The organism is Altererythrobacter sp. Root672, from assembly GCF_001427865.1.
Taxonomy (GTDB): domain Bacteria; phylum Pseudomonadota; class Alphaproteobacteria; order Sphingomonadales; family Sphingomonadaceae; genus Croceibacterium_A.
On record NZ_LMHH01000001.1, the window covers coordinates 2304355 to 2360932 of the forward strand.

The following is a 56578-nucleotide window of genomic DNA, read 5'->3' on the forward strand; positions in this document are numbered from 1 at the left end:
GCTGTCGGCGATGCCCAGCGCTTCAAGGAGGCGCTAGCCGATCTCTACGGCGTCGATGTCGACACAGCCCAGCCCGGCAAATGCGACAGCTCCAACGACACATCCGTCACCCTGACCGACGACTGCGCGACCCGCGAACGCATTCTGGCCGCGCTCGACGGGCAAATCGCCGCGCTCAAACCGGGCGACACGCTGCTGTTCTACTTCGCGGGCCACGGATCGCAGTATCGCGATGACGAGGCGTTCGATCAGGACTCCGGCTACAACGGCACGATCCTGCCGACCGACGCACGCAATCCCGACGGCTCGCCGGGGGACATTTTCGACGTCGAACTGAAGGAGCGGAAGGACAAGGCGACCGCGGCCGGGATCTACTTCGTGTCGATCTTCGATTCCTGCAATTCGGCCACAGCCACCCGCGATGGTGCCGCCGGCCAATCGCGCAGTGTCCCGCCGTTGACCGGTGCCGCCCTCCCCGCCGCCGACACCCCGGCGCCGACCGGACCGGGCGGTGGCTATTGGGTCCATCTCGCCGCGGCCCAGGACGGCGAGGAAGCTCAGGAGACCGCTAGCGGCGCCGTCGGCGAGCGGGCCGGGGTGTTCACCAACGCCTTGATCGACACGCTACGCATGCCCGGCATGCGCGATGGAACCTTCGGCGACATCATCAAGGAAGTACGCCTGCGCGTCGCCAAGCGCGGCCATATCGCCCAGACGCCATCGGCGGAAGGAGAACTGACGGCAGCCATGGGATCGCGCTCGCGCTCGCCGATGCTGTTCGAGGGCTCGGCGAGCGGCGAGACGGTCACGCTCAATGGCGGTGCGCTCAGCGGGATCACTTCGGGGTCGCGGTTCGCGCTCTATGCCAACCAGGCCGATGCCGTGGCCGGACGCGCTCGGCTGGCGACCGCGACGGTCGTCGGCCTCGATGACGGCGCGGCCGAGCTCAAACTGGATGCGCCAGCAGCCTCCACTCTACCCGACAGCGTGGTGGCCGAGGAGATCGCCCACTTCTTCCCAGCAGACTTGATCGAGGTCAGCAACGGCTTGCCCGCCGGCCCCGAGCGCGATGCGGCCGACGCGGCGCTCGCTGGAATCCAGTTTGTCAGGGCGACCCCGGACGGAGCCACGCATCTCGTGCTCGTCGAGGGTTCCTCTACCCAAGTGGCGCTGCGAGCCGACGACGGCACTCTGCTGACCGACACGCTCGGCGAGGCGACCGACCCCGCCTTTGGCGAACGCCTGGCCGCCGAACTGCAGAAAGTCGCGCGGGTCGCGCAATTGCTCTCGATCCGCACGACCGGTGAGCGCGACGGATCGCGCGCGCAAATGCCGGTCGACGTGTGCATCGACGCCGACGGATACCGCGCGACCTCCTGCCCGCCCCCGCAAGCTGGCGGCGTGCGGCGGATCGGCCTCGACAAGACGATTACCGCCACTGTGATCAATCGCGGGACCAAGCCGATCTATCTTTATCTGCTGGCTATCGACCCGCGCAACGCGGTGGACCTGATCCTCCCCAAGCCGGGCGAGTTCGACCAGATGCTGCAGCCCAACCAGCCTTACCGCCGTTCGCAAATGGCGTTCGACGCGGCCGGACCCTACCGCTTCCTGACCATTGCGACCGACCGGCCGATCCGCGCCGAAGCCTTTCAGCAAAGCGGCAACGGAGCCCGCGATCTAGCCGCATGCGTCTCTCCGCTGGAGCGGCTGCTGTGCTCGAGCAGCCAGGGCGCTCGCGACACGGGGGTCACGGCGGTCGGCGACTGGTCAGCGCAGGTCACTACGGCCCTCGTCACTGAGAAGGGATTCAGCGAATGAACCTTCGGTTTGCCCAAGCGGTGTTGCCCGCGGTCTTGCTCAGTGGCGCGCTGGCCGGTTGCGAGAAGGCGCCCGAACCCGCCGCGCCCAAGGCCGTGGCGAACGCGGACCTGAAGGAGACCTGCGACGCGCGCCGCGCCAAGGCCGAAGGCGGCGGGCGCATCGTTGGCGGAGAGCCCGCCAAGCCCGGCTCGGCGCCGTGGCAAGCCGAGATCCTCTCCTCGCCCAAATATACCGCCGCCGACCGGGCCTATGATGAAAAGCTCGCCGATGGTGACGAATGCAAGATCTACCTCAAGGAGCGGCAGGGCTACGAACTCTCGCACAAGTGCGGCGGGTCCTACATCGGTGACGGCTTCGTGATCACGGCCGCCCATTGCGTCGACAATATCCCGAGTTTCGACGGCAAGCCCGGCAACGTCCTGACCGATCGCAACGTCCGCCTGGGCACCCAGAACCTGTCGGTCAGCGACGGGATCTTCCCGATCGATTCCGTGGTGATCCACCAGGGCTACACCAAACAGACCATGCTCGATGACATCGCCCTCATCAAACTGAAGGACGACAAGCGCCTGGCAGCATTCCAGGATGCCGGGCGGCTCGCTCCGGTCAGCCTGATGCAGCCCACCTCACGCGACTTCGACAAGCTGGAACTACTGCGCGTGACGGGCTGGGGCTGGATGGGGCAGCGAGGCGAGAAGGACACCGTAGGCCGCCTCGACAGCAGCGGCCGCTTGCAACGCAACCCGGCCGACCTGCAGCAAGTCTCGCTCAATTACCTAACCGACGCGCCTTGCAAGGAAGAATACGGCGCCTCCTTCGGCCCTGGCTCGCTTTGTGCGGGCAGCCTGGGGCCGGACGGAAAGGTGATGGCCGGCAAGGACAGCTGCCAGGGCGACAGCGGCGGGCCGCTGACCCGGCAAGAAGATGGCGGCAAGCGCAGCCTCGTCGGCATCGTGTCAGCCGGAAAAGGCTGCGGCGCGGGCAAGCCGGCGCTCTACACGCGCGTGTCGCACTACGCCGACTGGATCGCCGAAGCGAAGCGAGCGGCCAAGCCCGGGCAGGTCGTCAGGCTGCCGGGATCGGCTAGTTAGCTTCTGACTACTGCTCGGTTGGCGCGGACCGTTCGACCGTGCCTGTCTGCTCCTGAGGACCAGTCCGTTCCACTGTTCCGGTCTGCTCTTGCGGGCCGGTTCGTTCCACCGTTCCAGTTTGCTCCTGCGGGCCGGTGCGTTCGACGGTTCCAGTCTGCTCCTGGGGCCCCGTCCGCTCGACTGTGCCGGTCTGTGCCTCGGGCGTTTCGGTCGCCGCCGCGTCGACTGTCTCGTCCTGGTTTTGGCAGGCCGCCAGGCTGCCAGCCAAGCCGAGTACCAGTAGGGATGTCAGGATATGCCTCATGAGGTCTCCCCTTCGTTGCCAAACATAACTTATGTGAAGCCAACCTGCTTGGCCAGCGCGCGATAGCCGTCGGTTTCGCGCAGCGGGTCGAGCATCGGATCACTGTACATCAGCATGATCCCGCCGTCGCGCAGTTCCCAGGCCTTTTGCAGAGCCGCGAGCGCACGGGGCCGGTCGCCCCATTGGGCGTAGACTTGCGCGTATTGGTAGTGGCTCTTGTCGCCATATTCCTTGATCAAGTCGTTGAGCGCAGCCTCGGCCCCAGCCCGATCGCCGCGCCGGTCCGCGATGATTGCGTAGCCCGGCAGGCGGCGCACGCTGCTCTCCTCTTTCGAGAACGAAGCATGGGCATCGTCGAGGCGGCCCAGCATGAACTGGGCAAAGCCGAGCGAGGAATGGCCGCCGGCCAGCGTGGGATTGAGCGAGATCGCCCGTTCGAAGGCAGGTATCGCGCCAGCGAAATCGCGCCCGGCGTAACTGATGTCGCCCGTCGACCAGAACGTCCGCGCGTTTAGCGGATCGAGCTTGGAAGCCTGGGCGATCACGCTCTTCGCGCGATCATTGTCGCGCAGGTTCGAACGGAACGTAGCGTAGCGGCTGAGGATGTCGGCACTGCCGCGGCCCAGTTCGTACGACCGTTCAAACGGTTCGCGTGCGCCGCGCATATCGAGCTTCCCGGTCGCCAGCGCGAAGCCCAGTGCCGAAAAGCCTTCGGCGAACTTGGGCGCGAGCTCAGTGGCCTTGCGCGCAGCGACCACGCCGGCATCGTAGAGGCGGACGCGCTCTGCATCGTCGGCGTAAAGGTTGCCAATAATTGCCAAGGCGCGGGAGCGGGCGGCGTGGGCGCCCGCGTAACGGGGGTCGAGCGCGATCGCCCGATCGAAATAGCTCAGCGCCTGCCGATCGCTCGTTTCATCGATACCCGCTTCATAGAGATCGCGACCGCGCAGATAGGCATCGAACGCCGCCACGTTGTCGGTTCCGCCTTCGTCGGCGCCAGCCGATTTGCCTTCACCCTCTTCGATGGCCACCGACAGGGCGCTCGCAACCGCCGCGCCAATCTCCGCCTGGACGGCAAAAATGTCCGTCAGAGGACGCTCGTAACTCTGCGCCCATTTGCTGAGGCCGCTCGATCCATCGGTCAGCTCTGCATCGACTTTGACCCGATCGCCGGCCTTCTGCACCTGGCCGTCGAGGAGAAACGCCACGCCCAGTTCGCGCGCGATGCTCTTGGCGTCGCGGTTCTCCGTGCTCGCACTTTCGGAAGAGGTCTGGCCGACAATCTCGAGCAACGCGTTGCGCGACAATTGCGCGCGAATTTCAGAAGTCAGCCCATCGGAGAAATAACGCTGGTTCGGGTCGCCGCTCAAATTCGCGAAGGGCAGAACCGCTACGCTTCGCCCGCTTCCGGCACCACCGAACAGGCCGCTTCCCTTCCAAAACAACAATCCACCGGCACCGGCCAACAAGAGCGCTCCAGTGCCGACCAGGAGCTGCCTACGGGGCAGCGCGACGCCTTGCTTCACCTGGAGTGGCGGTGCCGGCCGGTCATGAAGCGCGGCAACAGCGCGCAGCAGCTTGCGCATCGGCTCGCTGTTGGGCTTGTTCGCCACACCCGAGACGTCAATGGCCTGGAACTGCCCGAAACCCAGTGGCGGCAGGCTTCCATCGAGCGAGATCGGGATCAGGCGACCGGTGTCCCGGCCGCGCGTCGCTTCGTCCTGCACCCAATGCGAGGCCGCCGAAGACTTCGACCACAGCACCACCACGACACGAGCGCTATCGAGCGCCGCTTCGGTCGCCTCCGAAAAGCGCTCGCCGCCCTCGATCATCCCATCCCACCAGACCCGAAAGTCAGCGCCCTCCAACGCTTGTACGATCAGTTGGGCCTGCTTCTTGTCGGCGTGAGAATAGCTCAGGAAGACAGTGTTGGGCGCTCCGCCTTCCTCGATCGGATCGTCGGAGGAAGAGCCCTGCGTCATCAGGCGCGCAACGCCTCGACATTGGCCAGCATGCCAGCAGTCACTTGCGAGATAGCCGCAAAGCGTTCGAAATCGCTGCCCAGGAAGGTGAATGTCCCCGATAAGTTCGTCGACCATTCATGCGGGATCCAATGCAATGCTGCGCCGCCTTTAAGCATCAGATAGCTCAAGACCGAAACCACGGCGAGCTTGAACAGGAGGAATTGCACAAGGCAGCCCAACGACGTGTGCGTGCGCGCGCCCTGCATTCGGCAATCGAACGACAGGGCCAAGAAGAAAGGCCGGCCCTTTTGGGGCCGGCCTTGTTTGAGTTGGCGTTTCAGGTCTTGCCTGACGTTACCATTTAAAGCGGACGCCGACGCGACCACCGACGCTGTAGTTGTCGCCGGGGTTCTTGAGGCTGGTGTTGGCGTTGGCGCCACCTTTGACGTTGAGCACGCTGCCGTTGGTCATGGTGAGCGTCGACGCGCCAGTCGCGCTCAATCCGGTCACACGCGTGCTGGCCAATGACTCCGCGGTGACGATTGCATTGTCGAGGTTGACGGTGGCACGATTTAGCGCCTGCACCGCAATGCCTCCGGCCGCAGTCACGCTACCGTGGCCAAGGAAGACCTCGGTACCGCGTAGATTGAGCTCCGAATTGAGTCCCGCTGCGGTACCGACAACGGATTCGAGCGCCGAAGAATACTTGGCGCTGCCACCGACCATGGTGAGATTGCCGCCATTACTGGCATTCACAAGCCCTGAAATAGGACTCGTCTTGGTCGACGTAACATGAACATCATTAGCAGTTAAGCGTGCGCCAATATTCGATGAAAGTCCAGCATTCATGGCGTTGCCATAGATATTACCGGAGTTGATGGTTATATCACTTCGAGTAGTAGCCTGAACGCCAGAGGCATTGGCACCAGGCGCGCCGCCATTTGTTGCTTCGATATCAAGATTGTCTATTACTATGGTAGAATTTTCATCAAGCGCCTGAACACCGATTTTATTTCCAAGATCTCCGACGGCCACAATATTGATGTCAATATCACGCCCGACGACGTCACCACCTTGACCTGCGAGGATACCGGCACTGCCAACCCTATTCATCGTGGTGGTCGTAAAGACCGTCACATTGTTGAGCTCGGCCTTGCTTCCCTCGCCGGCAACCAAAATTGCCTGCGGCCCACGTTCGCTAACGGTTTGCGCACCACCCAAGGCGGTGACGGTGGAGTCGGTGAGCCGAAGGGTGCCGCCAAAAGCCGCCTCTGCCGCACTGAAGCCGGAGGTGCCCGCAGATGAGGCGGTGATCGTAGCGTCCGTCAAGTCGACAAGGCTGCCATTTCCTGTCGCCAACACGGTCGACAGGCTGTCGACGCTTGCTTGATTCTGACTGTCGATCTCGAGCGTTCCACCCGTGCCGTCGAGCCTGATCTGCCCGCCAGACTCAGCAACGATGGCCCGTGAATTCTGCGCATTCAGGTCGATGCTGTTGGCACCGTTGGTGATCACCCCGCCATTGAGCGCATGCAACCCATAGCCCGCGGCGCCTGTCACCGCCGTATCGATCTGCACGGGTTGATCCAGCGATACCGTGACGCCGTTCGCCTGTTGCGGCGTGGTGACCTGAGCCTGGGCCTCACCGGAGAACGGCCCCCAACCAAGGACCACTGCAGAGAACAGGGCCGATGAGTTTAGAAGGTTCCTCTTCGTGAAGAATCCCCGACCCGGCGCAGTCGCGACAGCGAGCGTCGCACGCGCCGATGACGGACGCTCGACGTCAACAGTACGCCGACGGTCAACCCGCACGTAATCACCATCCTTAACAAGCAAAACCATTACTTACATCCTAAAAATATCTACACCCCTGAACATCTTTAAAGACGCAGAAGATGATGATGTTATTTTCAAATAGATAAATGTAATCAAGACGAACGTGAGTGTCATTTATTGACGACGCTGCTTTTAATTTCATCTTGAACGGCGATGCACGCGGGCATAGCCAATTTTAACCAGACTAAGCCTGGTACATATCACGACGGATTGGGGATATACGTAACTTCCCGTATAGTCTGCCGTGCGGATCTCTTGAAAAAATCAATGATCGCAAACGTTTATGCATCACAATATAGTTAATGCCAATTTATGTAAGATGAATGAGAGTTCAATTTACGTTAAATTTCTTGAATATTTGCATTCATCTCAATGGCATACTCTTCTATCAGAATACTACCTTATATTGTCCGTCAAATATGGTCATATACATTTGGCGTTTTTGCTTGTTATTTCAAATATTCTCTCAAGCAGTTCTCATCGTCCGTTTCGGCGATTGACGTCGGTCTTTGAAAGACAGGCTCCGGCACGCGACCATCCAGCACTCGAACAGGCACAGCCCTGCGGCGAACTGTTGCTCTGGGGATCGACCAGGTGGGGTTCCTGGAATTGTGTATGTGCTGGGCTCGACCGAGGCAGACGTCGGTAGCGATTTCACTCACCTGAAGCGCACGAGGCCGGTCACCTTGAGAGTCAGGCTGGAATAACGGAAAGCGCCAGCGGGCTTCCTGGAGCTCAGCGAGTGTCGCCGTGCCCCGTATTTGCTGTTACCACTTCACTCTGAGGCCGAGGCGGCCGCTGAGCTGGTAGCTGTCGATGGGGTTATCGAGGCTCGTGTCGAGGTTGAGCGCGTGAAGGTTATAGCCTGCTGCACCGGTAGCGGTCGTGCTGATGCTCACCGGCTGATCCAGCAATATGGTCGTGCCATTCGCCTGCTGCGGCGTGACCACCTGGGCAGTGGCGGTACTTGGAAGGGAAGCCTGAACGCCAATTGCAACGAGGAGCGCCGTCGAACTCAGAAGCGACCGGCGGCGCAGCCCTTTCCTGGCGGTTCGGACCATATCGGCCGATAAGTTTCGAAGTAATGGGCGCATCCAACACCCTTCAACCTCGGGACGTGCAAGCATGTCGCCGGTTTCAAAAAGCACACCCATTTCGCATTCCAGGTGCAAAAAATGCAGTGGCCAAGAAGCTATGCGCCTTCCTGAGTGAAGTTTGCACCGGGGGAAACCCGTATTGATGTTTGAGGATTTCACCTCACTGGACTGACAGCGTGGTCCCCTGACGGTCGTGACTTTAGCTTCGCGAGTAGTTCGTCTCGCCTCCCCTCAGAGACACCTTTCGCGGTGAACTGTTAGTCCGAGCGGCTTGCGATGGCTCAACCCTTGAAAGGGCCGGAACGGTCCCGGCCCTTCCTCAAGTTATGCCGACAGCCCCGAAAGCATCGGCAATCGCCTGCTTACGTACCGCGAGCGTCAATGGGTCCGACGCATGATAGACGCCAACGACGTTTTCCAGGGTTCGCCTACTGTCACCGAACTCCGACGTGGGCGTAAGTCTTGTGAGCGTGAGATACAGGAGCAGCATTAGCTCCTCGATCGGAAAGGCCGCGTCACCGGTCGGGGTTTGCGCCGTCATCAACAAGTGGATGGCTCGGTTGTGGATCCCGCTGTAGATATGGACCCCGCCTTGATCGAAACTGATCGGCAAGACCTGATATTGGTTCATGTGGTCAGGTTGGCCCGCCGCAGCAGGATTTGCGAAGTCGCGCATCGCGCCGCCACCTGGGCCGAGGCCCACGCCCATTTGCCAGGTCCAAGTAGAGACTGGATTGGGAGCGCCAGGCCACCAGTTGGCAATCGCGATCCCGAATATGTCGCTGTATGACTCATTCAGCGCTCCCGAAAGTCGCCGGTAAATGAGTTTCGAAGACGTTTCGGTCACCCCGTGCGTGAGTTCATGGGCGATGATGTCGAGATACTTCGCGAAGCTCTGGCCATTTTCTTGGCCGTACCACATCTTGCCCTTCCACCAGGCTGCGTTTCCCCAGTCAGGTTGTGGGCTGCCTCCGCTGCTCGCCCAGACATTGACGACTGACACAAGCGCCATGCCCTTGTCATCGATGCCATCGCGTTTCAGCACGTTGTTATAGAAATCATAGACGACCTGCGCATGATAATGCGCTGCGACGGCGTCTGGCCGGGTATTGCCGAAGTTGTTCGTGGGGTGGCTAATGGCCTGACTGGGGAAGGGAGCCGGCGGCACTAAATCGAGGTCGGCATTCCCGTAGTCGTAGGTCGCGATGTTTCGCAGGGGGTCCACCAGGAAAAAGGTGGCTGCGTTGCTCAAGCCGAAGAAGTCGCGATCATGGTTTTGGTAATCGAGACCCTTCATTGGCACCGGGATATCGGCCGTCGGCGCGCTCGAGAAATAGAAGCGCACCGAGCCGTCCTTTGCATCCACGAAATAGTCGTAGAGCGCCGGGCGAGCGCCGTCGCGGACACAGCACAGACCTTCCGGAATGGCGAACGGAAGACCGGCTGGGATTGGTTCCTGGGGCACGGGCAACGGCACGGACCGGAAGTGATAGACTAGCGCCCAAGCATCCGTGTCCTCGTCGAGGTGCCAGGTCAGCGATGGCGGCTCGGTTGGTAAGCCCGTGAGAACCTCGCCATACCCTTGCGCCCAGGTCTGCAGGTGCGACCAGGCGTCGGCCGGGCTCAATGTCGCGACCGGGTTCTCGGTCGGCATAGGGGAGAGCTTGCCATTTATCGCCACTAACGATTTCTCGTCCGCATCGATGTCGACAACGACACGGCCTCCAAAGATGGGGACGGACGAAGCGGACTGCTGATAGGAGATGCTGCGAGCGTTAAGGTCGGGCGTGTTGGAACTCGTCACAAGCTGCATGTCAGGCACGAGTTCCGGACGATCCGGCGCCGTGATTTCTCGAAGAACTTCGCTGCCCGCGTCTTCAAGGTAGGTCTGAAGGACTGCACGACTGGCGGCCTCGTCGTTTGAAGCCGCCTGGCGCGCTTGAATGTTCGCGATCTCCGGCCCTGGAGGTGGCGCACCTCGGGAGACTGCTTCGGTCTGAAAACGACTGAGGTTTCTGAGCCGCTGCTGTCCCACGCCTAGCAGGTCGGCCGCTCCGTTGACATTGATGTCGCGAAACTGCGGCACGGCAATTCTCCTTTCGCGTTGCTTGCGCTAAATTGCGGCAGCAAAAGGCTGCTGTTCGGAGTTAAGCTTGACCGGGCGCGATCGTTGCGATGCTCAACCATCCCTGAAGGAATGGAAGGAATAGGCACAGCGGTGATCGCGATCGTCACTGATGTCATTAACGCATGAGCGACTCGATGCTAAATATTTGCATCTATAGTAAATAAATGTCTAGTTTTTTGTTCATTTGAACATTGGCATTGGCGCAGATGCGATAAATGACTTTATTAAGAGGCTATTGCCCCTGCCTAACGCATTATACAGGGAACCAGAACGACAGGATCGAATAGGACATCCCCCTGGTCGTCCCGTCTACTCTTCATCATCAATCAGAATGCGATGGGCGGCACCGTCAAGGTCGTCGAACTGACCGCTTCTTAGCGCCAGAAAGAATGCGGCTAGCCCGCATAGCCCCATGAACAAGGCGATTGGGAGAAGGATGGCGAGCCCCGTCATCGCGCGGCCCTGACCAACCGCAGCGAATTCGCTATCACGACGAGCGAACTGGTCGACATGGCGACCGCCGCCAGCAGCGGGGTCACCAAACCTGCCATGGCGAGCGGGACGGCCAGGACATTGTACCCGATCGCTAGCGCGAAGTTCTGCTTTACCACCCGCGTCGTCGCTCGTGCCGCCCTGACCGCTTGCGGGATCGAAAGTAGCGAATCCCGAGTGTAAACCAGATCGGCCGCCTGGAAGCCCACGTCGCTTGCCGAACCCGGTGCGAGCGAGGCATCGGCAGCGGCGAGCGCGGGGCCATCGTTAAGGCCATCCCCGACCATCAGCACGCGCCGGCCCGCCGCTTGCAGCCTCCCGATCAGGGCCTGCTTGTCTCCCGGCGAGGCGTTGGCCTGAGCGCTAAGCCCTGTCATCCGAGCAACCTCTGCCACGGCCGCAACATTGTCGCCGGACACGATCGAGGCTTCGACGCCAAGATCGCGCAACTCGGCCAGCGCCTGGGCATAATCCGGCCGCAAGTGATAGTCGTAAGGGATCAACCAGGGCGGCCTGCCTTCGATGTGAAGGCTCACCGCGATGCCATTCGCAGCCTCAGGGCGGCGGAGCGCAACGTCGAGCCCCAGCCACCGGGCGAAAACGCCGTCGCCCGGCCGCTCCTCCACCGTATCGATTTCCGCGGCACGATGTCCGGCAGCGGTGAGCGCCGCCGCCAGCGCACGCGAGAGGGGATGCCCACTATGCGACGCCAGAGCCAAGGCAACCGACGCCGCCACGGGATCGAAGGAAGCCAGCACCTTCGGATCGGGCTCTGGCCGGCTCATCGTCAGGGTGCCGGTCTTGTCGAAAAGAGCCCTGTCGACCAACGCGATCCGTTCGAGCGCCGAGCCGTCCTTGACCATGATCCCCGCCCGCATCAGGGCGCCGCAGGACACGACCTGCGCCACCGGAACCGCCAGGCCCAAGGCGCAAGGACACGTGATGATCAGCACGGCCACGCCGATCACCAGCGCCTGGTAGAGGCTTGCCCCGCCAATCAACCAGCCCACGACCGACAGCGCCGCCAGCGTGTGGACGGCGGGCGCGTAGAGCCGCGACGCCCGGTCCGCCAGGCGGACGTAGCGCGACCTGTTCTGTGTACTCGCCTCCATCAGGCGCACGATCTCGGCCAGTGTCGTATCGTGGCCGGTGTGGCTTACCCGCACGTCGACGGGACCGGTGAGATTGAGGGTACCGGCAAGGACTTGATCGCCCGCGCGGGCCGCGATCGGGCGGCTCTCGCCGGTCAGCAGCGACTGGTCGAACTGGCTCGTCCCGCTGACGATCTCACCGTCTGCGGCAAGGCGCTCGCCAGCTACGACGCGCAGGACCATTCCCGGACGCAGGGCATCGGTGGCCTGCCAGGTGAGGGTTCCGTCTTCACCGATCACGGTCGCGCCCTGCGGCGCCTGGCTGATCAGGGCATCGACGCCGGCCCGCGCCCGGTCGCGCATCATCGCGTCGAGCGCCCGGCCAGCCAGCAGGAAGGTCAGCAGCATCAGCGCGCCGTCGAACCAGGCGTGCCTGCCATGAACCATCGTTTCGTAAAGGCTCAGGCCGGTGGCGATGAGGACACCCAGGCTGATCGGCACGTTCATGTTGGTGCGGCCCTTGCGCAGCGCTCCCCAAGCGGACCGGAAGAACGGCTGCCCGGCATAGGCAATCGCGGGAACGCCGATCAGGGCGCTGAGCCAGTGGAACAGGTCGCGAGTCGAACCATCGGCGCCCGACCACACGCTGACAGACAGCAGCATGACGTTCATCGCTGCGAAGCCGGCCACTGCCAGCGGCGCCAGGAATTGCCTCACCGCGGAGTCCGCGCGTGCCGGGCCATCGACGCGGGCCTGGGCCTCGAAACCGAGGTCCGCCAGCGCTTGCACCAGCCCGCGCCGATCCAGCCCCGCTTCATGGTTGACCGAGACCATGCGGGCCGAAAGGTTGACCCGCGCCCCGGTAACCCCAGGAAGCGCGGCTAGGCCCCGCTCGATCTTGCTCATGCACCCGGCGCAATGGGCACCGGGGACGGCCAGCGTCGTCCGTCCTGTCGAAGGGTGTGCAAGCGCAACGGCGGTCATTGCACCGTCTCCTCGCGTCGCCACACCTGGCCATTCTGGACCAGTTCGAGCCTCAGGATCCAGCGGCCCTCGGGCAAAGCCTCACGCGAAAGGAAGCGCCGTTCCCCGATACCGCCGAATGCGATGGGAATGTCGGCTACGCGCCCTAGCGGATGGCGGGCGACACCGGTGAGCTTGGTGCCCGCAGGAGCGCCAGTCACCGCCACCGCCAGCCGCCCGTCGGGCCGCCATGTGGTTACAGCGTTCCAGCCCAGAGCCTCCTGCGCTTTCGCGGCATCGAGCCAGCCATTGAACTTCTGGCTGGCGACGTAGGAGTTCTCGACCACGATGCCGCCGAAGGTCGACGAGGCATAGCGCGCCATCGTGAAGTTGACCGCGATCACTATGCCGAAGAAGGCCACGAGGATCGTAGCCATGTGCCACCCGGTGAATTGCCTGCTCATCGTTCGTTCTCCGGCGCTTCGAACCTGGTTTCGCTGGCCGCCCGCTCAGGTCGCTCGCCCTGCGTCGTGGCGGCGAAGCCAAAGGCCTGGGGTGGGCTGCCGGGCGGCGCGATGACGTAGACCCGCAGCGGCAGCGTGGTGTCGGGCGGTATCTCGCGGACGATCTTCCGGGCGGCTTCCTGCCGGGGCATGTCGTCAGTCCACATCTCGGCTGCGGGAATACCCTCAAGCTCAAGCTGCAGCGCGCGGGGCCGGCTCTGCATGTTGCGCAGCTTGACGGTGTAGGCGTTCCGCACGCTACCGTCGCTGAGCAGCATGAACGAGGGGTTCCGGTCGGGCTCGACCGAGATCCCCAGATGCGTGCGCGTGCCCAGGGCGAACAGCAGGGCGAGCCCGATACCCGCCCAGATCGTGAAGTAGATCACCGTCCGCGGCCGCAGCAGCGTGCGCCAGGCCGGGCGGGGTTGGCCACCTGCCGCCTCGTGGCGGCAATCCTCGAGTGTGGCGTAGTCGATCAGCCCGCGCGGCCGGCCGACCTCCTTCATCACCCGGTCGCAAGCGTCGATGCACAGCGAGCAGGTTATGCAGGCGACGTCCGGCCCCTTGCGGATGTCGTAGCCGGTCGGACAGACCGCCACGCACAAGTTGCAGTCGATGCAGTCGCCGAAAGCGCCGGGATCCTTCTCGGCCTTCTTGACGCTGCCGCGGGGCTCTCCGCGCCAATCCTTGTAGGTGACGATCAGCGACTTCTCGTCGATCAGCGCGCCCTGGATGCGCGGCCAGGGGCACATGTAGATGCACACCTGTTCACGCATGAAACCGCCGAGCCAGAAGGTCGTGGCGGTCAGTACCGCAACCGTCCCATAAGCCACAGAAGCTGCGTCGCCGTTCCAGAAGTCGCGCGTCAGCGTCGGCGCGTCGGCGAAGTACATGATCCACGCGCCGCCGGTCCAAAAGGCGATGACAAGGTAGATCGTCCACTTGAACGCCCGCCGGGCCGCCTTGCCGGCGCTCCACGGCGCGGCATCGAGCCGCATGCGGGCGTTGCGGTCTCCGTCGACGAAGCGGTCGACGTGCTGGAACAGATCGGTCCACACCGTCTGCGGGCACGAATAGCCGCACCACGCGCGCCCGACGGCGCTGGTGACCAGGAACAGGCCGATCCCGGCCATGATCAAAAGGCCAGCAACGAAGTAGAATTCGTGCGGCCAGATCTCGATGCCGAACATGTAGAAGCGCTGGTTGGCGAGGTCGATCAACACCGCCTGGTCCGGCGCATAGGGACCGCGATCCCAGCGCAGCCACGGGGTGCCGTAGTAGATCGCCAGGGTGACGAACATCACCAGCCACTTGAAGCGGCGGAACGGTCCGTCGATCCGCCGGGGATGGACGGACTGTCGCTTGGCGAAGAGCTTGGTGGGCCTTTCGGGAGCTATCTGCTCAACGCTGCTCATCGGCCTGATCTGCCGCGTTCGCGGCAACCTCCACGAATTGCTCACCGCCCCCCAGCGAATGGACGTAGGCCGCCAGCATGCGGATGGTCACCGGATCGAGGCGGTGCTGCCAGGCGGGCATCACACCGTGGCGCGGCTGACGGATCTGCTGGGCGATGCTCTCGCTAGTGCCGCCGTAAAGCCAGATCGCATCCGCCAGGTTAGGCGCACCGAGCTCGCGATTGCCGGTGCCCGCGGGGCCGTGACAGGCGGCGCAGTTATCCGCGAACAACTGCGCGCCCGCGGCGTTGTCCTTGGCCTTGCCTGAAAAGCTCAGGACGTGATCGGCCACTTGCCCGATCTGCTCCGAACTGAGCGCACCGCCGAAAGCCGGCATGAGGCTGGTTCGCGTCGTGTCCTCGCCCGGTTGGCGAATGCCGTGGAGAAGCGTGTATTCGATGGTCTTGAGGTCCCCGCCCCACAACCAGTCATCGTCGTTGAGATTGGGATAGCCAGCCGAACCCGCGGCGCCCGATCCATGGCACTGGACGCAGTTCACCTTGAACGCCGCGCGGCCGCCAGCGACCGCGGCCCGCATAAGCTCGGGATCGTCGGCCAGGCGTTCGATCGGCGTGGCTGTGAGCTGCGCCATCAACGCCGCACGGCCATCGCGTTCGTGCTGCATCTCGCGGGCGAACTCGCCGCGGCTGGTCCACCCGAGCACACCTTCCGTGCCCTTCTCGACCAGCGGCCAGGCCGGATAGGCAATGGCGTAGCCGACTGCGAAAACCACTGTCGCGAAGAAGGTCCACAACCACCAGCGCGGCATCGGCGTATCGAGCTCCTCGATGCCGTCCCATTCGTGACCGACGGTCTCGGTACCGGTCGCTTCGTCGAGGCGCCTATTCGCCATCGTGGTCATCCTTGAAAATCAGGTTCGCCGCATCGTGGTTGCGTCGCCCGGCACCGGGGCGGAACGGCCAGAGCGCCAGCGCCAGGAACACCAGCAGCATCGCCAAGAGGCCCCAGCTGTCAGCGAGGTGGCGCAGCATGTCGTAAGTCGAATGCGCGCTCACCGCCCGGTCTCCTGCGCCAGTTCCTCTTGCGCGGCAGCGGCGTTCACATCGACCAGGGTGCCGAGCATCTGCAGGTAGGCCACCAGCGCATCCATCTCGGTCAGGCGCGTGGGATCGCCATCGAAGTCGCGGATCTGCGCTTTCGGGTAACGGGTCGCGAGATCGCCTGCATCGGCCTCGGGGTCGGCTTGCGCGGTGATATCGGCGATCGCCCTCTCAAGGTCGCGGTCGGTGTACGGCACCCCAACCCGCCGCAGCGCCCGCAGCCGCGCTTCGGGATCGCCAACGTCGAGGGCGGTATCGGCCAGGAAGCCGTACCGGGGCATCACCGTTTCCGGCACCATGCTTTGCGGGTTTTTCAGGTGCTGGACATGCCACTCGTCGGAATAGCGCCCCCCGACGCGCGCAAGGTCCGGCCCTGTGCGCTTGGAGCCCCACTGGAACGGGTGGTCGAACATCGATTCCGCCGCCAGGCTGTAGTGGCCATAGCGCTCGGCCTCGTCGCGGAACGGGCGGATCATCTGGCTGTGGCAGGCGTAGCAGCCTTCGCGAATGTAGATGTCGCGGCCCGCCTGTTCGAGCGGAGTGTAGGGCCGCATGCCGTCCACTTTCTCGATCGTGTTGTCGATCCAGAACAGCGGCGCGATCTCGACGATGCCACCGATCGCGACGGTGACGAACGCGCCAAGGGCAAGCAGCGTCACGTTGCGTTCGAGCTTCTTATGGCGCTGGGCCAAACCGGTCATGATGTGATTTCCTATTCGGCCGGGACTGCGACGATCGGGCGATCCTTGGCGGGATCGAAGGCGGCGTCGCTCATCGGAGCCTCGGTCCGCAGACGGCCGAGGATCGTGGCCCACACATTCCACACCATGACCAGGCCGCCCGCGAGGTACAGCGCCCCGCCCACCGCCCGCAGCGCGTACATCGGATGAAGCGCCGCAACGGTATCGGCGAAGCTGTTGACGAGGTAGCCGTCAGCCCCGAACTCACGCCACATCAGGCCCTGGGTGATCCCGGCCACCCACATGCTCCCGGCGTAGAAGACGATCCCCATGGTCGCGAGCCAGAAGTGCCAGTTGACCATGCGCAGGCTGTAAAGCCGCTCACGCCCCCACAGCCGCGGCACCAGGTAATAGACCGCAGCGAAGGTAATCAGGCCGTTCCAGCCGAGCGCGCCCGAATGCACGTGGCCGATGGTCCAGTCGGTGTAGTGCGACAACGAGTTGACGCTCTTGATCGACATCAGCGGCCCTTCGAACGTGCTCATGCCGTAGAAGGCCAGCGACATCACCATCATGCGGATGATCGGATCGGTGCGGATCTTGTCCCACGCGCCGTTGAGCGTCATCAGTCCGTTGATCATGCCGCCCCAGCTCGGCATCCACAGCATGATCGAGAACACCATGCCCAGCGTCTGCGCCCAGTCGGGCAGCGCGGTGTAGTGCAGGTGGTGCGGACCGGCCCAGATGTAGAGGAAGATCAGGCTCCAGAAGTGGATGATCGACAGGCGATAGCTGTAGATCGGCCGCTCGGCCTGCTTGGGCACGAAGTAGTACATCATCGCCAGGAACCCGGCGGTGAGGAAGAAGCCGACCGCATTGTGGCCGTACCACCACTGCACCAGCGCGCCCTGCACGCCGGCAAACAACGGATAGCTCTTCGACCCCAGCAGGCTCACCGGCATGTCGAGATTGTTCACGACATGCAGCATCGCCACCGTGATGATGAACGCGAGATAGAACCAGTTGGCGACGTAGATGTGCGGTTCCGACCGCTTGATGATCGTGCCGACGAACACCGCCAGATAGGCGAGCCAGACGATCGTCAGCCACCAGTCGACGTACCATTCGGGCTCGGCGTATTCCTTCGATTGCGTGACGCCGAGCAAATAACCGCTCGCGGCGAGCACGATGAACAACTGGTATCCCCAGAACACGAACCGGGCGAGCTGCGGGAACGCCAGCCGCGCACGGCAGGTGCGCTGCACGACGTAGAAACTGGTCGCGATCAGGGCATTGCCGCCAAACGCGAAGATCACCGCCGAGGTGTGCAACGGACGGACGCGCCCGAAGTTGAGGTAGGGTTCGAAGTTCAGCTGCGGATAGGCGAGCTGCAGGGCGATGAAGACCCCGGCGAGGAAGCCGACGATACCCCAGAACACCGTGGCGATAACGCCCCAGCGGATCGGATCGTCGTCATAGCGCGAAGGATCAGCCGGAACGCGCAGGATGCCATTGGCGACGGCAGTGTAGTCGACGTTGGTCATGCTCACGACCAGACACACGCCCGCCGCCAGCGCGACGATGGTCATGTGCGCGGCGTATCCGGCGTCCTGCGAGAGCGCCACGGCGACGATAGCTAGAAGGATGACCACGAACCAGAACCCGGTTCGCGCTACGACAGTATCCATGTCTTGCTCGATTTCCTGCGGAGAATTCCCCCTAGGTCTCCGGGGCGGGCAAGACTTTGACTTTGGTCAAAGGAAGGCGGGCGTTGGCCCGACAGGACCTTTCAACCGACGATGCTGAATACCTCATCATCGGCCTGAGCTTCACAAAATCCACTACCGATATTCTCGCTTGGGCCGGCCCCCGTCGGTGACGGCGCGCTGATCGTAAGCGTCGCGGATCGATTGATCAGTGTCGCACCCTCCAACTCGATGGGTCGATCATCCTTTAGCAGCGGGACTAGACTGACAGAAAAATGAAACCGATGAGTTCGTTCCGCAATCGGCACGACAAAGATTCCCACGTGTGAAATTCCGCCCTCGAAGGGAGGAATTGGCACCTTGAGCGCGACCGGAATCTTGGCAGACACCTCGCCCTCAGGCCAACCGTTTAACCCCACGATGCGGAGGTTGATCTGTTCTTGAACGGGGAAAGTCTGCAGCGCGAGAAGCGTCTTAGCTCCGTTTGGGCGGTTGATTGCGCATATGTACGTTGTTGTTTCCGCCCAGAGGCTTTCGATGGTCCCAATTCGCGCACCCGCTTGGCTCGTAGGCGCCGCGGTAGTGCTTGCCGCCATCACCAATAAATGAAAAAGCATCGACTTTCCCCCAATTATAGCGTTCGCGCTCAGAAGATCCTCAATCTGACCAATCTAGCACAAGCAATACGATTGCTGCTCCTCGTGGAAACCGCGGATTGACTTAAGCCATAGCGACGGTCAGCGCTTTCGGAGGCACGATTCATTAAAGGGCCGCGGGAACAAGTCGCGGGCGAGCTCTGAGGACTCGATACTAAATCGCAAGGCTACCCACTCAATTTCGTCGCTTTACCGGGCGAAAGTGTCACATTGGCGGGCAGGATGTTTCGAAGTCACTCCGGAACGGTCGAGGCGTGATCTGAATATTTCTCGGCCAGTGCGACAGCTCGATCAACGTAGTCCTTGGTTATGTAGGGCACAAACCCAAGCCTGTTGCCGGCCGCAAAGCTCGCCTGATAATATTTGAGCCTTGGGACATTGCCCAAAATGGCCAAGGCTGCGAGGTGGCGGATAGGCCTGTTCCCGGGCGCGTTAGTCGGAAGCTCTGCATGCTCTTGAAGCGCCTTGTCCAGATCCTGCGCGCTTGCCCATGCGATCGCTTCGTTTGAAGCTTGACGAACGTGCTCTTCGAGAATTTCTGGCGCACGAATATCAATACCACTCCGCGCAACCACAAGTGGGCACGCCCCATTACTATCCCCATGTATATAAACACACGTATAAGAAAAAATGTCAGTATAAACAGAAAGTGATGATTCAATCTTTTGATAATTACTTGTATTTTTGATGCCGTATATAAAATTGATATTTCTATCAATCAATTTTATAGTAGCATACCGATCTCCAACTTCATCAGTTAATGCCAGCCATCCGAGCTCTTTTAAAATTTTCGTGACGTCTTTATTTGTCATTTTCCTAATCCTGGAAACGCCTGTTCGTAAATTGGGATGCCATTTGGATAGCCCTGATCTTTGAGGGGAATGTCTGGAACTAGATCAAAATCTTTAGCGACCTGACCCCTTGGAATAGAGTCACCGTCTCTAATCTGAGGAAAAATCTCGCTCTGTCGGATGCTTAACTCGGCGTCGCCAGTCTTTACCTCGATAATGGCCACCTTGCCATTAGGTGCTACGTAAACGATGTCCGGTCGACACCGCCCCGCTCCGCAAGAATCGCCAAACGAAATTTCCTTGTCCGAGACTTGATAGCCAAGATCTTTGAGCTGCGTTTTCAGGTCAGCAACAATGGCCTGGTGATGCTCATTGTGGTCGCGGATCGTGAGCTTTGGTGGTAAGTTTGGCGCCTCGACATCCGGCACCGCCTTGCTCGCACCCTTGCTGAGCGCTGCTTCGGCCGCCGCTGTTGCCGCTGTTGCCGCAGCGTGGCCAGCGGCGGTTGCCTGGGTGCGGATGTCGGCATTGGCGAGGTGGACGGCCCCGTCCCGCACCTGCTCGAGATAGGTCCCCATGCTGGTCTCATCGCGAAGCGCAGCATCGAAGCCGTTGATCGCACCTTTGACGCTCGGCCTCGAGCCGCGCTCTTTCACGCACGAGCAGATCTTCGGTTTGCGCGGCAGCCGAGGAGGCCAGAGCAGCAAGACCCACGGCGAAGCCAGTGGTGATCCGACGCACGGATCGCGCGGTCGGAATCGTCGTCCGCAAGCCTTGCTGTGAACCGGCTTCCGGACGCAACTGAACCCCCCGATTCTTTAAAATACAATGACTTGAATGAGGTGTGACCGCAGGATCGGTGCATCAATACGTAACACTACGGAAGGGGAGCTCGCGGTCGGCCGCCGGCATAGGCCGGGCCCGGCCAGCGCTGAGTGGGGAAGAGCTCTTTCCAGCGCGGTCAGTCCGCCAAACCACGCAGGACCCCGCGGTTTGGCGCCAGGCCCCAGCGATCTCGAGGAGTGGCTAGCCGGGCGATGTGTCAGCCCAATGCTAACCGATCTCCATTGGAAGCCTGGACTCGCGCTCCGACTACGGCGCCTGACAGAACCACCGGCACTCTTCCCTTGGCAACTTCAACTGCAGCAGATGTGACGCTGATCACTTCGTCAGGAGCGAGCGAGAAGAACTCGCCCGTGCCGCCCGCCGCAAACAGGCCGGCCAGTTCCTGCTCGAGCATGGAGGCGCAATGCGCACGATAGGCCCCTTCGGCGAAGCGACCTCCGTCATCGAAATGGGTTACGGGAAAGGACAGCAGCCCCTTGCCCAACTGTTGCGCCATCGCCGCGGGGTTCAAGTTCGACATCGCGTTGCTTCTCTTTCCAGACAGATCCCGAGCGAGCGATAAGTTCAGCGGGCGGAAGGGTCCAAGCCAAAGGCGCGTTCAATCATTGCACGGCTTAGCTGGATGGCCTGAACCGATCGAAAGGGTGCTGTCAGTCCAATGCGAACGCGTCTACATTAGACGCGGTCGAACTTGATCGACGTGGTTGCATCCTGCGAGCCAGGAACTCAGGTACCAAGCCCGCCGATCAATCCGTATTTCAGTTCAAGGTACTCATCCATCCCGTGTCGCGAACCTTCGCGACCGAGACCCGATTCCTTGATGCCGCCGAAAGGCGCGACCTCGGTGCCAAGCAGGCCCTCGTTCACGGCCACCATCCCGTACTCCAGCTCGCGCATCACGCGGGCCACGCGACCGATATCACGGGTGTAGAAGTAAGACGCCAAGCCGTAGCGCGTATCATTGGCGAGACGCAGCGCCTCATCTTCGCTCTGGAAGGACGTTATCGAGGCAACCGGGCCGAATATTTCCTGCCGCGCGATATCCATGTCCGGCGCTACGCCGGTCAGGACCGTGGGCGTGTAAAACTGTGCGCCGGCATTGTGGTGGCTCCCCCCCCATGCGAGCGAAGCGCCTTGCGAGAGCGCGAGGTCGGTCAGCGACTCCACCTTCTTGAAGGCCGTGTCGGTAATCAGTGGGCCGATCTGCGCGCCTTCTTCGAGGCCGTTTGCGACCTTAAGGGCGCTGACGCGTGCCACGAACTTCTCCACGAAGAGATCGTGCACGTCTCGCTGCACCAGCATGCGGTTGGCGCCGATGCACGACTGCCCGGCATTGCGGAACTTGGCGATCATCGCACCATCCACCGCGGCATCGACGTCGGCATCCCCAAACACGATGAAGGGCGCGTTACCGCCAAGTTCCATGCTGACGCGCTTTACCGTGCTGCCCGCCTGTTCCAGCAGAAGCTTGCCGATTGCGGTGGAACCGGTGAAGCTGATCTTGCGGACGGTAGGGTGCGTGCAGAACAGCTTCCCGACCATGGGCGCGTCGTCGCTTGGCACGATCCTGAGGACATCGGTCGGGATGCCCGCCTTCACCGCCAGCGCTTCGAGCGCCAGCGCGGACAGCGGCGTCGCCTCGGACGGCTTGATCACTATCGCGCATCCTGCAGCAAGCGCCGGAGCGGATTTGCGAGTGATCATGGCGAGCGGAAAGTTCCACGGCGTGATGGCCGCGCACGTCCCGACCGGTTCCTTGGTCACGACAATACTCTTGCCGACGGCAAAGCTGGGGATGGTCTCCCCGTAGGCGCGTTTGGCCTCCTCCGAATACCATTCGACGAAGCTGGCGGCGTAGTCGACTTCGGTGCGCGCTTCAGCCAGGGGCTTGCCGCATTCGCGCGTGCAGATTTCGGCCAGTTCCTCGCGATGGAGGATGATGAGGTCGAACCAGGCCCGCAGTATGGCTGAACGCTCCTTGGCGGTAACCGCGGCCCAGTCATGGCGAGCGGCGTCCGCCTTGCGGATGATCTCATCGATCTCGGTTTCGGAATAGGTTCGCACGGACGCCACCACGTCCCCGTTGGCGGGGTTCAGCACTGGCATGCCCGCTTTATCGTCGAGACCTTGCGGTAAAAGGTTGGAGAGCCAGCCTGACATAGTTTCGCCTCTCGCATTGCGGAGCTGAACGAACCGCACACCCGTTGACAGTCGATGTGCCTGTTCGACCTTCGTTTGCCAAGCGTTGGATAGGGACCTATCGTGCTTCCGCAGCCGGAGCGACCGATCGACGTGCAAGCGCTTTACGCATTACCGGACCACGAAGTTGTCGCAGGCCTGATCCCCGGTATCGTCGAGAAACGCCTTCGCACGGACGAGGCAATCGAACGCATCCGCGCAACTCCCGGAATGGTGCCTGTCGCCATCGACCCCGAGAGCAAGCCAGGGGGCGGCGCGGTGCTATGGGCGGATATTGGTGACCATCCGTTTCGCGAATGGCAGTTCATGTACACGATCGAGAAGCTGGCCCAGAGTGGCCAGATCGGCGATGCCTTCTCGACGGATTTCGCGATCCTCCAGGATGATCGCATCCTCGCGGACCCCATCGAGCCGGACGGCTTCCTGTTTCACATCTCGCGATGCGGATCGACGCTGGCGGCAAAAGCCCTTGCGCGTTCTCCACGGCACGTGGTGATCAACCAAGGCGGTCCGCTGCAGCGCGGCTTCTGGGCCACGATCACACGTGACTGGACGCAGCCGGCCGAGGCGAGCCCGGAGAACCTCAAGGCGTTCCGCAACCTGGTGCTGGCGATGACCCGCCGCCGAAGGCCGGAGCAGGTTCACGCCTTCGTCAAGTTCATCAGCTGGAACACGCTCTACCTGGATTTCGCCATGCGAGCTTTTCCGGACGTACCGGCGCTGTTCCTCTATCGCGACCCGGCGGAAGTCATCGTCTCCGTCCTCCGCGAGACCAGCGCGGTGCTCTGGGCAAAGGGACGCAGGCAGGCGGGTTTCCTGATGGGGGGCGATTGGCGCGCGACGCAGGACATGGGCGATGTCGAGTATCTTGCCCACTGCTTTGCCCACTACCTCGACGTAGCGGAGCAGGCCCCGGGTCGTATCGTGCACGTCAATTACAAGGATATCGATCCCGCCAGTTTTCCCACGATCCTGGAGCGGGGTTTGAACTTCAAGCCAGACGGTGCGGAGCTGGCGCTGATGCTGGAGCAGTTCAGGTTCCACTCCAAGGACGATAGCGACAAGCAGCAGTTTCAGCTCGATAGCGCCGAGAAGCGCGCTTCCATGGCCGACGAGCAAAAGCGGCTAGTGAGCCAAATCTGTGGGGAACTTGTCGCACGGCTGGACCGCTCTGCATCCAACCTGTTTGCGCGGGAAGCGAAAGACCTGTAGCTACACAGTCACCCCATATGTTCGACTTACATGGGGTGCTGTCGGAACCGGATCGTTGCGGACTCCCGGCAGGTTAATCTGGCGCAGCGCTCAAGGAGTCCGGCTTGGACGACCTCGCAAATGATGCCGTGCTCAGTGTGGTCATCCCCAACCACAACTATGGGGAATTCATAGGTGCGGCGATCGCATCGATCAATGCGCAGACCTATGGCCCAATCGAACTGATCGTCGTTGATGACGCCAGCACGGACAATTCCGTCGAGGTAATCGAGGAAGCGTTGGCCGCTGCAGGCAACGTCCGTTCCAAGCGACTGATCGTTCTGGAGCGGAACGTCGGCAAGCTAGGCGCGCTCAACCGCGCCTTGGAGCATGTCACCGGCCGCTATTTCATCATCCTCGACAGCGATGACATTCTCCTGCCGGATTATGCAGCGCGGACCATTGCCGAGCTGGAGCGGGCGCGAGAGGACGACGAGACAATCGCGTTTATCTACACCGATTGCATGCTGATCTCGCGGACGGGCCAGGAACTCGATCGCGGCAAGTCCACCGCCTGGGACAAGGCATTGCTGGAGCGATATTCGTTCGTCCCCGAACCCGCGACTTGCCTTGCCGCTCCGGTCTTTGAAGCAGCGCCTTACGACTCTGCAATCCGCAAGGGCACCAAGCACCACAAGTGGAAGAAGATCGTCGCCGATGGCTGGAACGGTCGTCATCTGGCCGAGCCGTTGTTCTGCTACCGCATGCATCAGGGCAATCTGTCCGGCATCGGCAAGCGCGTGATCGATGAGGTCGAACGCGGCGAACGGGGCGAACGCATCCTTTCCGGCTACTGGCCGCTTCAATCGACAGGACACTGACAGTCTATGGCCCAGCCTCTCATCGAACAAGTTCACGAAGAGCAGGTACCGGCCACTTTCCCGCTGAAGCTGGAAGATGCGCGCGTCGGTGTGGTGGGCCTCGGCTATGTCGGCCTTCCAATCGCCGTCGCTCTCGGACAGCAATTCCCGACCATCGGCATCGATATCAACACGTCGCGTGTCGATAAGCTCAAGCTCGGGCACGACGCGACGAGGGAGACGAGTGCAGAGGAACTAGGGGCCGCGACCCATCTGACATTCACGGCCGATTGGGCCGAAGTCGCGGCCTGCAACATCTATGTCGTCACCGTACCGACGCCGCTCGACAACCATAACCACCCGGACCTTTGCCCGCTGGAAGGCGCCACTCGCGCTATCGGCCACGTTCTCAAGCGCGGCGACGTCGTGATCTACGAGAGCACTGTCTATCCCGGTTGCACCGAAGAGTTCTGCGTGCCGATCCTCGAGGACATTTCAGGCCTGACCTTCAACAGCGATTTCTTCTGCGGCTACAGCCCGGAGCGGATCAATCCCGGGGACAAGACGCACAAGGTCGGCGACATCATGAAGATCACCTCCGGCTCCACGCCCGAGGCTGCAGACTTTGTCGATCGGCTCTATCGTCGCATCATTACGGCGGGCACGCATCGGGCGAGTTCGATCCGCGTGGCAGAGGCGGCCAAGGTGATGGAAAACACCCAGCGCGATCTCAATATCGCACTGGCAAACGAACTGGCGATGATCTGCAACGCGCTTGGCATCGATACCATCGAGGTGCTCGAAGCTGCCGGCACGAAATGGAACTTCATGCCTGTGAGGCCTGGCCTGGTGGGCGGGCACTGCATTGGCGTCGACCCCTATTACCTCACCTACAAGGCTGAAGAGATCGCTTACCATCCCGAGGTGATCCTGGCCGGTCGGCGGATCAACGATCGGGTTGGAAAGTACGTTGCAAACCAGTTCGTGCGGTTGATGGGGCGCAAGGGCTTGCTCGGAGGAAGTCCGCGCGTCCTGGTGCTGGGCTTCGCTTTCAAGGAAGGTTGTCCGGATCACCGCAACACCAAAGTCGCCAATATCGTCAGTCATTTGCGGGAATTCGATCTTGCGGTGGACGTCTACGACCCCTGGGTCGATGCGGGCCAATGTGCCGAAGAATACGGCATTCGTCCTGTGACCGTTCTCGAAACCGGCAAGTACGATGGCATTATCCTGGCTGTGGCGCATGAGGAATTCCTGGCCATGGGAGAAAACGGAATCCGTGCGCTCGGTAAGCCCGGTGCAGCCCTTTACGACGTGAAGTCAGTGCTGCCGAAGGGCGCAAGCGATCAACGCCTCTAGACCAGTGCATCGGATCGAGCGGAAACCCCAGGAAGTCTTTGGCGACTGGATTGCCGGTGTCGCCGACGACTGGCCGCAGGACGCGCGCGAATGGGCGCATCGAGAGTTCATCGACACGATCGCCGTCATGGTGCCCGGCGCGGTCGATCCCCTGGCGGACAAGATCTTTGCGACGGTTGAGGCCTGGGGGCACGGCCCATGCACCGTTTTCGGCAAGCAGCAGAAGTTGGCCGCGCCTTGGGCCGCGCTGGTCAACGGCGCGATCGCCCACGTGCTGGACTTCGACGACAACTTCGATCCTCCCAAGGCGCATCCCAGCGCCGTGCTGGTGCCGGCGATCATGGCGGTGGCGGAAGAGGAGAAGCTTTCCGGACCTGCGGTGATCGATGCCTATATCGTTGGACTGCAGATACTCGGCCGGATCGGTCAAGGGCTCAACCCCACGCATCGCAATCGCGGCTGGCATGCGACCGCCACCGTGGGGGTAATGGGGGCGACCGCTGCGTGCGCGCGGCTTCTTAAGCTGGATGCGGAAACCTGCGCCCGAGCTCTCTCCATCGCCACCAGCATGTCCGGGGGCTTCATGTCGCAGTTCGGCACGGAGATGAAACCGATCCACGCGGGCCTGGCGGCGAAGGGCGGCATCATGGCTGCGAGGTTTGCGCAGGCAGGCGTCACGGCGGGGGCATTGACGCTCGATGGTGCCACCGGGATGAATCGGCTGATGGTCGGCCCGGACTATGAACAGCTGCGCGATGCCATGACCCACGTCGAGCATGGGCAGACCTTGCGTTACTCGCTCGAAAACGTGGGCGAACCGTTGCTGATTACCGAACACAAGTTCCGCGTGAAACGCTTCCCCACCTGCGGAGCGATCCATCGCGCGATGGACGGGCTTCTCGATCTCAAGGAGCAGTACGACTTCACCGCCGCCGATGTTGTCTCGGTCGATCTCCTGATGCCGCAAGTACACTTCAACAATGTGTTCTACACGGACCCGCAGAATCCCCTGGAGGCCAAGTTTTCCGCTGAATATGCCGTGGGCTGCATTCTCGCTCGCGGAGACTGCACCCTGGCGGACTTCACGCCGGAGAAGGTGATGTCCGAGGATGTCCGGGCCCTGTTCCCGATCATCCACCGGCATCCGGTCGACAAGGCCGAAAGCGAATTCCCGACCGAGGTCCACGTCGAGTTGAAGGACGGTCGCAAGGTGAAGGCGGTTATCGCCTGGCCTCGAGGAAGCAAGGCGGCACCTTTCACCGATGCCGAGTACTGGAGCAAATTCGACAAGTGCTGCGCTGGGGTGCTGGACGATGACGCCCGTGCCCACTTGCGCGATGCATTGGAACGGTTGCCCGATCTGTCCCACGCAGGCGAGATCATGGCCAGAGCCACTTTCCCGTCTTCTCAAGCGACCAGGCAGCAAGGACAACGAAGAGTCTATGACAACGCCAACTGACTCGTCGCCGGACCGAACCGGTCCGAGGGCTTCGGTACTCGTCATGGCGGCCAGCCGTCGTGGCGAGGACGATCCCGTGGCAAAGCTGCAGCAGAAGTCGCACAAGTGCCTGGTCGAGATTGACGGACAGGTGATGCTGGAACGCGTGCTTGAAGCGCTGCTCGACAGTGGCTGCTTCGATCGGGCTCACGTCTCCGTCGATCGTCCTGACATACTCACCGCAACTCCGAAAATGTCGGCTTGGGTCGACGAGGGCCGCGTGGTCTACATACAGTCACACGGCAATCTCGCAGACAGCGTGCTGAAGGCGGTCGAACAGATCGACAAGGCACTGCCCTTGGTCATCACGACTGGCGACAACGCACTTCATACGCCCGAGATCGTGCGCGACTTCGTACGCGATTTTCATGCGAGCGATGCCGATGCCCTGGTCGGTCTCACCAAGGAAGACGTGGTGCTACGCGAATATGCAAATTCGGGGCTGGCCTTCCATCGCCTCAAGGACGGCGGCTTTTCCTCGTGCAATCTCTACGGCCTGAAGAATGAAAACGCGTTGAATTCAGTCAAGGTCTTCGAGAGTGGCGGCCAGTTCGGCAAGCGGCACATCCGCATCCTTAAGGCCTTCGGCCTTTGGCCTTTCATTGTTTACAAGCTTAAGCTTGCCGACGTTTCGGGTCTCCTGAACGTCATCGGACGCAGGCTTGGCGCCAACATTGAAATTTCCTGGCTGGATTATCCCTGGGGTCCGATCGACGTAGACCATAAGCACAGTTTCGATTTGGCAGAGGCCACGCTGATCGAACGCGCCCTTGCCACTCAACCGCAGGCGGTCGAGCAACGTCCTTCATAATCCCATCAATCGATGAGAAAGCCGTCGCGGCGGATGCAAACCCGATCACGATCATGACGTGACTTTCCTCAGGCCGAGAAATTGCAGGCGACTGACTGGCGGTGCTGTCAGCCTAACGCCAACTCGGCTCCACTGGCGCTGATCTCGGGGCAGATGTCGATGCCGTGTTCGGAGAGCAGTTCCTCGACGTTCCTTAGCGACCACGAGAACTGCACATACATCATCCCCACGAGGCGGATCACCTCGGGTGAGGAGTTGAAATAGCGGAACGGGTTGGCTGGTTTCCTAGATCGGGGCATGCGCTGTCGTGCCTCAAGTCGGCCAAGGCGCCATCCGGTGCGTTTGCTCTGACACCGCCCCCTTTGGAAATATTCGAACCGCATGTTATAGTCATTGCGGGGTCGGCGGTAAGGATCGCGTCTCGAAAGAACGCGCGGCAATTTGAGGCGAAGCGTTGCGATTGGCGTCAGTCCTAGATTGAGCTTCTTCGCGCTGATTCAAATCATCCGATGCATCGGTTATTGCTATAAGCCAAACCTGTCCGGCCCTACCGTTTCCGTTCGCAGCAACAAGGGGTGACGGGGATGAGCACTGGCGGTTTCGCAGCCACCGTTTCGATCCATCAGCGTCTGTTCCAGCTCCTGTTGCGCGCCACCTACAATGCCGGACTAGCGACGCCGCAGCTGGTGATGAGCAATCCCGGGGCGAGCGCGCGCATCTTCTTCGCGCTGCCCCAGGTCAGGATCGGTGGCTTTCCCGATGCCGGCGGCATGTTCTTCGATCTCGAAGGATGGGGCCCGTTTACCCTCGGCCCGCTCGCGCGCAAGGTTAAGATGCGGATGACGATGAGGGCCCTGGCCATGGTCGAGGTCGTTGCCGGCGAGCTATCGGTCAACGTGGATATCGCCACGCTCGAATTCACGAATCTCTCGATCGACCCCTACAGCGGAGGCCTGTTCTCCCAGCCGGAACTTGATCTCCTTGCGTCCGATCCGTTTCGCGCGGCCCTGCTCCAGGCCATGCGTGGACTTTTCGTCACCATCAACGCGGTCTTGAAGCCTTTCTCACTCGAATTCATCGGGAGCCTTGCGGCAGAACCGAGCCTCACGGCGCGTGCCGCCTATGCGCCGGAGACCCTGCTTGTCGGTCTCGACGTGGACAATGACGAGATTTCGACCAGCGGCACCGGCCCTCTCACTGACGAGACCCGCGGCCACGAGATCGGCATCTGGGTCTCCCCGCGCGCGCTGCCGTCGGCCTTCGGCCTGATACGCACCAAGATCGAGGATGGTGTCGCCGAACAGGGCGCAGTGCTCGAGGCTCTCTCGATCGTCCCGTATGATGGCTACATCGAAATCATCGGCCGAGCCTCCAAATCGGGCGGCAGCGTGAACTTCTCGGTCAAGGCGCGGCCGCGCCTCAAGCGTCCGGACACCGTCGACGAATGGCACGAGCAATACGGCGAGCATTTTGTAGTTCGCTATCCCGGCGCTGAAGAGATCTGGTTCGAGATGGACGACATCCAGGTCGACATCACACGCCCCTGGTGGGCGGTCGGTGCAGAGATCCTCGCATCGATGCTGAGTTTCGGCCTCGGCGCCGCCGTGATGGAAGCCTATGTCAGCATGATCCGCGGCAATATCGAATCCGGGATCGAGGATGGAGAAACGCCGGACAGTCAGCTCGAACGGTACATGAGCCGGCGCAATCGCGAATTCACCCTGATCGGCGTGACCCGCCCGAAAATGCAGCTGCGGGTCGAGGAACTCGAGAGTCACGCCGAGGGCCTCTATACGGGTATTCGGATCCGTCCGGACATGTGGTGGGGTGCGGAGCTGGGCGGAACATACTCGATCTCCGCTGAAGAGGCCGCCGCCGCCGCCCCGCGCTTCGTGCTGAAACTGCCGGTCGATGTCCTGATGAGCGATCCCGAGCTCCGTGTCGCCTGGACGGTGAGGCGCCGCGACACCAACGAGATTATTCTCCAGCGCGATGTTCTGGCAGCCGGCAGTCTCTCAATCGGAGTCGACGGCTCGATGGTCGATTTTCTCGCTATCGACGCGCTCCTTGTCGATGTGCGACTCTATCGCACCCTGGGTGCCGAGATCGACAATATCTATTCCGGCACTGTGACGATGCCGGTCACTGACTACGTAGACCGCTCGCATCCCTTCGTCCGCTGGAGCCATCAGACCGTTGTGCCCATCGTTCGGGTCGAACCGGGCGGCAGCCAGACTTCCATCACCGAAGTCGCTGTGGGCCGCAACTCCGCGATCCACCGCACCGCCATTCCGGGCCGTTGCAGGATGCTGCGCAACTATTCGCTGGACCGCGTCCTGCCTCGTAACGGGCCGCCCTTCGAGCTCGAATATCTCGACTCCCTGCCGTTTCCCATCGAGGACATCGCCCAGCACCGCAGTGGTCTTTGCGACTATTGCTTTTTTGGCGGCCCGACAAAGACTGATCCGCTGATCTGATCCTCAGCCGAGCAACCGACTGGCTTCGCCTCCTGCACATAGCCGACCTGGTCATGCAGACGAGAAAAGGAGACCTCGCGTACGCGGGGCAATGAACCGGATGATCTCGGGCGATGTCCGGAATGGGCCAGACTAGGTGGCGGCGCTGTCAGTTTGAGCGCAACTGGTCTCCCCTTGCTGCACGTGGCACCCGAAGACAGCAACTAACTCGCAAGCATCTGCCACTCGGCCGCGGCAACCAAGGGTCGAGTTTTGTAAGTCTTACGATCGAAGAAGTAGCGTTCCTGGTCGATTGTCCAACAGCACCTCTCTCGCGGCGCTTTCGCATCTTCTGACTCTCGAAATGACCCGATGAGTGATAAGTAAAGCTCACACATAGAATGCGGCCCTCCTCCGGAAAGGAGCGACTATGGCAAAGCAGCTCGACTTGAACGCTTCAACTAGGGCGGCTCTCGAGAGAGGCGCTGGCGTCAGGAGGGCTATCGCCGTCCGCATAGTGGCAGAACGAAATGCACGCGGCGGCTTTCGTAGCATCAACGATCTGCGAACAATCGAAGGCATCACCGATGAGGACCTTGCGGCGCTAAAAGCGAACGTTTTCGTGCGCGGTGATAGCCGGCAACGCAGTGCGAAGGCCGGGAGGTCAGGATCCGAAAAGGAGGCGAGACCTCCGACCGTCTTCAGCGCCGCCATCGATGCCTCGTTTCAGGCTGACGCCAACGTCCGCGGAGCACTCACCGAGAATCTGAAGCCGCTGCGCGCCGATGCCGAAGCCATCGATGTAAGGCTGCAAGCCGCGTTCAAGAATTTCACTGCAGACACACTCATCGGCGAGCGCGGTCAGCGCCACTATGTCGCACCCGGGTCAAATCCGTCGGGTGAACTCGATCAAATCATAACCCAGCGGGTGAAAGAGCTTCGATCCGGGGGCGAACGCCGCGGCCTCGCGCTGCACGACACGCCCGAGCTGCGCAGACTAGTCAAGAAGGGCGACAACGGCAAATCGGTCGTCGATCTGGGCAAACTCATCGAATACATCGACCGCAAGAGCCGGACCTCCACCTTGGTGACCGAGCCGGAACATGCGCCGCTCGCAGCTGAGATCGAAGCTGAAAGGCTCCTCGTGGACGCTGAGCGTCCCGGCGAGAATGGGAATGGCCAAGGTGTGGTGCGACGCAAGACATCGGCGCTCGAGGCACGAGATGTTAGTCCGATGGTCGAGGAAGCAGTCGCCGTGCAGATGGAATCGGTGACGGCGCCGGAAACCCAACTTACCTACGGCAAGATTCCCAATAGTGCCGACGACGACAAGGTGCAGAAGGAAATTCGGGAGAATTTCGAACTGCGGATCGGGGCATCGGATGTTACCGCCTACCACGACTTTCACACCCTGCAGATCGCCTTCCGGCACGTCTGGACACGGATTTTCGATGGCCAACTGACCACTCTGGGGCAGGACCTCTATCGCGAGTACGTAAGGCTTAAGGACTTCAGCGGTTCCACAGCGGCTGACATTCCGGTGGGCAGTCTCGAAGATTTGCGGCGGCTGATGGATGAAATCAAGAAGCTCAGTCAATTCGTCGACGAAGAGACGCCTGACAACTTGCGACCGGGGGGAAGCGAGGCCAAGAGCGGCGGACTGCCGACACCGACACCTGAGGATGCGGCCCGGGGTGCGGTGGCGGTGGCGACCGGCGGTGCCAGCCTGTTCATCGAGTGGGCCTTCAATGAGCTCATCAAGGCCGGCAACCGCCCCGTACGCGTGACGTGGGCTGAGTTCCCGCTCAAGCTCAACGAAGGCCGCGGCAACATCATCGAGCTACGGCCACCCGAGCAGAACGTGATGCCGCCTGGAGCCGTGGAAATGGTGCTCGAAACTGATTCAAACTCTTACAAGAAGAAGATCACGTTCCAGCAGTGGGATCGCGATAGCCAGCGGCCAATCTACAGCGCAGACCTGCAGAACTTCGGCGGTGGCCACGGTCCTATCGACCGCGTGGTGCTGAACGCCTCGCAGATGCAGAACGGCACGCTCAAGTTCATTTCGGAAGATGAGGTGGTCAACGAGCTGCTGCTCGGTCGATACGTGCTCGGCGAGCTCGGCGAGCGGCTCATGGATCGGACGCGGCTGACGTTCCGTTGGAAAGGGCAGAGGTAACCGTGGCAGCCATCAACACCTTTCAGGCAACCGCCTCACCCGGCGTGGGTAACGCGGCAATCCAGTCCCTGCGGGCCACCGAGGCGAGAGAGGTCAAGGCAGCCGATCCGCTCGGCGCGTCCAGTCGTCTGGCGCAGCTCCTCGTCAAGATGGAGAAACTGCTGGCCGAGCGCTACGCCTTCGACGTGTTCGCCAGGGATTCCATCAACTTCGGAATCATGGTGACATACCGTCAGGCCTGGAAGCCCGAGCATTATCAGGTCGGCGACCTCGTCAGCACCATCCCGCTCGCATCCAAGGAGATCCGGCGTTACACCACCCGCTCGGTGATCAAGAAGTCGCGAGCGGAAAAGGAGATCGAAGACAATCTCCAGACCCGCAAGACCGAGTCCACCGATACCACCCGAGCAGACCAGCAGATCGTAAAGAAGGCGCAGGAGAAGACTCACTTCAACCTGTCCGCCAGCGAAACCTTTGGCGGTGACGGCATGTCGATCACCGCCACTCAGAGCGGCGGGGGTGATAGCACCAGGGATTCGCAGCAGACCAAGAACGAGATGCGCGAGAGTGTGCTGAAGAGCGCGCAGGAATTCCGCGAACAGCACCGCATGGAGATCGACACCAGCGCGAGCTCAGAGGACGAGGCCACGACCTTTCACGAGATCCAAAACCCAAACGATGAACTCGCGGTCACCTATCTCTTTTATGAGCTCCAGCGCACGTACCTGATCAGCGAGCGCATTCACAAGCTCACTCCAGTCATCCTGGTGGCCAATGAAGTCCCGGCGCCACACGAGATCGACGACGCCTGGCTGATCCAGCACGACTGGATCCTGCGCCGCTGCATCCTCGATGACTCCTTCCGGCCAGCGCTCGAATATCTCACCGGGAGCTTCGTCGGGGCCGAGGTGAACATCCGGATTCTCGAATCCAACGCCATCGCGCAGAAACACCTGGTCGATAAGATCAACCAGCAGATCCAGACGCAAATGGGTCTGCTCGCCAGCAACGAGCGCAGCGTCCAGGAAGCGGTTGAGGGACTGACCGACACCCAACAAGCGCAGGGCATCTTCAACACCGTCAAACGCATCTTCGACCCCATCGGCATCACTGGCGGCGCGGACAGCGGCGCCACCGACGCTGCCCAGGCAATGGTCGACTATTCGCGGCAGGCTCTCGACCGTGTCGAGCGCGAACGGGCGCGATTGATGGCGCAACTGGAAGTCGCCACGACCGCGCTGGAGTCCGCAGTCAACAAGCTCTCCATCGCCGTGAAGGAGCACTACGACCGCGTCGCAGAGATCGATCGGCTGCGCGTGCACGTCAAAGAGAACGTGCTTTATTACATGCAGGCCATCTGGCGGCAGGAGCCGCCCGACCAGCGGTTCTTCCGCTTGTACGACATCGACGTACCCATCGTCTCGCCAGTCACCAACGGCGTTAACGTCAATGTTTCTGCAGGTGATAACGGGCGGACCATGCCGCCAGGCCTCAGCGCCGTGCTGGGCAAGGACGATGCGCTGATAAGCAAGCTGCCCATGCCCGAGGTCACCGTCACTCGGAAGAAGCTCGTGGACGTTGCAGACCTTGATAACGTGCTCGCCTACAAGGGCAATTACATGGTCTTCGCTCTCAAGGAGAACAACTACATCACGCTGCATATGATGCAGGACTATCTGGACGTAGGCGCTGATCTCTTGCTTCGCGATCCCGACGAAGTGGGCAATTACAGCATCGACCAGTTGCAGAAGTACGCCGAAACCGTGCTGGAGAAGATCACCGATCCCGCGGAAAAGGCGGAGCGCCGTGAAGAGCTCAAGCAGATGATAAAGGACCGGCTCCTGTCGCCTCGCCAGGAAAGCGAGCGGATCATCGTGCCGACGAATTCGCTGTACATCGAATGCCTGGTCGGGGCTCATCCGTTGCTCGAAGACTTCAAGCTCATACACCGCGCACTCGACGTGAAGAAGGTCCAGGCCGAAGTTCGGCGGGCTGAACTGGAGAATATCCGGCTCGCCGCGCGGGCACTGGAAGGCGAACGCGAAGATCCTGACATAGAGAAGAAGATAGTCGTCGAGGGTCCGGTCGCAGGTATCATTCCAGGCGATTGACGTGGCCGAGCCCGCAAACGCGGCAACAACTCCTGCGGGCAAGCAGGATGAAAAGCCGGCACCACGCCGCGTTGATGCCGATCGCGTTCCGGGACTCGATCTCACTGCGGACCCGCGCTGGGCACTAGCGTTCCTCGCGAAGCTTTATGCTAAGGCCAAGGAGCGCAAAGTCCTGAACACGCTGTCCGGGTGGATAGAACCCGACAGCCGATCTCTGCGCACCGTGTTCAATCCTGCACGAAACTCCAGCGCCCTCCATCGCACCACGCGCGACATGATCGTTGGCGAAGTCGTCTCGGACCTGATCGCCTCTGGCCAATTGCCATCCACCACATCGAAGAATGAGAAGGATCTGCGCGCCCTGTTCGAGCGTGAGACGGTGATTGGCGTTTCATTGCTCGAACGTACGGCGGTCAACTGGATGAGCGCGAAACTCACCGCGCATCGTCAAAAGGTGCTGCGAATTCTCATCGACGCCACCCAGATGCCCGCGATGCTGAGCCAGGCCGCAGCCATCGTGGTGAAAACGGTCGATGCGACCAAGGCATCGGTCCGCGACGATGACCTCTATCGCGTTCTGTATCCCAAGAATCGGCGCGCCTGGCGCGACGGTTCGACCATGGATCGCGTCAATCACGTTCGATATATCTCCGCTGTTCGCCAGTGCATCCAGGAGGCGCGCGAGCAGACCATCGTTTTGCAGGAATCTCCCGCCGACCCCGGCACCGAGATCCGCGGCCTGGCGCGTGCTCCTCCCAAACCCGTCTTTGCTCAGCCCCGAACATCGACACAAAGCGCGCCCCGCAAGAGCATCGTCGATGCCCTGCAGTTGCTGGAACTCATGATCTGGCACCCGAAGGCCGTCATGTTGGTACGGGCCTGGAACAAGGGTCCGGCAGCCGGTACCCAATTCCTGGCGGAAGTGATCAATGAATCGCTAACCGCGATCGACAGCCTCGCCAGCAAGATCAATGAAGACCCATCGACGGTATGGCGCTTTCCAGGAGCGCTGCGCAGCTGCATCGAGGCGCTCAATATATTGGAGCGCGATACCCTCACGCAATATGCACTGGTGTGGGCATCTGCAGTGAAGCCCGCGCTCGACACCGCGCTCGATGTGATCGGCAATGTCGTGTCGTTGTTGGAGATGTACGGCGGACCGATCGCGCTGGTTGCGGCCGTGGCCGATGCCATCCTGCAGGCCGCTGGCGCTGCGGTTTCAGTTCTGCGTCAGCTCGATCAGGATCACGCCGAGTCCGCTTCCCTGTTCGAGAAGGAAACCGACCGGCTGTCGACGGGCGGAAAATACATCGGCGCCATAGGCCAAGGGGCGACCGCCCTGCTCGCCGCCACGGCGATTCCCGGTGCGTTGCGCAAGCTTGCCGACACAGCAGGCAAGGGACGAGCAGCCGCAGCGAACGTGCCGGCGGCAACAAGAGGTATCGAGCCCGGCACAAGCCTTGCGGGCCGCAACCAGCGGGCGACGCCCGTAACTCGGGTCGAGCGACCTCCAAGTGGAACGATCCCGCCGCAGAACTCTATCCAGAAACCTGGCGGTGCCAGTGACCCGACCATTTGGGCAGCAGGGCGGCGACCTGGATCGGCCGGCAAGAAAGGTCCGAACCGGCTCCGCGACGAAGAAAGTACCGGTGGAATAGAGTTCTCCGAAGAAGCCCGTGCCATCGATGAGGCCCAAGGGATGAGGAGGGTCGATAGGCCGCCTGTGAGCCGCGAACCGCCAAGTGGTTCGGCAGCCGGTGATGCCGGTGAAGGCCGGGATTGGATAGCTTCCGGCCTGATCAACCAGCCCCGGAAATATCCGGAGCTAATCAGAGACAATACGGCTGAAAAAATGAGCCGTGAGCTGATGGCAGACTTACAGGCCAACTATCTTAGTCGAAAGAATCTCAGGCGAAACAAAAAGACTGTTACGCCAACTGACGATGCTCTGCGCAAATACGTCGATCGGTTCGCACAAGCGACCCCGACGCCGATCGAGGAAATCCGCGATGTTCCATTCCTGGTCTGGATGCCAGACAACACTGTCCTGAAACGAAAGTTCGATCGTGTTGTCCGCGAGAGGAATGGACGCATCCTGTTGCGCGAAACCAAAGCATACACCAAGGGCGCGCTCGACTACACGTCCAAAGATTTGAGGCGCCAGCTCGATATCGACCTGGAAATTCTGGACCAGTACAAATACGCGCGGGTGGAATACCGCCTGGACGGTAATGTGCTTGACACCAGCATGCGCGAACTGGAGGCCTTGGAGCGGCGATATCTGGGTAGATTCATCATCGACACCACGCCGAATTTCAAAGAGGTTACCGCTGCGCAGATGCGGCGGGCATCGTCCCCGTGAAGGAGTACTGGTGATGCGATCCACCGGGGCTCGCGATCATGAAGAGCTGAAACGCCTCAACGCAAGAATCAACGACGCCGAGAACCGGGGTGACCGCGTTTTCCTGGCCGCCGTCCTCGCGCCGAAATTCGCCTTCCAGCGGGCCGACCCGGAAAGGACCGTCGACGATGCCGGCACCTTCTTGCAGAAGGTTGCACCGGGCGGCGAACGTACAATCCGCGTGCTCAAGCCAATTCAGCTCTTCAACGACCGCGCCCTGGTCCAGTGCATCGTCACGCAAGGCGGCCGGGATTATCACAATCTGCGGTTGTTCGTACGGCGCGACGAAGAATGGAAATTACTGGCCTGGGCCAACGAGCCTCATTGAGCGACGAGTTGTGCGTTGCTGGGCGAACAAGTTCGGCCCTGCGATTGCTGCCAATATTCGGAGGCGGCGTGGCGGTGCCGGGGGCACGGCGAGCGCCGCCGTGTCAGTGATGCGGCTGGAAAGATCGTCCTTTGTCCTCACAGACGAGTCAATCGTGACGACGTAGCGTTCCTTCGGGATGGCCATTGCCCGTTTTGACGCGCCCGATGAATGTCCGCGATGGGTCGTTTGCAGATGGTCCGCTTTGGAGCGAGTGCCGATCTGCGTTCTTGCCGGTCAGAATGACCGACATGGGTGGAAAGCGGTCATTCAACTGATCGGAGCTAACCGAGAGCAAGTCGACTTTAGGTGGAGTTATCTGGCGAAGCGCGCGAAGCCAAAAAAAGGGGCAGGTGCAGCGCACCTACCCCGAACTTTTGGTCAAGATGGGCTGCCGTTAGGCCGCCTGCAAATTCACCGCGCTCGACTTGCCACGCTGGTCGTTTTCGAGGTCGTAGGAAAGGCGCTGGTCCTTATCGAGCGAGCTCATCCCCGCGGCCTGAACTGCAGAAATGTGCACGAAGGCATCGGCGCCGCCTGCTTCATTCGTGATGAAGCCATAACCCTTGGTCTCGTCAAAAAACTTCACTGTACCGGTAGCCATATCTAATTCCTTCTGGATAGGAGACCGAGAGTCGGCTCCCTAAATGCTATGAGAAGCGAGAGAAGGAAGTAGGAGCCGCAAAGCACCAAAGACCGTCAATTTGCGACTGTAGCGGCCCTGATATGGGGTTTCGTTCCTGGGATGCTAGCGGCGCCCGATTTTCCGGCCTGATTGCGGCCAGTGGTCAGGCGCCTGCGAGCGGTTGCTATTAACGTCCCAGGCCGCCCAGCGCCGCCCAACCTATCGGCAAAGGTGGAGAGCAGTCTTGCCCTTTTCGATGAGCACCCGGCCACCGCCGCGACACTCGACCAATCCCTTCCGGTGCAGATCCCGCCCAGTACTCAGGTCGCTGTCAGTTCTCTCCACCCGAACCTGCAACAGGCATAAAGGTGGGACCTTAAAAAGCGGACGATCCGCAATCTGGTTTGGAGCCGCGCCGCAAGAACGCCCGCAATGGGTGGAAAGCGGACAGTCGATATCGGAGCGAGGACCGGTAGTCCTGGCGGGCTGCTCGACAGTTCCATCCGCTTCGGCCAAAGTATCGTTAAGGGCAGTGCTGCCGGCCACGAACTGCCTCGGGGAATGGACGATGGCAACTAGGCTTGCCGCAACGATACTGGCCTTGGCTTTGGCGGCTCCCGCCGTGGCCCAGGACGAGCATCCCGTTCACCCTGCGCCAGAACATCTGGGCGCGGTCCATTTCGTCACCAGCTGTGCACCGACGGTGGGAGCATCCTTTGATCGCGCAGTCGCGCTGCTCCATTCGTTCGCCTACGCCGCCGCCGACACTGCCTTTGCCGAAGTTGCTGCGCGAGACCCTGCTTGCGCCATGGCTCATTGGGGCCGCGCCATGACCCATTACCACCAACTCTGGGAGGTACCTGCCGGTGCCGAACTCGCCGTGGGCAAGGCTGAGATCGGAAACGCGGCAGCGATGCCCGGAGGAACGCCACGCGAGCGAGCCCTCGTTGCCGCGCTCGGTGCCTATTATGCGGACGCGGAGCAAGCGTCGCCGGCCGTGCGCGCAATGCGCTACTCGGACGCGATGGCCACGGTTGCCAGAGACAACCCTGCCGATGACGAGGTTGGAGCGTTCTATGCACTGTCGCTTGTGGCTACGGCGTCACCGGCCGATCGAACGCATGAGCGGCAAAAGCACGCCGCTGAGATCCTGGAGCCCATCTGGAAACGGCAGCCCGGGCATCCAGGTGTCCCGCATTACCTGATCCACGCTTATGACAGCGCTGAACTGGCGCAGCTTGGCCTGCCTGCAGCCCGCGCCTACGCGAAGATTGCGCCTTCGGCGCCCCACGCCCTGCACATGCCTTCCCATATCTTTACGCGGTTGGGCCTGTGGGACGATTCGATCTTGTCGAACCTCGCCGCGCGCGCTGCCGCACACGCCCAAGGCGACGTTGGCGAGGAACTGCACGCCATGGACTATCTGGTCTACGCCTATCTCCAGCAAGGGCGCACGGGCGAAGCGGCGCAGATTGTCGAGAGCCTCCGGAGCATGGGTGACCTCGCCGCCGAAGCCTTCAAAGTGGGGTATGCTAGCAACGCGATGCCGGCGCGTCTGGCGGTCGAGAGCCGAAACTGGCCGGCAGCGGCGCAATTGGAGCCTTTGCTGGGATCCGCTCCGCAGGTCGCTGCGATCGTCTGGTGGGCTCGCGCCCTTGGCCGCCTTCGCGGTCCCACACCAGCGTCGGCGGACGGCGACATCCTCCAATTGCAAGCCTGTCGCGACGCTTTGCGCGCATCGGGTGATGCATACTGGGAATCCCAAGTCGACGCACTGCTCAAGTCTGCTGAGGCGTGGCGCGCTTCCGGAGCGGGCGATGCCGATCTTGCGGCCATGGCTCTGACTGCGGCAGCGGATGAGGAAGACGCATTGGAGAAGCTGCCTTTGACGCCAGGACCGATAGTGCCAGCACGAGAGCAGTTGGGCGAACTATTGCTTCAGCTCAACAGGCCGCAGGAGGCGCTGTCCGCCTTCAATGCTACACTAACCTTGGCACCGGGTCGGCGCGGCGCTTTGCAAGGCGCCGCCGAGGCGGAACGCCTTCTCGCTGCTCATTAGTGACGACGGTTGCTTCGTCCATGAGGTAGGGTTCGGCAAAGATCGAAGCGAAAACCGATTGGGCGCACACACGGGTGCCGTTGGATTTGGGCGATGGGCGCAAACTCGTCACTCGGTCAAAATAGACGAAATGTGCGAAATGGGTCGTTAGCGGTTGGTCGGGCCTCGGCGCGGCTTAGCTCGGTGCGACGGCAGCGGCTTTAGCCGTCCTCACGGCGAAACGTCGCGGGCTGTTGCCAGGCGCGTCGCTCGGACCTTTGTCACCTCGCTGGCTAACTGAGCGAGCCCCTCCAATGTCTGGGCGGAGATAAGGTGCTTTTGGCGGACGTTTTCGAGGACCACATTTACTGCCTCCAAACGCGCCGCCGCCGCCAAGCGCAGAAAATCTGCGGGCGTCTCGTTCATCTGCTTTGCCCCCGGCGTCGCGCGCGCTTCGCTTCTACTATCGCACGGGCGAGGTTCGTGTTGGTGTAACCGCCAACTGCGTAGCGCGGGACCAAAGTCAGTTTTATCTTCGGCGCTTCGATGATCTCCATCTCGGCGAGTTGGACTTCGTCTTTTGAGTTCATGAGGGGTCATCCCTGACTGATGTGCCTGAGGAAATTGTTGGGGCAGACGTGGCGGGGGCGCCGTAGCGCTGCAGTATTCTCACTGCCTCCCGACACTTGTCTTCGCTTGGATAGCCTCCGGCCTCGACAAGGATTTGCCCTGCCTTATCCAATAGTTGCCAGCGCCAATCTCCTCCGGAGAATTGGGTCGCAGTTAGTCGGACCTGGTCCGCGCGGTACACGTCGAATTGGCATGCCGCACCGCCAGCCACGCCTGGCTCATCGGGTTCAATTTGCTCCTGGGAGCGGTCCTGGACGCCAAATCTGGCCTTGAGCAAGGGGCGTTCAATCACTGTTGTGAGCCCGCGCCCGGCGAAAGCATCGACGCGCGTGTGGCCTGGATGCATTTGCCTCATGCCACGTATCCTTGCTGGTGCCGCACGTGACTGGCGAGAGAGCGCTCATCGATCGCAGCTAGCGCATCCCAAGAGGGAGCGCTGGCGGCGCCCATCGACCGTTGCATGCAGCCGATCCGCCCCGCGATGTGAGAAGCGCTGACCTCGTGCTCGTGGCGAAGTTGGGCTGAAACAGCCCGCTCTGCCTTCATCAAGAGTATCTGGTGATCGAAATAGAGCTGGTTGAGATCCACAGTGTCCTCCTCTTGGCAAGCGGGAGCACATCGAATCTCTCAGTCACGGGGGCCTATGAGGTATTATCTCGTGATGTACACTGTATATCTTATATTTTTTAAATTACAAGGAAGAGGGGCATATTAATCGACTTCAACCTTATCTATACTAATTTAAGTAAAACACAATCATATGTTGTATTCGAAATTCCGCTAACCATATGCAAATCATCGATGGCAATTATTTCTAGCGCCTTCGGCTGAGAGACCTTGAGCTCCCGCTATCGAGGAGCGCCTATCATGTCCCAACCTTCCAATCCGAATGTCGCATCCCAGAATTGGGAGAACGAAGGCGGCAGCGTTCACCCGAAACCTTACGCTGAATCCTTAGGGGTCGTGCGTGTTCTTACTGAAACCTTCAAGGTCGGTGGCTACACCTATACGAACCTGGCAGATGCGGTAGCGCAAGCGCGACGCCTGCAATCGCCGAGTATTAGTCTTTGAGCCTGCGCGAGGGCCAGGGGCCGGCCTACTTTGGGGTCCTGATGCCCCTGGCGGGCATTCTGCTACTGGTGTGGTGGATGATAAACTAGGGCGTTGCTCGGGAGCCGTTCCTGCGTTGCGGCTCATGGCCCCACATCGGAAGCGGAAGGACTTGGCAGACGGCCTTTGCTGGCGGGCAACCCTATCGCGGTCGCTCCAGCCGTAAGGATCGGCCCGGATGACGGGCTCGCCTACTTTATTACATAATCAATTTAATTATATTAGAGCATTAATGTCAGATAAATGGCGGACAAGTTTTGTAATCATTTTAGTTTTATTTAAATCAATAGGAACAAAATTGACAGGAGTTAGTTTGCGTTATGAGGAGTGAGCTTCCGCCCGCTTCAGGAGTTTCCATCATGCGTAGGTTAATACTCATGGCGAGCATCGCCACGGCGGCCCTTGTGCCGTCGATCGCTAGCGCCGAGACGCGATCCCACACCGCTTGTGAACAGCAGAGCTCGACTCGTGCCATCGCCACGGTTGCCGGGGCAGGCGCTGGAGGCGTTCTCGGTAACGTCGTTGCCGGTAAGGGTGACAAGACTCTTGGCACTGTCGTTGGCGCGGTTGGGGGAGCCATAATCGGCAACCAGATCGCCAAGTCCGGCCGCAATTGCGACGATGCCTTTGGCTACTATGACAATGACAACCGCTGGCACGCCACGGGCGCCAGTTCTTCGGCGGCCACGGGCTATTACGACCGTGACGGTGGCTGGGTAGAAGGCCCACCCAACGGTCGTTATGGCGACGACAATCGCTGGATCTCGAATTCGGGTTCCAACCGGAATGCAGGCTCTTACAATTCGCAAGGCGACTGGGTCCCGGCGTCGGCCAACGGCTATTTCGATCGCAACAACCAGTGGGTGGGCGGTTCGAACAACGGCTATTATGACGATCGAGGCCGCTGGGTAGACGGCCGCACTCCCGCACAGTCAAACCGCCGCGACGATGCCTACGGCTATTACGACAGCCAGGGCATGTGGCATGCCAACTCTGTCAGCCCGGGCCGCGCGAGCGGCTACTATGACCGCGATAACAATTGGGTCCAGGGCACACCCAACGGGTATTATGACGAACGCCGCAATTGGGTCCCTCAGAGGGAAGACGGTTCGGCGAGCGGCAGCTACGATAGCCAGAATCGCTGGATCCCTTCATCGTCCAACGGCTACTATGACAGCAATGGCCAATGGGTCGCCGGTACGGCGAGCGGCTATTACAACCAGCGCGGGCGCTGGGTCGCGGGCGCAACGGTTGGCCACTATGACGCCAATGGGCGCTGGATGGCGGGCCAGGCGAGCGGGCGCCGCGATGAAAACGGCGCGTGGATCGCCGACCCTCAGCCGGGCTATTACGACACCAACGGACGATGGCACGTAGGAACGACGTCAGGCTTCTATGACAGTCGCGGACGCTGGACTTCAACTGCACGCGCAGCGCCCCGTGCCGGTTACTCGACTGACCGTCCCGAGGTCATGTCGCAGCTCTCTCAACTCGATCAGTATGTCGTTGACGCCAGGGCCCAGCGCACGCTGAGCAGTCGAGAGGCCTACAGTCTTCAGCGCGAGCTGAGATCCATCCGGAGCAGTGAGCAAAATATGCCGCATGACCGAATGGGTAATCTTTCCGCTCGCAACGAAGCTCAAGTGCAGGCCAGGATCGATCGACTGAACAGTCGCCTGCAGGTGAACCTTCAGTAGTCGGGTGATTTGCAGGGAGAGGGGGACAGGGAGAGGAGGGCAATCTGCCCCCTCTCCCTTCCTTTGTCAGGCCTTGGCCGGCGCAAGTTCAATCACACGGCACGCAGAGACCGCTCATTGAGCCCGCGTGCTTGCACTAACAGGCATCAAGTCCGGGCCCCCGCGCGCCTATCGACCGTTGTTCGATAAATCAGGAGCAGGTTTTCATGTTGGTTGACGAAGAAACCTGCTCGCAGGTGCGAGACGAGATGCTCGAAGGCGTGGCCGATCTCGCTTTCCCCTGCGTGGGCGCCAAATCTGCGCTGGCCCGTGGTACGCTGAAGGTCCTGGTTGGCCACTCGGTTACGAGTGCTTGGGACGATGTCCATATCCATTCCGAATTGCTCGAGTGGGCTTATGCCTACCGGGCCGATCCCTCCGGTCTTCGTAGCCTCGCGGTTGCGTTCAAAGGACCGGACCATTTGACCGAAGAGCAGTTCGAGGCGGCGATGTGGGCACGAATCCAGTCTCTCGCCGACAAGGACGAATGGCGTGGCCAGCCCTACGATGCGCGGGTCAGCGCCGATCCCACAGACTCCCACTTTTCTTTGAGCTTCGGCGGTGAGGCCTTCTTCGTCGTTGGCCTGCACCCCAATGCTTCGCGACCGGCTCGCCGTTTCCCGCGCCCCACGTTGGTGTTCAACCTCCACGACCAATTCCAGCGGCTGCGCGACGAAGGGCGTTACGAGCGAATGCGTGAGAAGATCATCGAACGTGACGTCGATCTGGCCGGCCATGCCAATCCGATGCTGTCACGCCATGGCGAGGCAAGCGAAGCACGCCAGTACAGCGGCCGGGCGGTCGACGACGACTGGCAATGCCCCTTCCGCGACCCGCGCTCCGCGTGATGACCACCCACGAGATTGCACCCCGCACCGGCGTGGCGTTTCCGCTCCGCCAGGGCCAACTGCTCAAGGTGATCGATCCTTTCGGGATCCAAGTGTCAGACCTGCTCGCCTACAACGCCCATGACGTCCGCGAATCTATCTCCAACGGCCGTACCTTCGACTACGAAGAGACGATCGCCCTGACCATTGGCAATCGGCTGTGGTCCAATCGGTCGAACCCCATGCTGACCATCGTGGAGGATAGCGTCGGGCGACACGACTTCCTACTTACACCTTGCAGCGAGGCCACGTTTCGCCACTTCTATCCCGAGCATCCGGTCCGTCGTGGCTGCTTCGGCAACTTGGCCGAAGCGCTGGCGCCCTACGGTATCGAGCCGGACATGATCCCGTGCGCGTTTAACTTGTTCATGAACGTTCCGGTTGCGGCGGACGGCACCCTGCAAGTGGCGCCGCCCATCAGCAAGCCGGGCGACTTCATTCGCCTCCGCGCCGAGATGGACCTAGTGATCGGCCTCACTGCCTGTTCGGCTTATGCTTCGAACGGAGGCAGCTTCAAGCCGATCCAGTACGTCCTCGAGGCGTGACGGTCCGGCCTAGGACTGAGCGTCGAGATCAACTTTCAACTCACGCGGCGGCCAGTGACGGAGTACGCGCGTCGCAGCGATGAAGGCCGAAGCGTCGGCAGCTTTTGCGAGGGGCAGACAGGCGTCGTCCAGGTCATCGGCGATCCCGGCCTTCTCGAAGGGTGCTGTCAGTCTAACCGCAACTCGTCTCCGATAGGCGCACCGCTCGCCTGATAGGCACAGCCCTCATGCCATCAAGTTTTGCCACTCGGCCAGGGCGGCCGAGCGGCGGGTCTTGTAGGGCTGTCTGTCGGTGAGGTGACGTTCGAGGTTGAAGTGGTTGTGGACGTTGGCGTGGACCGAGGCGAACTTCTGCAGGCTCTTCATCTGCCGGAACCGGAGCCCCCTATCTCCTCATCGAAGNTGTCTGTCGGTGAGGTGACGTTCGAGGTTGAAGTGGTTGTGGACGTTGGCGTGGACCGAGGCGAACTTCTGCAGGCTCTTCATCTGCCGGAACCGGAGCATCGCCCGCTCTCGTCGTCGGAAAGGCAGGTGGCTGTTCTCCACCCGGTTGTTGGCCCAACGCCCCACCTCCTGCTTCTCGGCATTGCCGAGCTCGCTCATCGCGGCCTTGTAAGAGCGCAGGCCATCGGTGGTGATCGCTTCGGGTGAGCCGTGGCGCTTGAGCGCCTTCTTCATGAACCGCAGAGCGGCCGCCTTGTCCCTCGTCTTGGTGACGTAGCTCTCTAGCACCTCCCCTTCCTGGTCGACCGCCCGCCACAGGTAGTGCATCTCGCCGTTGATCTTCACGTAGACCTCGTCGAGATGCCACTTCCACTGCCGGAATCCGCGCATCCGGCTCACCCGCTGGCAGCGAACATCAGCGGCAAACAGCGGGCCGAACCGGTTCCACCAATGCCGCACCGTNCCACTTCCACTGCCGGAATCCGCGCATCCGGCTCACCCGCTGGCAGCGAACATCAGCGGCAAACAGCGGGCCGAACCGGTTCCACCAATGCCGCACCGTCTCGTGGCAGATGTCGATCCCGCGCTCGAACAGCAGGTCTTCGACATTCCGCAGGCTGAGTGGGAAACGGACGTACATCATCACTACCAGGCGGATCACCTCGGGTGAGGAGTTGAAGTAGCGGAACGGGCTGGCGGATTTCCTGGGGCGTGGCATTCTGTCGCCCTATCCCCGGGTCCTTACCAGCCGGTGCATTTGCTCTGACAGAGCCCTTTGCTCGCCTGGGTGAGACGGCCCTCATTAGCTCTGCCTAAGACCATCACGATCGCACACGACAGGCCAACATTGCTTGATTAGTCAACGAAATTGCGCGACAGCTATTCCACTTGAAGCTGTCGGAATGATCTCGCATGCCCCATTTCGATATCGAAGGCTTCGTCGATCGCCAGCGTATCGGGCGCACGCAGATTGCGGTGTTGCTGGTTTGCAGTCTCGTCTGCTTTATTGACGGCTTCGACATATTCATGGTGGGAAAGATCGCCCCGGCGATCGCTGCCGATTTCGGGCAGCCACCGGAAGCCATGGCGATGCTTTTCGTAGCCCAGCAGATCGGGCTTGCCGCCGGCGCATTCATTGTTTCGCCGCTGGCCGACCGTTTTGGCAGGCGCCGAATGCTGATCTGGGCCTGCGCCCTGTTTGGCATGATCACACTGGGCAGCGTGTATGCACAGACCCTGACTCAATTGGCGATGCTGCGCGGCATCGCTGGTCTTTTCATGGCGGCCGGCCTGCCAATGGCGTTGACGCTAATTTCCGAAATGACACCTCGGCATCGGCGTTCGATCTTCATTGCCATCGCGCTGGCTGGGTATTCGAGCGGCAATGCCGCCAGCGGCGCGGTGGCGGCATGGTTGCTGGATGTTTATGGCTGGGAAAGCGGGTTCGTGATCGGTGGCATCGTCCCGCTTCTCTGCATCCCGTTGCTTCTGCTGCTGGTTCCGGAATCGTTGAAGTTCCATGCCGAGCGCGATGCCCGTGATCCAGCAATTGCAGCCACGATCCGTCGCATGGACCCGGCCGTGCGACTGTCTGGCGACGAAGAATTCATCCTCGGCACCGGCGCATCCTCGCCGCAGAAGGCCAGACTGCTCGACATCTTTCTCGAAGGCCGGGCATGGATGACTGCTCTAATCTGGGCCGCTTGCATCCTGTCGATGACCAATATTGCCCTGCTCGCGTCGTGGTTGCCGACCTTCTTTCAGGAAATGAAGGACATCCCGATCCAGCGCTTCGCAATTTCAGCGATGATTTCCTATCTGGGCGGGATCGCGGGAATGCTCTCGATCGGTTGGCTGATGGATCGCTTCGACCCTTCGCGGTTGATTTCGCTGTATTACGTGGCGCTTGCGGGTTCGCTCGTAGCGATGGCGTGGGTGCCGTTCGAGGCCACACTGTTCATCGCCGTGCTGATCTTCTGGAATTTCGTCCAGACCGGCGGCCAGGGCGGGCTGAACACACTGGTCACGCAGGTCTATCCGCCGCGCATGCGTAGCACTGCGCTAGGCTGGGCCGGAGGGGCGGGACGCATCGGCGGTGTGCTCGCACCGCTCTATGGTGCATTCGCCATCGAACAGGGCTTCTCGCTGGAGACGACGCTTGGAATTGCCGCGGTTGGACCGCTTGTCGTGGCGGTACTGGTCTTATTGCTCCGTCAGACGGGTATGTCGCGGGACGACCGTCCCGCGGGCGTTCCGGCCCGCGCATGAGCCGGAAACCTGGTTCGCGCAGTTGGTTCGAAGCTTATCTAGCGGCATTCAATTCCGCTGACTTCGACGGATTTGGTGCGTTCTACGACGATCGCATTGAGTTTCACGGACGGGCATTTCAAACGGTCGGCAAAGACGCTGTCCTGGAGTTCTATCGCACCGTGCGCGCGCGCCTGGACGAGCGAGTTGAGCTTCTCTCCTTCGTCGGTTCGCCCACGCTTTGCGCCGCGGAGATTTCAACTACGCTTCGGGCACTTGACGACTGGCCGGACTTTCCGACCGGTCCCCTTTCGGCGGGGGTAGTCCGCCGGAGCACCGCCTTCGTGTTTTATGACATTGTCGATGGGCGCTTTACCCGCATTCGCTCCTCCCGGGTCCAACAGACCAATCACGCCCGAGTTTGTTGATAGTCAACGTTTGTCACCTAGCGCCCGCTAGCTGGTTTGAAGGTATGAATATGGAAACGGATATTGTCCACGAACCCGCCCACCCGTTTGCGCCCCGGTTCGAGTTTGCTTTCACCGTCAGCATCGAGCTTACGAAACCTGTATGGGTCGAGCCGAGCAGTATGGGTGTCACGCGCGCCGGGATATGGGCGGCGTCCGGCACCTTCGAGGGACCCCGAATTCGCGGCCGCGTCATTCCGATGAGCGGGGGTGATTACCCTCTGGTACGCCCCAATGGCGTGATCGATTTCGACGCGCGCTATTTCCTCGAGGCGGACGACGGTACGACGATCTATCTGCAAAGCCGCGGTTATCGCTGGGCGGAGGGCGATGCGATGGAACGCATGGCGCGCAACGAGCCGGTCGGCCATGACGAATACTATATGCGAGTTTCGCCCAAATTCGACGTGCCCGCGGGTCCGCACGAATGGCTGGGTAAGCACATCTTCGTGGGTGTGGCCGAGAAGGTGCCCAGCGCCAACCGCATCCACTACTTCATGTTGCTCTAGGATCGCCGCCTTACGCCGGGGGAACGACCGGCACGAGCAAATGGCTGTCGTAGGATCCGCCCGCATGGATCAGGTGCCGGCCCCTGTTGCGCAAGTCCTCGTGCCTCGCATACGGCAGGTTGGGCAACGCATCGCGGTAGATATCCATGCCCTTGACCACGACGCGAAGGCTCTCACCGGCCCGGAACAGCGTGGATGAGGGCCAGATTTCTATTTCCACCGGAACAATTTCTCCAGGACGGAGCCGCTGCTCGCGCAGATGGGTGTGCACCGGCTGCCAGGGCGTCGAACGCTCCTCGTCCAGTTCGCGATGGCTGGCCCGTAGCCAGCCAAGCGCTATGGGACCGTTGTCGTAGAAGGCGTAGAAATGAAATCCGACTGGCTTGCCAGCAATGTCGAGCTTTTGCAGCGCCACGAACAAGTCGAGGTCATCGGCCCCGCTTGCCTCTACCCAGAGCTTGAGCTTGCTGTAGCCGGTTAGCTCGGCGTCTTGATCAAACCGGAAATCGAACAAAGCTTCTCCGGCAGTGTCGCAAGGATCGTACGCGATCGACGCCGCCTCGGGCACCGGCTGCTCGTGCAGAGAATTCTGAGTAACATCGAGGTAGAGCGGGCGGTATTCTGTGCGCGCCAGCGGCCACTCGCGCTCTGACCTTGCCGGCCGTTGATGCGCGCTCTCGCGGATCTCGAGCGACACGCGCGGCCAACTTTGCACCCCGCGATCTTCGCCCTTGAGGAACTGATCGAAGAACTCTGCCAGTTGCAGGCGGCTTTCCGGCCGATAGTAATTGGCCCACTTCTTATCACCGTGGATAGTAAGCCACTTGTCCGGCGACGCCATCTGCCGCCATGCCTCGATCGTGCCACGCGTATGCAGGCCCTGATCGGACCAGCTGGCCACGACGTAGGCAGGAATATCGATCGCAGAAAGGTCGATCTCCTTGCTGCGCCAGTAATCGTCATACAACGGGTGGGCCAGGACATTGGCGGCAGTGTGCTCGGTCTTGCCGAGCGAAAAACGCAGGTTGTCCGAACCGCGGGGCAAGAAGCCGGTTTCGCGGATACCTCCATGATAGGCGAATTCACGATACCAGTCGGAGAACCCTTCCCAGGGATTGAGCGCGGCAAGGTGCGGTGGCTTGAGCGAGGCGACGAGGTACTGGATTGCGGCAAGGTAGGAAACGCCGGTCATGCCAACCTTACCGTTGCTCCAGGGCAGGGCCGCGAGGAACTCGATACAATCGTAGCAATCTTCGCCCTCGCCAATCCCATTGTGGCGCAGGTCGCCTTCGGACAGCCACGCTCCGCGCGGATCGGCAAAGACCACGGCATAGCCGCGCGGGCACCAGAACAGGGGGTCGGGCGCCTCGAATGCCGTGAAGCGGGACATCCAGCCGTCCTGCACACCCGAAGGGGGCCAGAGCGATCCCGAAAGACCGTGTTTGCCGTAGGGGCTCCAGCCCAGGATGACAGGCAGATCGGCATCGGGAGCCGATGCAGGCCGGTAGATGTCAACCAGAATCCTGACGCCGTCGCGCATCGGCACTTCGACGTTGCGCTCGATCAGCAAGCCTTCTTCCTCCCACGACACGTAGTCGCGAGGAGGAAGCGGTGGCTTGTTGGGGGCCGTCGAAGGGTCGACCCCCTGGCGCATGATCGGTTCGAACCTGCCAACGGGCCGGCTTTGGCCTGTTTGCTCCTGCCTGACCACCGGCCGGCTCAATAGGCCACCCTCACCCCGAACTTGTAGCTGCGCCCGACGACATCGTAGAGCACGTTGTTGGTCGGTCCGAAGCTTGAGGGCAGGTTGTTGGGCGGATCCTTGTCGAACAGGTTGTTGACCACTCCAAACAGCTCGACATGGCGGTCACCGCTTTCCCACAGCCGATACTGGGCATTGAGGTTCACGTAAGTGACGCTCTCGACAAGGTTATCGTTGATGCTGTTGGGCAGCAGCGGGCTATAGCCGTCCTGATGCGGGCCGATGTTCGTCACCTGGAACAGGCCGCTGGAGATATGGCGAACCTGCAGCTGGGTCGAGAAGCGATCGCTGGAATAGCCCGCGAAGGCGTTGATGGAATAATCAGGCACGCCAGAAGGCTGCGAAACCCCCGAACCATTCTGACCCGCGCGGTCCGTCGACACCCCGGCCGTATCTATGGTGATCAGATCCTTCACATAGGTCACCAGGACCCGGACATTGAAATCCTCCCGCGATGACAGCGGGACGCTGTAATCCGCCTCGAAATCCAACCCTCTGGTGATCAAAGTATTGAGGTTGAGGTTAGGATTGATGATCTGGGTGATCACGCCCGATCCGTCGCGAATGACGAATTTACACAAGTCCGCGTTGCCTTCCTGGCAGCGCGATACGATCGTCTGAGCGCCCAGGGTACTGATCGCCCCATCCAGCGCAATATCAAACCAATCGGCAGAGAACCGCAACTTGCCGGCTGAACCGAGGCCGGCCGTGACGACCGCGCCGGCGGTCCAGGTGTTGGCGATCTCGGGCACCAGCGCGGGATTGCCGCTGAGCAGCGTTGGATAGAGTCCGCGCGCGCCGCCGTTCGCCGGGTCATCGACCGTCTGGAAGGAGCTTTGCGGTGCGCCATAGAGCTCGAACAGGTTTGGCGCGCGGATGTCGCGCGAGCGGGTTCCGCGGAAGCGCAGGAACTCAAACGGCTGCCAATTCGCGCCGATCTTCCATGTCTCGACCTGCCCGCTAGTGCTGTAATCAGTCACGCGCAGGGCACCATTGAGCTCCGCACTGTAAGCGAACGGCAAATCGCGCGCCAACGGCAAGGCCATCTCGACGAAGCCCTCCTTCACCTCGAGATGCTGTGTGCCGCCGACAATGCCTCCACCGGGACTGGTGAAGAAGTCGTTCGCCGCCGAGATCGGGTCCGTGAGGGTCGAAACCCCGTCGCGCCGGTATTCCACCCCTCCTGCCACGGCGAGCGGGCCCGCCCACAAATCGACGAGATCGCCCCGTAACGTGAGCGCTGCGACATGTTGTGTCAGCGTCGTGTCCTGCATCGCCGTGCCGGTTACGTAGTTCCGTGCAGCTGCGCTGGGGGAACCGTTGCCGAAGGGGTTGAGCGGCTCGCAGGCAGGATCGTCATTGGCCGGATTGGCGTCGGCATTGACGCGGCAAACGATGCCTCCGACGCCATCATCGACGGCGTCGATCGCCTTGCGAACCCGCGAGTTGATCGTCGTGTTATAACCGCGTTGCGAGTAGTCCGTCTGTCCGTACTGGTAATACCCGTCGAGGGTCCAGTTACTGTCGACGTCCCAATCGAAGCCAGTGACGAGGCGGTAGGTCTCGCGACTGACTTCACCCAGCTGCGGGCCAATGTCGTTCCATATGCGGCCGAATGGGACGCAATTGCGAGTATCGGTGGGACTTTGCAGTGACGGCGCACAGCGTGCGTTCGCCGCGGCCATACGGCTGACGAATGCATCGGAAAGGAACGCGTTATCGCTGAAAATGCCGAACGATCCGGCCGGCGAAATATCGCGACGGGCCGAACCCAGGATCTGCCCCTCCACGTGTCCGAACGAGCCTTCCACGAAGAGCTTCACCTTGTCCGACAGATCATAGTCCAGGCTGGCAAAGCTGTTGACGCGCCGGCTTTCCGAAGAGATCGGGAAAAACTGATAGAAAGCCAGCTTCGGATCGCCACCGCCGCTCTGGAACAGGCCTGCCCCGCCATAGATGCCGTAGTCATGCGCGAACGTCGTTCCATCAGGATTGAATTCGGTGCCGCGCAAGGGCCCACCGATGACCAGGCCGTTCAGCGACGCGGTCGCCGTCCGGGCGTTGGGCATAATGATCGTGGCGGGCTGGCCCGCGATCACGCGTTCCGTTGTGCTCCCGGCCTTGAAGGGGTTGCTGATCGTATTGTAGCTTTCCGCGCACCACGCGCGGGTATAGCAGTCTCCGGTTCCCTCGTTGTTTACAAATTCGACGCCAGCGACGAGCCGTCCGCGGCCATCGGCAAACTTGGCGCCGTAGGCGCCGCTTAGCAGATACTCGTCGTTGTCTGCTGAATCGGACGTACCGAACTGGACGGTCGCGCGCAGCCCTTCGAGATCGCGATTGAGGATGAGGTTGGTGACGCCCGCGACGGCATCCGAGCCATAGGCCGCGGAGGCGCCGCCGGTCACGACTTCGACCCGCTCGATCAGCGATGAGGGTACGAGGTTGAGATCGACAGTGTTGGCAGGGGTGAACGAACCACCCGCGACAGTGGAGGCCACGACCCGGCGACCGTCAATCAGGACCAGGGTACGATTTCCGCCCAATCCGCGAAGGTCGGCGGTCGAGGCGCCCAGGTTGCTCACGAAAATCGCCGTGGTCGCTGGCGTACTTTGCGGGCGAAAGGCAGGAATGTCATTCAGGACTTGCGCGATGTTGGAGGCACCCTGGCGCGCGATCTGCTCTTCACCCAGGATCGTCACGGGCGTCGGTGCCGTGAACCCGGACCGTGCGATCCGCGAACCGGTTACAACGATTGGGTCTCCCTCCACCGGCTCGTCCGTCTCGGCTTGCGGTGTGGACGATTCGCTCTGGGCCGACGCGGGAACTGCCAGGCTCAGCATCGCGGCAACGGCGATCAGACTTGTCGCTTGGAAGGGCGAAATTGGTCGAACCCGCCCCTGGCTCAAAATGCTCATAATCTCTCCCTGCGGCGCCAATATACCGTGGCGCTGTTGGCGGGGATTCCTCCACCGCAGAACAGACTTTCCCGCGTTATTGTTGACATGTCAAGAAAATGAGCCTTGCGATACTTGAGAGTGTCGATGTATCGATGTCAGGGTTTCCTCGGGAGGACCAAGCTGACCCGCACTGCTTCAAAAACGCCGCGCTCCCGCGAGGCGAAACAGGTGGCGGCGAGCCTTCCCAAAATCTGGCACCTCTTTAGTGAAGACGGCTTGCCGCAGAAGCTGCTGTTGCTGGCGAAGATGATCGAGCGCCAGACATCACGCCAACTCCAGGCTGAATTCGATCTTTCCCTGGCGCAATGGCGGGTATTGGCCTTCGTCTGCATAGTGGGACCGGCAACAGCGAGTTTCATGGGCGAAGCAGCGGAAGTGGACCAGGCCGAGATTAGTCGGGCAGTCAAAACGCTGCTGGACAAAAAGCTGATCGTTCGCGAGTTTGAGCCCGGAAACAGAAAAACGAAGGTCATCGCTGCAACCGAGCAAGGCCGAGCGCAGTTCAAGCTCATCAGGGAAGTTCGTCAGCGATACTTTGAGCAGATCACTTGCAGACTATCTTCTGGTCAGCGAGGCAATGTTAACCTCGCACTCCAGTCAATGGTCGAGGAAGTGGTAATCGAGCGATCTACCAAATAGAGCGTCGTGCACCCATCGCGCTATCGGCGGGGTCGACGGCTCTAAGTCTTTTTTCGCGCTCATCGCGTCGGTGTTGCCGGTTGCGGAGTATCCGGCGCTGCCGATGAACGGCTGGCCAGACCGACCTTCGCACGTGTGCCCCTGTTCGTGTTTCTCGCCTCTTGAAAGCGGAAATCGTTGAACTAGATTTTTTCCGCCGGGCGCCGATTCCGGGTCCGGTGGGACATAGAGAGCGCCGGCTCTTCTGCCCCGGCGCGCCTCATGCCCAGATTGCTTCGCAAGGAGGATTTGGAGATGAGAACGACCTTTGACTTTGCACCATATCGCCGCTCGACCGTCGGCTTTGATCGTCTCTTCGATTTGCTAGAGAACGAGATGCGTGGCGAGGGCGGAGACGGCTATCCATCTTTCGATATCGCGACCGTGGGTGAAGATCGCTATCAGATCACGCTTGCCGTCCCCGGCTATGCCTCGAGTGAAATCGAAGTCGTCGCTCGACAGAACCAGCTAACCGTCACTGGTAAGCGTTCCGAAGGAACAGACCAGAGCCGGTATCTGCATCAGGGTATCCTGGTGCGGCCTTTTGAACGACACTTCCAGCTCGCGGACTTCATCGAAGTCGAGAAGGCCAGCTTGCAGGACGGCCTGCTGGGCGTTGTTCTCAAAAGAGTCGTGCCTGACGCCATGAGGCCTCGCCGTATCGAAATCGGTGCTGCTCCATCCGATCAGGGGCAGATTGAAGATCGGTCTCAGGAACGTTCCGCAGCGGCCTGAACTGCCGCCCGCCGGTGGGCACTCCAGCGTCCACTGGCGGGCGACTCGTTGGAGGCGAGAGAAGCAAGGCGACAGCAAGAAAGGAGAACTCCGGTGTCGCGGTTATTCCGATATGCATACCCAGTGAATCACGTTGCCCGGCCGGCTTTTGAGCCCGAAGTCCAGCAAGCCATTCTCGCCTCGTGGAGGGGCGACAAGCCGACTGAACGACTTTGCAGACCAGGCCGCGAACTGGCAACGCCTGTTCCGACGCAGACGTCGCGAGAGGCGGGGCCGCACAGCGGAGATAACGCGCCCGGAGAATAGGTCATGCCAACGTATACTCTTAGCTATCAGGAGGATGGTTTGGGCTGCGCGAGACGGATCGAGTTCGATGCCGTCGACTCTAGCGCAGCTCTAAGGGTCGCCCAACAAACCAAACCGGGCAGGAGGGCGTTGCTATCCGAGGGCAAGAGACCGCTGTGCCGGATCGAGCGCCGCGCGCTCGGGCCTTCTTCGGACATCTGGGTTGTGGAACCCGTGCTAGCCGGCAGCCGGTTAAAACCGCATCGCTCGTGAAGATGCGGGGCCCTTACCGGCCCCGCAGACGGGCGACGCTTCAAACCTGATGAGCGACTTGTGCGAATAAAGCCCGGCGGATTGCTAATCATTAGGCACAGGTTGGAGGAATGGCTGCTTCCCCGCTCAGACCGTTAGCCGAATGTCCGCTGGCGACAGTGTTGTCAGAGCAACTGCACTCAGCCAACTGAGAGCGCTATTTCAGTCCGTTACGGGTCAGAATTTCGTTCAAGCGCACCCTCAATTGGATCTAAACCGCTGACGAGTCGGAGACTGACAGCGCCTCAAATTGTACCGGTACATTTGGTCTGACAATGCCGGCAATGTCATTGCATGTGATCCCGCTTCATTTCGTAGCTTCATCGCTGCCCTCGATCTGCTGATACTCAATGGCGATGCTTGGATCGCAATCATAGGGCAGCACGTATTGCCCGGACTGCTTCTTCCACTGGATGATCCGTGCCCCGCGGTTGTCGAGTACTTCGGGATCCTCGAACCACTGGCTGGCAACCAGCGTATAGTCGTCGAGCTTGCGATAGCGCTCGACCATATGGATGTCATCCGAGGGTGCTGTCAGTCTAACCGCAACTCGTCTCCACTTGACGCTCGGCTGGCCAGATAGGCCCAGTCTCACGCCATCAGGTTTTGCCACTCGGCCAGGGCGGCCGAGCGACGGGTCTTGTAGGTTTGTCTGTCGGTGAGGTGACGTTCGAGGTTGAAGTGGTTGT

51 protein-coding genes and 1 pseudogene (1 of these 52 cut by a window edge) are annotated in these 56578 nt (G+C 61.1%); 22 read left to right on the plus strand and 30 right to left on the minus strand.

Features of this window, described 5'->3' with window-relative positions; translation table 11 throughout:
* Both ASD76_RS11025 and ASD76_RS11030 read left to right on the plus strand, forming a co-directional pair.
* Nucleotides 1-1821, plus strand: partial view of a caspase family protein gene (locus ASD76_RS11025; RefSeq protein ID WP_055922537.1) — the 3' portion only. Its footprint begins 162 nt before the window's first position; only the last 1821 of its 1983 coding nucleotides appear in the window; its start codon lies off the left edge, out of view; the stop codon is at nucleotides 1819-1821.
* Nucleotides 1818-2915: a serine protease gene (locus tag ASD76_RS11030; protein ID WP_055922540.1), complete on the plus strand. Its 1098-nt coding sequence runs from the start codon at nucleotides 1818-1820 to the stop codon at nucleotides 2913-2915. The genes ASD76_RS11025 and ASD76_RS11030 overlap by 4 nt, the downstream gene beginning before the upstream one ends.
* Nucleotides 2916-2922: 7 nt before the next feature.
* Here the strand turns inward: ASD76_RS11030 and ASD76_RS11035 are convergent, their stop codons facing one another.
* The 19 genes from ASD76_RS11035 to ASD76_RS11130 all read right to left on the minus strand — a co-directional run bounded on the left by ASD76_RS11035 (nucleotide 2923) and on the right by ASD76_RS11130 (nucleotide 22593).
* On the minus strand, nucleotides 2923-3219 hold the full coding sequence (locus ASD76_RS11035) for a hypothetical protein (RefSeq protein ID WP_055922543.1): 297 nt from the start codon (nucleotides 3217-3219) through the stop codon (nucleotides 2923-2925).
* A 29-nt stretch (nucleotides 3220-3248) separates the two neighbouring features.
* Nucleotides 3249-5201, minus strand: coding sequence for a TIR domain-containing protein (locus ASD76_RS11040; RefSeq protein WP_055922545.1), 1953 nt, complete (start codon nucleotides 5199-5201; stop codon nucleotides 3249-3251).
* On the minus strand, nucleotides 5201-5473 hold the full coding sequence (locus tag ASD76_RS18465) for a hypothetical protein (protein ID WP_162249660.1): 273 nt from the start codon (nucleotides 5471-5473) through the stop codon (nucleotides 5201-5203). The genes ASD76_RS11040 and ASD76_RS18465 overlap by 1 nt, the downstream gene beginning before the upstream one ends.
* Before the next feature lie 64 nt (nucleotides 5474-5537).
* A complete protein-coding gene (locus ASD76_RS11050) occupies nucleotides 5538-7025 on the minus strand; it encodes a hypothetical protein (RefSeq protein ID WP_156457648.1) in 1488 nt (495 codons plus the stop codon).
* Nucleotides 7026-7786: 761 nt separating this feature from the next.
* Nucleotides 7787-8173 (minus strand): hypothetical protein, encoded by a 387-nt coding sequence (locus ASD76_RS11055; RefSeq protein WP_156457649.1) that lies wholly within the window; start codon nucleotides 8171-8173, stop codon nucleotides 7787-7789.
* A 262-nt stretch (nucleotides 8174-8435) separates the two neighbouring features.
* Nucleotides 8436-10202: a M4 family metallopeptidase gene (locus ASD76_RS11060; protein ID WP_055922559.1), complete on the minus strand. Its 1767-nt coding sequence runs from the start codon at nucleotides 10200-10202 to the stop codon at nucleotides 8436-8438.
* Nucleotides 10203-10553: 351 nt separating this feature from the next.
* Entirely contained in the window at nucleotides 10554-10697 is a 144-nt protein-coding gene (gene ccoS, locus ASD76_RS11065; RefSeq protein ID WP_055922563.1) for a cbb3-type cytochrome oxidase assembly protein CcoS, read from the minus strand.
* Entirely contained in the window at nucleotides 10694-12811 is a 2118-nt protein-coding gene (locus ASD76_RS11070; protein ID WP_055922566.1) for a heavy metal translocating P-type ATPase, read from the minus strand. The genes ccoS and ASD76_RS11070 overlap by 4 nt, the downstream gene beginning before the upstream one ends.
* Nucleotides 12808-13254, minus strand: a complete 447-nt coding sequence (locus ASD76_RS11075) for a FixH family protein (protein WP_055922569.1) — start codon at nucleotides 13252-13254, stop codon at nucleotides 12808-12810. Before ASD76_RS11075 ends, ASD76_RS11070 begins: the two co-directional genes overlap by 4 nt.
* On the minus strand, nucleotides 13251-14708 hold the full coding sequence (gene ccoG / locus ASD76_RS11080; protein WP_055922571.1) for a cytochrome c oxidase accessory protein CcoG: 1458 nt from the start codon (nucleotides 14706-14708) through the stop codon (nucleotides 13251-13253). Before ccoG ends, ASD76_RS11075 begins: the two co-directional genes overlap by 4 nt.
* Entirely contained in the window at nucleotides 14695-15600 is a 906-nt protein-coding gene (gene ccoP, locus ASD76_RS11085; protein WP_055922574.1) for a cytochrome-c oxidase, cbb3-type subunit III, read from the minus strand. Before ccoP ends, ccoG begins: the two co-directional genes overlap by 14 nt.
* Nucleotides 15590-15763, minus strand: a complete 174-nt coding sequence (locus tag ASD76_RS11090) for a cbb3-type cytochrome c oxidase subunit 3 (RefSeq protein ID WP_055922576.1) — start codon at nucleotides 15761-15763, stop codon at nucleotides 15590-15592. Before ASD76_RS11090 ends, ccoP begins: the two co-directional genes overlap by 11 nt.
* Nucleotides 15760-16509 carry a cytochrome-c oxidase, cbb3-type subunit II gene (gene ccoO / locus ASD76_RS11095; RefSeq protein ID WP_055922578.1) on the minus strand — a complete coding sequence of 250 codons (750 nt, stop codon included), beginning with the start codon at nucleotides 16507-16509 and terminating at the stop codon, nucleotides 15760-15762. Before ccoO ends, ASD76_RS11090 begins: the two co-directional genes overlap by 4 nt.
* 11 nt (nucleotides 16510-16520) lie before the next feature.
* Nucleotides 16521-18176: a cytochrome-c oxidase, cbb3-type subunit I gene (gene ccoN / locus ASD76_RS11100; protein ID WP_055922581.1), complete on the minus strand. Its 1656-nt coding sequence runs from the start codon at nucleotides 18174-18176 to the stop codon at nucleotides 16521-16523.
* Nucleotides 18177-18277: 101 nt separating this feature from the next.
* Complete coding sequence (locus ASD76_RS11105) at nucleotides 18278-18811, minus strand: hypothetical protein (RefSeq protein WP_055922584.1); 534 nt, start codon at nucleotides 18809-18811, stop codon at nucleotides 18278-18280.
* 272 nt (nucleotides 18812-19083) lie between these two features.
* Complete coding sequence (locus ASD76_RS11110) at nucleotides 19084-19662, minus strand: DUF6990 domain-containing protein (RefSeq protein ID WP_055922587.1); 579 nt, start codon at nucleotides 19660-19662, stop codon at nucleotides 19084-19086.
* Entirely contained in the window at nucleotides 19659-20297 is a 639-nt protein-coding gene (locus tag ASD76_RS11115; RefSeq protein ID WP_162249661.1) for a hypothetical protein, read from the minus strand. The genes ASD76_RS11110 and ASD76_RS11115 overlap by 4 nt, the downstream gene beginning before the upstream one ends.
* 386 nt (nucleotides 20298-20683) lie before the next feature.
* Nucleotides 20684-21007 carry a dihydrodipicolinate synthase family protein gene (locus ASD76_RS11125; RefSeq protein ID WP_055922595.1) on the minus strand — a complete coding sequence of 108 codons (324 nt, stop codon included), beginning with the start codon at nucleotides 21005-21007 and terminating at the stop codon, nucleotides 20684-20686.
* A 206-nt stretch (nucleotides 21008-21213) separates the two neighbouring features.
* Nucleotides 21214-22593 (minus strand): NAD-dependent succinate-semialdehyde dehydrogenase, encoded by a 1380-nt coding sequence (locus ASD76_RS11130; protein ID WP_235506624.1) that lies wholly within the window; start codon nucleotides 22591-22593, stop codon nucleotides 21214-21216.
* A gap of 156 nt (nucleotides 22594-22749) precedes the next feature.
* Between ASD76_RS11130 and ASD76_RS11135 the strand changes: the two genes are divergently transcribed.
* From ASD76_RS11135 to ASD76_RS11155, 5 genes are all read left to right on the plus strand, one after another.
* Entirely contained in the window at nucleotides 22750-23898 is a 1149-nt protein-coding gene (locus ASD76_RS11135) for a hypothetical protein (RefSeq protein ID WP_055922601.1), read from the plus strand.
* Between the two features lie 104 nt (nucleotides 23899-24002).
* A complete protein-coding gene (locus ASD76_RS11140) occupies nucleotides 24003-24758 on the plus strand; it encodes a glycosyltransferase family 2 protein (RefSeq protein WP_055922604.1) in 756 nt (251 codons plus the stop codon).
* Between the two features lie 6 nt (nucleotides 24759-24764).
* Nucleotides 24765-26096 (plus strand): nucleotide sugar dehydrogenase, encoded by a 1332-nt coding sequence (locus ASD76_RS11145; protein ID WP_055922607.1) that lies wholly within the window; start codon nucleotides 24765-24767, stop codon nucleotides 26094-26096.
* A 4-nt stretch (nucleotides 26097-26100) separates the two neighbouring features.
* Complete coding sequence (locus ASD76_RS11150) at nucleotides 26101-27555, plus strand: MmgE/PrpD family protein (protein ID WP_055922610.1); 1455 nt, start codon at nucleotides 26101-26103, stop codon at nucleotides 27553-27555.
* 43 nt (nucleotides 27556-27598) lie between these two features.
* Nucleotides 27599-28405: a nucleotidyltransferase family protein gene (locus ASD76_RS11155; protein ID WP_055922613.1), complete on the plus strand. Its 807-nt coding sequence runs from the start codon at nucleotides 27599-27601 to the stop codon at nucleotides 28403-28405.
* Between the two features lie 107 nt (nucleotides 28406-28512).
* Here the strand turns inward: ASD76_RS11155 and ASD76_RS17975 are convergent, their stop codons facing one another.
* Complete coding sequence (locus ASD76_RS17975; protein ID WP_200943068.1) at nucleotides 28513-28704, minus strand: hypothetical protein; 192 nt, start codon at nucleotides 28702-28704, stop codon at nucleotides 28513-28515.
* 285 nt (nucleotides 28705-28989) lie between these two features.
* Between ASD76_RS17975 and ASD76_RS11160 the strand changes: the two genes are divergently transcribed.
* The 5 genes from ASD76_RS11160 to ASD76_RS11180 all read left to right on the plus strand — a co-directional run bounded on the left by ASD76_RS11160 (nucleotide 28990) and on the right by ASD76_RS11180 (nucleotide 37880).
* Nucleotides 28990-30882: a hypothetical protein gene (locus ASD76_RS11160; RefSeq protein ID WP_055922616.1), complete on the plus strand. Its 1893-nt coding sequence runs from the start codon at nucleotides 28990-28992 to the stop codon at nucleotides 30880-30882.
* Between the two features lie 409 nt (nucleotides 30883-31291).
* A complete protein-coding gene (locus ASD76_RS11165) occupies nucleotides 31292-33040 on the plus strand; it encodes a ComEA family DNA-binding protein (RefSeq protein WP_082553739.1) in 1749 nt (582 codons plus the stop codon).
* Nucleotides 33041-33042: 2 nt separating this feature from the next.
* On the plus strand, nucleotides 33043-35151 hold the full coding sequence (locus ASD76_RS11170; protein WP_055922626.1) for a hypothetical protein: 2109 nt from the start codon (nucleotides 33043-33045) through the stop codon (nucleotides 35149-35151).
* Nucleotide 35152: 1 nt separating this feature from the next.
* Nucleotides 35153-37513, plus strand: a complete 2361-nt coding sequence (locus ASD76_RS11175) for a hypothetical protein (protein WP_055922629.1) — start codon at nucleotides 35153-35155, stop codon at nucleotides 37511-37513.
* Nucleotides 37514-37526: 13 nt separating this feature from the next.
* The gene (locus ASD76_RS11180; protein ID WP_055922632.1) at nucleotides 37527-37880 is read left to right on the plus strand and encodes a DUF4440 domain-containing protein; all 354 of its coding nucleotides are present in this window, start codon (nucleotides 37527-37529) and stop codon (nucleotides 37878-37880) included.
* Between the two features lie 436 nt (nucleotides 37881-38316).
* On the opposite strand, the gene ASD76_RS11185 is transcribed toward ASD76_RS11180, so the two are convergent.
* The gene (locus tag ASD76_RS11185; protein WP_055922635.1) at nucleotides 38317-38523 is read right to left on the minus strand and encodes a cold-shock protein; all 207 of its coding nucleotides are present in this window, start codon (nucleotides 38521-38523) and stop codon (nucleotides 38317-38319) included.
* A 589-nt stretch (nucleotides 38524-39112) separates the two neighbouring features.
* On the opposite strand from ASD76_RS11185, the gene ASD76_RS11190 reads away from it, so the two are divergent.
* Nucleotides 39113-40603 (plus strand): hypothetical protein, encoded by a 1491-nt coding sequence (locus ASD76_RS11190; RefSeq protein ID WP_055923170.1) that lies wholly within the window; start codon nucleotides 39113-39115, stop codon nucleotides 40601-40603.
* Between the two features lie 210 nt (nucleotides 40604-40813).
* On the opposite strand, the gene ASD76_RS11195 is transcribed toward ASD76_RS11190, so the two are convergent.
* The 4 genes from ASD76_RS11195 to ASD76_RS11200 are packed head-to-tail and all read right to left on the minus strand — an operon-like array spanning nucleotide 40814 to nucleotide 41800.
* Nucleotides 40814-41008: a hypothetical protein gene (locus ASD76_RS11195; protein ID WP_055922638.1), complete on the minus strand. Its 195-nt coding sequence runs from the start codon at nucleotides 41006-41008 to the stop codon at nucleotides 40814-40816.
* Nucleotides 41005-41172, minus strand: a complete 168-nt coding sequence (locus ASD76_RS18280; RefSeq protein ID WP_156457651.1) for a hypothetical protein — start codon at nucleotides 41170-41172, stop codon at nucleotides 41005-41007. Before ASD76_RS18280 ends, ASD76_RS11195 begins: the two co-directional genes overlap by 4 nt.
* Nucleotides 41169-41567 (minus strand): YegP family protein, encoded by a 399-nt coding sequence (locus ASD76_RS18845; protein ID WP_082553740.1) that lies wholly within the window; start codon nucleotides 41565-41567, stop codon nucleotides 41169-41171. The genes ASD76_RS18280 and ASD76_RS18845 overlap by 4 nt, the downstream gene beginning before the upstream one ends.
* Nucleotides 41564-41800, minus strand: coding sequence for a hypothetical protein (locus ASD76_RS11200; protein ID WP_055922641.1), 237 nt, complete (start codon nucleotides 41798-41800; stop codon nucleotides 41564-41566). Before ASD76_RS11200 ends, ASD76_RS18845 begins: the two co-directional genes overlap by 4 nt.
* 279 nt (nucleotides 41801-42079) lie before the next feature.
* Here ASD76_RS11200 and ASD76_RS18285 point away from each other — a divergent pair, with 279 nt between their 5' ends.
* The 4 genes from ASD76_RS18285 (at nucleotide 42080) to ASD76_RS11215 (ending at nucleotide 45490) form a co-directional block, all read left to right on the plus strand.
* Nucleotides 42080-42283, plus strand: a complete 204-nt coding sequence (locus ASD76_RS18285) for a hypothetical protein (RefSeq protein ID WP_156457652.1) — start codon at nucleotides 42080-42082, stop codon at nucleotides 42281-42283.
* Between the two features lie 398 nt (nucleotides 42284-42681).
* A complete protein-coding gene (locus ASD76_RS11205) occupies nucleotides 42682-44019 on the plus strand; it encodes a glycine zipper 2TM domain-containing protein (RefSeq protein WP_156457653.1) in 1338 nt (445 codons plus the stop codon).
* Nucleotides 44020-44225: 206 nt separating this feature from the next.
* Nucleotides 44226-44906 (plus strand): guanitoxin biosynthesis heme-dependent pre-guanitoxin N-hydroxylase GntA, encoded by a 681-nt coding sequence (gene gntA / locus ASD76_RS11210; protein WP_055922646.1) that lies wholly within the window; start codon nucleotides 44226-44228, stop codon nucleotides 44904-44906.
* Entirely contained in the window at nucleotides 44906-45490 is a 585-nt protein-coding gene (locus ASD76_RS11215; protein WP_082553742.1) for a DUF1989 domain-containing protein, read from the plus strand. The genes gntA and ASD76_RS11215 overlap by 1 nt, the downstream gene beginning before the upstream one ends.
* Before the next feature lie 225 nt (nucleotides 45491-45715).
* Here ASD76_RS11215 and ASD76_RS18290 read toward each other — a convergent pair whose 3' ends face one another.
* Nucleotides 45716-45856, minus strand: a complete 141-nt coding sequence (locus ASD76_RS18290; protein ID WP_235506626.1) for a hypothetical protein — start codon at nucleotides 45854-45856, stop codon at nucleotides 45716-45718.
* A 37-nt stretch (nucleotides 45857-45893) separates the two neighbouring features.
* A pseudogene (locus ASD76_RS18295) lies at nucleotides 45894-46363 on the minus strand (IS6 family transposase); the annotation flags it as partial.
* A gap of 483 nt (nucleotides 46364-46846) precedes the next feature.
* Between ASD76_RS18295 and ASD76_RS11230 the strand changes: the two are divergent.
* From ASD76_RS11230 to ASD76_RS11240, 3 genes are read left to right on the plus strand one after another with little or no spacing between them, the layout of a single operon-like run.
* Nucleotides 46847-48202 carry an MFS transporter gene (locus tag ASD76_RS11230; protein ID WP_055922658.1) on the plus strand — a complete coding sequence of 452 codons (1356 nt, stop codon included), beginning with the start codon at nucleotides 46847-46849 and terminating at the stop codon, nucleotides 48200-48202.
* Nucleotides 48199-48609, plus strand: a complete 411-nt coding sequence (locus ASD76_RS11235) for a nuclear transport factor 2 family protein (RefSeq protein WP_055922661.1) — start codon at nucleotides 48199-48201, stop codon at nucleotides 48607-48609. The genes ASD76_RS11230 and ASD76_RS11235 overlap by 4 nt, the downstream gene beginning before the upstream one ends.
* 50 nt (nucleotides 48610-48659) lie before the next feature.
* Nucleotides 48660-49157: a DUF3237 family protein gene (locus ASD76_RS11240; RefSeq protein WP_162249662.1), complete on the plus strand. Its 498-nt coding sequence runs from the start codon at nucleotides 48660-48662 to the stop codon at nucleotides 49155-49157.
* A 10-nt stretch (nucleotides 49158-49167) separates the two neighbouring features.
* Here the strand turns inward: ASD76_RS11240 and ASD76_RS11245 are convergent, their stop codons facing one another.
* Nucleotides 49168-50811, minus strand: coding sequence for a CocE/NonD family hydrolase (locus tag ASD76_RS11245; protein WP_055922667.1), 1644 nt, complete (start codon nucleotides 50809-50811; stop codon nucleotides 49168-49170).
* Nucleotides 50812-50876: 65 nt separating this feature from the next.
* A complete protein-coding gene (locus ASD76_RS11250) occupies nucleotides 50877-53837 on the minus strand; it encodes a TonB-dependent receptor plug domain-containing protein (protein ID WP_055922670.1) in 2961 nt (986 codons plus the stop codon).
* A gap of 126 nt (nucleotides 53838-53963) precedes the next feature.
* Between ASD76_RS11250 and ASD76_RS11255 the strand changes: the two genes are divergently transcribed.
* The gene (locus ASD76_RS11255) at nucleotides 53964-54518 is read left to right on the plus strand and encodes a MarR family winged helix-turn-helix transcriptional regulator (RefSeq protein WP_055922673.1); all 555 of its coding nucleotides are present in this window, start codon (nucleotides 53964-53966) and stop codon (nucleotides 54516-54518) included.
* Nucleotides 54519-54812: 294 nt separating this feature from the next.
* Nucleotides 54813-55292 (plus strand): Hsp20 family protein, encoded by a 480-nt coding sequence (locus ASD76_RS11260; RefSeq protein ID WP_055922675.1) that lies wholly within the window; start codon nucleotides 54813-54815, stop codon nucleotides 55290-55292.
* Between the two features lie 904 nt (nucleotides 55293-56196).
* Here ASD76_RS11260 and ASD76_RS11265 read toward each other — a convergent pair.
* Nucleotides 56197-56400: a hypothetical protein gene (locus tag ASD76_RS11265; protein ID WP_055922679.1), complete on the minus strand. Its 204-nt coding sequence runs from the start codon at nucleotides 56398-56400 to the stop codon at nucleotides 56197-56199.
* Between the last annotated feature and the right edge of the window lie 178 nt (nucleotides 56401-56578).

What these genes read in the sequence shown, in the direction of transcription:
- ASD76_RS11030 (WP_055922540.1), top strand. Translation starts at nt 1,818, where the DNA reads ATGAACCTTCGGTTTGCCCAAGCGGTGTTGCCCGCGGTCTTGCTCAGT.
- ASD76_RS11035 (WP_055922543.1), bottom strand. Translation starts at nt 3,219, where the DNA reads ATGAGGCATATCCTGACATCCCTACTGGTACTCGGCTTGGCTGGCAGC.
- ASD76_RS11040 (WP_055922545.1), bottom strand. Translation starts at nt 5,201, where the DNA reads ATGACGCAGGGCTCTTCCTCCGACGATCCGATCGAGGAAGGCGGAGCG.
- ASD76_RS11050 (WP_156457648.1), bottom strand. Translation starts at nt 7,025, where the DNA reads ATGGTTTTGCTTGTTAAGGATGGTGATTACGTGCGGGTTGACCGTCGG.
- ASD76_RS11055 (WP_156457649.1), bottom strand. Translation starts at nt 8,173, where the DNA reads ATGGGTGTGCTTTTTGAAACCGGCGACATGCTTGCACGTCCCGAGGTT.
- ccoS (WP_055922563.1), bottom strand. Translation starts at nt 10,697, where the DNA reads ATGACGGGGCTCGCCATCCTTCTCCCAATCGCCTTGTTCATGGGGCTA.
- ASD76_RS11070 (WP_055922566.1), bottom strand. Translation starts at nt 12,811, where the DNA reads ATGACCGCCGTTGCGCTTGCACACCCTTCGACAGGACGGACGACGCTG.
- ASD76_RS11075 (WP_055922569.1), bottom strand. Translation starts at nt 13,254, where the DNA reads ATGAGCAGGCAATTCACCGGGTGGCACATGGCTACGATCCTCGTGGCC.
- ccoG (WP_055922571.1), bottom strand. Translation starts at nt 14,708, where the DNA reads ATGAGCAGCGTTGAGCAGATAGCTCCCGAAAGGCCCACCAAGCTCTTC.
- ccoP (WP_055922574.1), bottom strand. Translation starts at nt 15,600, where the DNA reads ATGGCGAATAGGCGCCTCGACGAAGCGACCGGTACCGAGACCGTCGGT.
- ccoO (WP_055922578.1), bottom strand. Translation starts at nt 16,509, where the DNA reads ATGACCGGTTTGGCCCAGCGCCATAAGAAGCTCGAACGCAACGTGACG.
- ccoN (WP_055922581.1), bottom strand. Translation starts at nt 18,176, where the DNA reads ATGGATACTGTCGTAGCGCGAACCGGGTTCTGGTTCGTGGTCATCCTT.
- ASD76_RS11105 (WP_055922584.1), bottom strand. Translation starts at nt 18,811, where the DNA reads ATGCTTTTTCATTTATTGGTGATGGCGGCAAGCACTACCGCGGCGCCT.
- ASD76_RS11110 (WP_055922587.1), bottom strand. Translation starts at nt 19,662, where the DNA reads ATGACAAATAAAGACGTCACGAAAATTTTAAAAGAGCTCGGATGGCTG.
- ASD76_RS11125 (WP_055922595.1), bottom strand. Translation starts at nt 21,007, where the DNA reads ATGTCGAACTTGAACCCCGCGGCGATGGCGCAACAGTTGGGCAAGGGG.
- ASD76_RS11130 (WP_235506624.1), bottom strand. Translation starts at nt 22,593, where the DNA reads ATGCCAGTGCTGAACCCCGCCAACGGGGACGTGGTGGCGTCCGTGCGA.
- ASD76_RS11145 (WP_055922607.1), top strand. Translation starts at nt 24,765, where the DNA reads ATGGCCCAGCCTCTCATCGAACAAGTTCACGAAGAGCAGGTACCGGCC.
- ASD76_RS11155 (WP_055922613.1), top strand. Translation starts at nt 27,599, where the DNA reads ATGGCGGCCAGCCGTCGTGGCGAGGACGATCCCGTGGCAAAGCTGCAG.
- ASD76_RS17975 (WP_200943068.1), bottom strand. Translation starts at nt 28,704, where the DNA reads ATGCCCCGATCTAGGAAACCAGCCAACCCGTTCCGCTATTTCAACTCC.
- ASD76_RS11160 (WP_055922616.1), top strand. Translation starts at nt 28,990, where the DNA reads ATGAGCACTGGCGGTTTCGCAGCCACCGTTTCGATCCATCAGCGTCTG.
- ASD76_RS11165 (WP_082553739.1), top strand. Translation starts at nt 31,292, where the DNA reads ATGGCAAAGCAGCTCGACTTGAACGCTTCAACTAGGGCGGCTCTCGAG.
- ASD76_RS11180 (WP_055922632.1), top strand. Translation starts at nt 37,527, where the DNA reads ATGCGATCCACCGGGGCTCGCGATCATGAAGAGCTGAAACGCCTCAAC.
- ASD76_RS11185 (WP_055922635.1), bottom strand. Translation starts at nt 38,523, where the DNA reads ATGGCTACCGGTACAGTGAAGTTTTTTGACGAGACCAAGGGTTATGGC.
- ASD76_RS11190 (WP_055923170.1), top strand. Translation starts at nt 39,113, where the DNA reads ATGGCAACTAGGCTTGCCGCAACGATACTGGCCTTGGCTTTGGCGGCT.
- ASD76_RS11195 (WP_055922638.1), bottom strand. Translation starts at nt 41,008, where the DNA reads ATGAACGAGACGCCCGCAGATTTTCTGCGCTTGGCGGCGGCGGCGCGT.
- ASD76_RS18280 (WP_156457651.1), bottom strand. Translation starts at nt 41,172, where the DNA reads ATGAACTCAAAAGACGAAGTCCAACTCGCCGAGATGGAGATCATCGAA.
- ASD76_RS18845 (WP_082553740.1), bottom strand. Translation starts at nt 41,567, where the DNA reads ATGAGGCAAATGCATCCAGGCCACACGCGCGTCGATGCTTTCGCCGGG.
- ASD76_RS18285 (WP_156457652.1), top strand. Translation starts at nt 42,080, where the DNA reads ATGTCCCAACCTTCCAATCCGAATGTCGCATCCCAGAATTGGGAGAAC.
- ASD76_RS11205 (WP_156457653.1), top strand. Translation starts at nt 42,682, where the DNA reads ATGCGTAGGTTAATACTCATGGCGAGCATCGCCACGGCGGCCCTTGTG.
- gntA (WP_055922646.1), top strand. Translation starts at nt 44,226, where the DNA reads ATGTTGGTTGACGAAGAAACCTGCTCGCAGGTGCGAGACGAGATGCTC.
- ASD76_RS11215 (WP_082553742.1), top strand. Translation starts at nt 44,906, where the DNA reads ATGACCACCCACGAGATTGCACCCCGCACCGGCGTGGCGTTTCCGCTC.
- ASD76_RS18290 (WP_235506626.1), bottom strand. Translation starts at nt 45,856, where the DNA reads ATGAAGAGCCTGCAGAAGTTCGCCTCGGTCCACGCCAACGTCCACAAC.
- ASD76_RS11230 (WP_055922658.1), top strand. Translation starts at nt 46,847, where the DNA reads ATGCCCCATTTCGATATCGAAGGCTTCGTCGATCGCCAGCGTATCGGG.
- ASD76_RS11235 (WP_055922661.1), top strand. Translation starts at nt 48,199, where the DNA reads ATGAGCCGGAAACCTGGTTCGCGCAGTTGGTTCGAAGCTTATCTAGCG.
- ASD76_RS11240 (WP_162249662.1), top strand. Translation starts at nt 48,660, where the DNA reads ATGGAAACGGATATTGTCCACGAACCCGCCCACCCGTTTGCGCCCCGG.
- ASD76_RS11245 (WP_055922667.1), bottom strand. Translation starts at nt 50,811, where the DNA reads ATGCGCCAGGGGGTCGACCCTTCGACGGCCCCCAACAAGCCACCGCTT.
- ASD76_RS11250 (WP_055922670.1), bottom strand. Translation starts at nt 53,837, where the DNA reads ATGAGCATTTTGAGCCAGGGGCGGGTTCGACCAATTTCGCCCTTCCAA.
- ASD76_RS11255 (WP_055922673.1), top strand. Translation starts at nt 53,964, where the DNA reads ATGTATCGATGTCAGGGTTTCCTCGGGAGGACCAAGCTGACCCGCACT.
- ASD76_RS11260 (WP_055922675.1), top strand. Translation starts at nt 54,813, where the DNA reads ATGAGAACGACCTTTGACTTTGCACCATATCGCCGCTCGACCGTCGGC.
- ASD76_RS11265 (WP_055922679.1), bottom strand. Translation starts at nt 56,400, where the DNA reads ATGGTCGAGCGCTATCGCAAGCTCGACGACTATACGCTGGTTGCCAGC.